This is a genomic window from Blastococcus sp. CT_GayMR16, from assembly GCF_004570875.1.
Classification (GTDB): Bacteria; Actinomycetota; Actinomycetes; order Mycobacteriales; family Geodermatophilaceae; genus Blastococcus_B.
Genome location: NZ_SPQK01000019.1, coordinates 1 through 56542, shown reverse-complemented (window position 1 = coordinate 56542; position 56542 = coordinate 1). Strand labels below are relative to the sequence as shown.

Annotated in this window: 56 protein-coding genes and 1 rRNA gene (1 of these 57 cut by a window edge); 31 read left to right on the top strand and 26 right to left on the bottom strand. The window is 73.0% G+C overall.

Annotated features, from left to right (window positions below):
• Window positions 1-1410: the 5' portion of an endopeptidase La gene (gene lon, locus E4P38_RS17965; protein WP_135133323.1), read on the bottom strand. The gene continues 936 nt to the left of window position 1, outside the view; 1410 of the gene's 2346 nt are visible here — the first part of the coding sequence; the start codon lies at window positions 1408-1410; its stop codon lies off the left edge, out of view.
• 150 nt (window positions 1411-1560) lie between these two features.
• Between lon and E4P38_RS17960 the strand changes: the two genes are divergently transcribed.
• Both E4P38_RS17960 and E4P38_RS17955 read left to right on the top strand, forming a co-directional pair.
• A complete protein-coding gene (locus E4P38_RS17960) occupies window positions 1561-2271 on the top strand; it encodes an HNH endonuclease family protein (RefSeq protein WP_209309172.1) in 711 nt (236 codons plus the stop codon).
• Between the two features lie 102 nt (window positions 2272-2373).
• Entirely contained in the window at window positions 2374-2946 is a 573-nt protein-coding gene (locus E4P38_RS17955; protein ID WP_135133322.1) for a hypothetical protein, read from the top strand.
• 25 nt (window positions 2947-2971) lie between these two features.
• On the opposite strand, the gene E4P38_RS17950 is transcribed toward E4P38_RS17955, so the two are convergent.
• The 6 genes from E4P38_RS17950 to E4P38_RS17925 form a co-directional block, all read right to left on the bottom strand.
• Window positions 2972-3739, bottom strand: coding sequence for a sulfite exporter TauE/SafE family protein (locus E4P38_RS17950; protein WP_135133321.1), 768 nt, complete (start codon window positions 3737-3739; stop codon window positions 2972-2974).
• A complete protein-coding gene (locus E4P38_RS17945) occupies window positions 3736-4518 on the bottom strand; it encodes a sulfite exporter TauE/SafE family protein (protein WP_135133320.1) in 783 nt (260 codons plus the stop codon). The genes E4P38_RS17950 and E4P38_RS17945 overlap by 4 nt, the downstream gene beginning before the upstream one ends.
• 66 nt (window positions 4519-4584) lie before the next feature.
• The gene (locus E4P38_RS17940) at window positions 4585-5298 is read right to left on the bottom strand and encodes a hypothetical protein (protein ID WP_135133319.1); all 714 of its coding nucleotides are present in this window, start codon (window positions 5296-5298) and stop codon (window positions 4585-4587) included.
• Window positions 5299-5411: 113 nt separating this feature from the next.
• Entirely contained in the window at window positions 5412-5600 is a 189-nt protein-coding gene (locus E4P38_RS17935; protein WP_135133318.1) for a hypothetical protein, read from the bottom strand.
• 118 nt (window positions 5601-5718) lie between these two features.
• A complete protein-coding gene (locus E4P38_RS17930; RefSeq protein ID WP_209309171.1) occupies window positions 5719-6303 on the bottom strand; it encodes a GNAT family N-acetyltransferase in 585 nt (194 codons plus the stop codon).
• A 2-nt stretch (window positions 6304-6305) separates the two neighbouring features.
• Entirely contained in the window at window positions 6306-8858 is a 2553-nt protein-coding gene (locus tag E4P38_RS17925; RefSeq protein WP_135133317.1) for a DEAD/DEAH box helicase, read from the bottom strand.
• A gap of 103 nt (window positions 8859-8961) precedes the next feature.
• On the opposite strand from E4P38_RS17925, the gene E4P38_RS17920 reads away from it, so the two are divergent.
• Window positions 8962-9819 carry an SDR family oxidoreductase gene (locus tag E4P38_RS17920; protein ID WP_135133316.1) on the top strand — a complete coding sequence of 286 codons (858 nt, stop codon included), beginning with the start codon at window positions 8962-8964 and terminating at the stop codon, window positions 9817-9819.
• Here the strand turns inward: E4P38_RS17920 and mmuM are convergent.
• Entirely contained in the window at window positions 9768-10796 is a 1029-nt protein-coding gene (gene mmuM / locus E4P38_RS17915) for a homocysteine S-methyltransferase (protein ID WP_245161121.1), read from the bottom strand. The genes E4P38_RS17920 and mmuM overlap by 52 nt on opposite strands.
• 32 nt (window positions 10797-10828) lie before the next feature.
• Between mmuM and yidD the strand changes: the two genes are divergently transcribed.
• The 3 genes from yidD (at window position 10829) to arfB (ending at window position 12855) form a co-directional block, all read left to right on the top strand.
• Window positions 10829-11308: a membrane protein insertion efficiency factor YidD gene (yidD, locus tag E4P38_RS17910; RefSeq protein WP_135133314.1), complete on the top strand. Its 480-nt coding sequence runs from the start codon at window positions 10829-10831 to the stop codon at window positions 11306-11308.
• Window positions 11309-11369: 61 nt separating this feature from the next.
• The gene (locus tag E4P38_RS17905) at window positions 11370-12410 is read left to right on the top strand and encodes a phosphotransferase (RefSeq protein ID WP_135133313.1); all 1041 of its coding nucleotides are present in this window, start codon (window positions 11370-11372) and stop codon (window positions 12408-12410) included.
• 4 nt (window positions 12411-12414) lie between these two features.
• A complete protein-coding gene (gene arfB / locus E4P38_RS17900; RefSeq protein WP_135133312.1) occupies window positions 12415-12855 on the top strand; it encodes an alternative ribosome rescue aminoacyl-tRNA hydrolase ArfB in 441 nt (146 codons plus the stop codon).
• A gap of 16 nt (window positions 12856-12871) precedes the next feature.
• Here arfB and E4P38_RS17895 read toward each other — a convergent pair whose 3' ends face one another.
• The 7 genes from E4P38_RS17895 to E4P38_RS17865 form a co-directional block, all read right to left on the bottom strand.
• The gene (locus E4P38_RS17895; protein ID WP_135133311.1) at window positions 12872-13255 is read right to left on the bottom strand and encodes a VOC family protein; all 384 of its coding nucleotides are present in this window, start codon (window positions 13253-13255) and stop codon (window positions 12872-12874) included.
• Window positions 13256-13291: 36 nt separating this feature from the next.
• Window positions 13292-14479, bottom strand: coding sequence for an RNA polymerase sigma factor (locus tag E4P38_RS17890; protein WP_245161120.1), 1188 nt, complete (start codon window positions 14477-14479; stop codon window positions 13292-13294).
• 17 nt (window positions 14480-14496) lie between these two features.
• Window positions 14497-14838 carry a YciI family protein gene (locus E4P38_RS17885; protein WP_135133310.1) on the bottom strand — a complete coding sequence of 114 codons (342 nt, stop codon included), beginning with the start codon at window positions 14836-14838 and terminating at the stop codon, window positions 14497-14499.
• Between the two features lie 96 nt (window positions 14839-14934).
• Window positions 14935-15585 carry a GNAT family N-acetyltransferase gene (locus E4P38_RS17880; RefSeq protein ID WP_135133309.1) on the bottom strand — a complete coding sequence of 217 codons (651 nt, stop codon included), beginning with the start codon at window positions 15583-15585 and terminating at the stop codon, window positions 14935-14937.
• Between the two features lie 64 nt (window positions 15586-15649).
• On the bottom strand, window positions 15650-16252 hold the full coding sequence (locus E4P38_RS17875; RefSeq protein WP_135133308.1) for a hypothetical protein: 603 nt from the start codon (window positions 16250-16252) through the stop codon (window positions 15650-15652).
• Window positions 16253-16357: 105 nt separating this feature from the next.
• Complete coding sequence (locus E4P38_RS17870) at window positions 16358-17119, bottom strand: PRC and DUF2382 domain-containing protein (RefSeq protein ID WP_135133307.1); 762 nt, start codon at window positions 17117-17119, stop codon at window positions 16358-16360.
• A gap of 126 nt (window positions 17120-17245) precedes the next feature.
• Window positions 17246-18040, bottom strand: a complete 795-nt coding sequence (locus E4P38_RS17865; protein ID WP_135133306.1) for a TetR/AcrR family transcriptional regulator C-terminal domain-containing protein — start codon at window positions 18038-18040, stop codon at window positions 17246-17248.
• A gap of 154 nt (window positions 18041-18194) precedes the next feature.
• Here E4P38_RS17865 and E4P38_RS17860 point away from each other — a divergent pair, with 154 nt between their 5' ends.
• From E4P38_RS17860 to E4P38_RS17850, 3 genes are read left to right on the top strand one after another with little or no spacing between them, the layout of a single operon-like run.
• Window positions 18195-20783, top strand: coding sequence for a molybdopterin oxidoreductase family protein (locus E4P38_RS17860; protein WP_135133305.1), 2589 nt, complete (start codon window positions 18195-18197; stop codon window positions 20781-20783).
• Window positions 20780-23326, top strand: a complete 2547-nt coding sequence (gene nirB / locus E4P38_RS17855) for a nitrite reductase large subunit NirB (RefSeq protein ID WP_245161119.1) — start codon at window positions 20780-20782, stop codon at window positions 23324-23326. Before E4P38_RS17860 ends, nirB begins: the two co-directional genes overlap by 4 nt.
• A complete protein-coding gene (locus E4P38_RS17850; RefSeq protein ID WP_135133304.1) occupies window positions 23323-23673 on the top strand; it encodes a Rieske (2Fe-2S) protein in 351 nt (116 codons plus the stop codon). Before nirB ends, E4P38_RS17850 begins: the two co-directional genes overlap by 4 nt.
• Window positions 23674-23714: 41 nt before the next feature.
• Here E4P38_RS17850 and E4P38_RS17845 read toward each other — a convergent pair whose 3' ends face one another.
• The 3 genes from E4P38_RS17845 to E4P38_RS17835 form a co-directional block, all read right to left on the bottom strand.
• On the bottom strand, window positions 23715-25133 hold the full coding sequence (locus tag E4P38_RS17845; protein WP_135133303.1) for a hypothetical protein: 1419 nt from the start codon (window positions 25131-25133) through the stop codon (window positions 23715-23717).
• Window positions 25133-25639, bottom strand: coding sequence for a SigE family RNA polymerase sigma factor (locus tag E4P38_RS17840; protein WP_245161118.1), 507 nt, complete (start codon window positions 25637-25639; stop codon window positions 25133-25135). The genes E4P38_RS17845 and E4P38_RS17840 overlap by 1 nt, the downstream gene beginning before the upstream one ends.
• 106 nt (window positions 25640-25745) lie before the next feature.
• A complete protein-coding gene (locus E4P38_RS17835; protein ID WP_135133301.1) occupies window positions 25746-26534 on the bottom strand; it encodes a hypothetical protein in 789 nt (262 codons plus the stop codon).
• Between the two features lie 147 nt (window positions 26535-26681).
• Between E4P38_RS17835 and E4P38_RS17830 the strand changes: the two genes are divergently transcribed.
• Window positions 26682-28088, top strand: a complete 1407-nt coding sequence (locus E4P38_RS17830) for a nitrate/nitrite transporter (RefSeq protein ID WP_245161117.1) — start codon at window positions 26682-26684, stop codon at window positions 28086-28088.
• A gap of 6 nt (window positions 28089-28094) precedes the next feature.
• On the opposite strand, the gene E4P38_RS17825 is transcribed toward E4P38_RS17830, so the two are convergent.
• From E4P38_RS17825 to E4P38_RS17810, 4 genes are all read right to left on the bottom strand, one after another.
• Window positions 28095-28595, bottom strand: coding sequence for a flavodoxin domain-containing protein (locus E4P38_RS17825; protein ID WP_135133300.1), 501 nt, complete (start codon window positions 28593-28595; stop codon window positions 28095-28097).
• Window positions 28596-28672: 77 nt separating this feature from the next.
• Window positions 28673-29788: a uroporphyrinogen-III synthase gene (locus E4P38_RS17820; protein ID WP_245161116.1), complete on the bottom strand. Its 1116-nt coding sequence runs from the start codon at window positions 29786-29788 to the stop codon at window positions 28673-28675.
• A gap of 68 nt (window positions 29789-29856) precedes the next feature.
• Entirely contained in the window at window positions 29857-30438 is a 582-nt protein-coding gene (locus tag E4P38_RS17815; RefSeq protein ID WP_245161115.1) for a uridine kinase, read from the bottom strand.
• A complete protein-coding gene (locus E4P38_RS17810) occupies window positions 30435-31481 on the bottom strand; it encodes an MBL fold metallo-hydrolase (RefSeq protein ID WP_209309170.1) in 1047 nt (348 codons plus the stop codon). Before E4P38_RS17810 ends, E4P38_RS17815 begins: the two co-directional genes overlap by 4 nt.
• A gap of 52 nt (window positions 31482-31533) precedes the next feature.
• On the opposite strand from E4P38_RS17810, the gene E4P38_RS17805 reads away from it, so the two are divergent.
• The 5 genes from E4P38_RS17805 to E4P38_RS17785 all read left to right on the top strand — a co-directional run bounded on the left by E4P38_RS17805 (window position 31534) and on the right by E4P38_RS17785 (window position 34567).
• A complete protein-coding gene (locus tag E4P38_RS17805; protein WP_245161114.1) occupies window positions 31534-32031 on the top strand; it encodes a PH domain-containing protein in 498 nt (165 codons plus the stop codon).
• A gap of 301 nt (window positions 32032-32332) precedes the next feature.
• Entirely contained in the window at window positions 32333-32935 is a 603-nt protein-coding gene (infC, locus tag E4P38_RS17800; protein WP_135133296.1) for a translation initiation factor IF-3, read from the top strand.
• Between the two features lie 93 nt (window positions 32936-33028).
• Window positions 33029-33223, top strand: coding sequence for a 50S ribosomal protein L35 (gene rpmI / locus E4P38_RS17795; RefSeq protein WP_135133295.1), 195 nt, complete (start codon window positions 33029-33031; stop codon window positions 33221-33223).
• A gap of 35 nt (window positions 33224-33258) precedes the next feature.
• A complete protein-coding gene (gene rplT, locus E4P38_RS17790) occupies window positions 33259-33645 on the top strand; it encodes a 50S ribosomal protein L20 (protein ID WP_135133294.1) in 387 nt (128 codons plus the stop codon).
• 133 nt (window positions 33646-33778) lie between these two features.
• The gene (locus E4P38_RS17785) at window positions 33779-34567 is read left to right on the top strand and encodes an RNA methyltransferase (RefSeq protein ID WP_135133293.1); all 789 of its coding nucleotides are present in this window, start codon (window positions 33779-33781) and stop codon (window positions 34565-34567) included.
• Between the two features lie 5 nt (window positions 34568-34572).
• Here E4P38_RS17785 and E4P38_RS17780 read toward each other — a convergent pair whose 3' ends face one another.
• Window positions 34573-35511 (bottom strand): diiron oxygenase, encoded by a 939-nt coding sequence (locus E4P38_RS17780; protein ID WP_135133292.1) that lies wholly within the window; start codon window positions 35509-35511, stop codon window positions 34573-34575.
• 62 nt (window positions 35512-35573) lie between these two features.
• Between E4P38_RS17780 and E4P38_RS17775 the strand changes: the two genes are divergently transcribed.
• Both E4P38_RS17775 and E4P38_RS17770 read left to right on the top strand, forming a co-directional pair.
• Window positions 35574-36263, top strand: a complete 690-nt coding sequence (locus E4P38_RS17775) for a TetR/AcrR family transcriptional regulator (RefSeq protein ID WP_135133291.1) — start codon at window positions 35574-35576, stop codon at window positions 36261-36263.
• Window positions 36263-36565 carry a DUF4873 domain-containing protein gene (locus tag E4P38_RS17770; RefSeq protein WP_135133290.1) on the top strand — a complete coding sequence of 101 codons (303 nt, stop codon included), beginning with the start codon at window positions 36263-36265 and terminating at the stop codon, window positions 36563-36565. The genes E4P38_RS17775 and E4P38_RS17770 overlap by 1 nt, the downstream gene beginning before the upstream one ends.
• A 2-nt stretch (window positions 36566-36567) precedes the next feature.
• Here E4P38_RS17770 and E4P38_RS17765 read toward each other — a convergent pair whose 3' ends face one another.
• Window positions 36568-38826 carry an EAL domain-containing protein gene (locus tag E4P38_RS17765; RefSeq protein WP_135133289.1) on the bottom strand — a complete coding sequence of 753 codons (2259 nt, stop codon included), beginning with the start codon at window positions 38824-38826 and terminating at the stop codon, window positions 36568-36570.
• A gap of 71 nt (window positions 38827-38897) precedes the next feature.
• Window positions 38898-39740: an EamA family transporter gene (locus E4P38_RS17760; RefSeq protein ID WP_135133288.1), complete on the bottom strand. Its 843-nt coding sequence runs from the start codon at window positions 39738-39740 to the stop codon at window positions 38898-38900.
• Window positions 39741-39921: 181 nt separating this feature from the next.
• Here E4P38_RS17760 and pheS point away from each other — a divergent pair, with 181 nt between their 5' ends.
• The 3 genes from pheS to E4P38_RS17745 are packed head-to-tail and all read left to right on the top strand — an operon-like array spanning window position 39922 to window position 44259.
• Window positions 39922-40989 carry a phenylalanine--tRNA ligase subunit alpha gene (gene pheS / locus E4P38_RS17755; protein ID WP_135133287.1) on the top strand — a complete coding sequence of 356 codons (1068 nt, stop codon included), beginning with the start codon at window positions 39922-39924 and terminating at the stop codon, window positions 40987-40989.
• Window positions 40989-43460 (top strand): phenylalanine--tRNA ligase subunit beta, encoded by a 2472-nt coding sequence (gene pheT / locus E4P38_RS17750; protein WP_135133286.1) that lies wholly within the window; start codon window positions 40989-40991, stop codon window positions 43458-43460. Before pheS ends, pheT begins: the two co-directional genes overlap by 1 nt.
• On the top strand, window positions 43453-44259 hold the full coding sequence (locus tag E4P38_RS17745) for an SDR family oxidoreductase (protein WP_135133285.1): 807 nt from the start codon (window positions 43453-43455) through the stop codon (window positions 44257-44259). Before pheT ends, E4P38_RS17745 begins: the two co-directional genes overlap by 8 nt.
• A 255-nt stretch (window positions 44260-44514) precedes the next feature.
• Here E4P38_RS17745 and E4P38_RS17740 read toward each other — a convergent pair whose 3' ends face one another.
• A complete protein-coding gene (locus E4P38_RS17740) occupies window positions 44515-45396 on the bottom strand; it encodes a diacylglycerol kinase family protein (protein ID WP_209309169.1) in 882 nt (293 codons plus the stop codon).
• 75 nt (window positions 45397-45471) lie between these two features.
• On the opposite strand from E4P38_RS17740, the gene argC reads away from it, so the two are divergent.
• The 11 genes from argC to E4P38_RS17685 form a co-directional block, all read left to right on the top strand.
• A complete protein-coding gene (gene argC / locus E4P38_RS17735) occupies window positions 45472-46512 on the top strand; it encodes an N-acetyl-gamma-glutamyl-phosphate reductase (protein ID WP_245161113.1) in 1041 nt (346 codons plus the stop codon).
• A 55-nt stretch (window positions 46513-46567) separates the two neighbouring features.
• Complete coding sequence (gene argJ, locus E4P38_RS17730) at window positions 46568-47719, top strand: bifunctional glutamate N-acetyltransferase/amino-acid acetyltransferase ArgJ (RefSeq protein ID WP_135133284.1); 1152 nt, start codon at window positions 46568-46570, stop codon at window positions 47717-47719.
• 20 nt (window positions 47720-47739) lie between these two features.
• The gene (gene argB / locus E4P38_RS17725; protein WP_135133283.1) at window positions 47740-48744 is read left to right on the top strand and encodes an acetylglutamate kinase; all 1005 of its coding nucleotides are present in this window, start codon (window positions 47740-47742) and stop codon (window positions 48742-48744) included.
• A complete protein-coding gene (locus E4P38_RS17720) occupies window positions 48741-49946 on the top strand; it encodes an acetylornithine transaminase (RefSeq protein WP_135133282.1) in 1206 nt (401 codons plus the stop codon). The genes argB and E4P38_RS17720 overlap by 4 nt, the downstream gene beginning before the upstream one ends.
• A gap of 76 nt (window positions 49947-50022) precedes the next feature.
• Window positions 50023-50967, top strand: a complete 945-nt coding sequence (argF, locus tag E4P38_RS17715) for an ornithine carbamoyltransferase (protein ID WP_135133281.1) — start codon at window positions 50023-50025, stop codon at window positions 50965-50967.
• Entirely contained in the window at window positions 50964-51515 is a 552-nt protein-coding gene (locus tag E4P38_RS17710) for an arginine repressor (protein ID WP_135133280.1), read from the top strand. Before argF ends, E4P38_RS17710 begins: the two co-directional genes overlap by 4 nt.
• On the top strand, window positions 51509-52714 hold the full coding sequence (locus E4P38_RS17705) for an argininosuccinate synthase (protein ID WP_209309175.1): 1206 nt from the start codon (window positions 51509-51511) through the stop codon (window positions 52712-52714). Before E4P38_RS17710 ends, E4P38_RS17705 begins: the two co-directional genes overlap by 7 nt.
• On the top strand, window positions 52711-54147 hold the full coding sequence (argH, locus tag E4P38_RS17700; RefSeq protein ID WP_135133278.1) for an argininosuccinate lyase: 1437 nt from the start codon (window positions 52711-52713) through the stop codon (window positions 54145-54147). The genes E4P38_RS17705 and argH overlap by 4 nt, the downstream gene beginning before the upstream one ends.
• Window positions 54144-54818, top strand: a complete 675-nt coding sequence (locus E4P38_RS17695) for a DNA-3-methyladenine glycosylase (RefSeq protein WP_209309174.1) — start codon at window positions 54144-54146, stop codon at window positions 54816-54818. Before argH ends, E4P38_RS17695 begins: the two co-directional genes overlap by 4 nt.
• The gene (gene tyrS, locus E4P38_RS17690) at window positions 54815-56107 is read left to right on the top strand and encodes a tyrosine--tRNA ligase (RefSeq protein ID WP_135133277.1); all 1293 of its coding nucleotides are present in this window, start codon (window positions 54815-54817) and stop codon (window positions 56105-56107) included. The genes E4P38_RS17695 and tyrS overlap by 4 nt, the downstream gene beginning before the upstream one ends.
• A 373-nt stretch (window positions 56108-56480) precedes the next feature.
• Window positions 56481-56542, top strand: a 16S ribosomal RNA gene (locus E4P38_RS17685); the annotation flags it as partial.

The following is a 56542-nucleotide window of genomic DNA, read 5'->3' as shown; positions in this document are numbered from 1 at the left end:
GGCCGTGGCCAGGAAGACCACGTCGGACAGGTCGAGCTCCACCTCGAGGTAGTGGTCGCGGAACGTGTGGTTCTGCGCCGGGTCGAGCACCTCGAGCAGCGCGGCCGCGGGGTCGCCGCGGTAGTCGCTGCCGAGCTTGTCCACCTCGTCGAGCAGGACCACCGGGTTCATCGACCCGGCCTCGCGGATGGCCCGGACGATCCGGCCGGGAAGCGCGCCGACGTAGGTGCGCCGGTGGCCGCGGATCTCGGCCTCGTCCCGGACGCCGCCGAGCGCCACGCGGACGAAGTTGCGCCCCATCGCGCGGGCCACCGACTCGCCCAGCGAGGTCTTGCCCACGCCGGGCGGGCCGACCAGCGCCAGCACGGCACCGCTGCGGCGGCCCCCGACGACGCCCAGTCCGCGCTCCTCGCGCCGCTTGCGCACCGCGAGGTACTCGGTGATCCGGTCCTTGACCTCGTCCAGACCGGTGTGGTCGGCGTCGAGCACCGCGCGGGCGCCGGCCACGTCGTAGGCGTCCTCGGTGCGTACCGACCACGGCAGTTCGAGCACGGTGTCCAGCCAGGTCTGCACCCAGCCGGCCTCGGGCGACTGCTCGGACGTGCGCTCGAGCTTGTCGACCTCCCGCAGCGCCGCTTCGCGGACGTGCTCGGGCAGGTCGGCGGCCTCGACGCGGGAGCGCAGGTCGGCGGGCTCGTCACCCTCGCCACCCGCGAGCTCACGCAGCTCCTTGCGGACGGCGGCCAGCTGCTGACGGAGCAGGAACTCGCGCTGACGGTGGTCCATGCCCTCCTGGACGTCCTTGCGGATCGTCTCCGCGACGTCGAGTTCCGCGAGGTGCTCGCGGGCCCAGCGGATCGCCAGCTCCAGCCGGAGGATCACATTGGCGGTCTCCAGCAGGGTCAGCTTCTGGTCGGCGTCGAGGTACGCGGCGTAGCCCGCGGTGTCGGCGACCGCCGAGGGGTCGGTCAGCCGCTGGACGCCGTCGATCAGCTGCCACGCCCCGCGCTGCTGCAGGACGGACACGACGAGGCCCTTGTACTCACGGGCGAGTTCCTGGGCGCGCAGGCCGGCGCCCTCGTCCGGGAGCGCGGAGATCTCGACCCACAGGGCGCCGCCGGGACCGGTGGTCCCGGCGCCGATCCGGGCGCGGCTCACGCCGCGGACCAGCGCGCCGGGCTGCCCGCCGGGCAGCCGACCGACCTGCTCCACGACGGCGATCGTGCCGATGCCGCCGTAACGACCGTCCAGTCTCGGGGTCAGGAGGACGCGCGCCGGCCCCTCCTGGGTTCCGGCGGCGTCCACGGCGACGCGCGCTTCGGCGTCGCCCAGTTCAACGGGGACCGCCATGCCGGGCAGGACGACGGTGTCGTCCAGCGGCAACAGCGGCAGGCGTTCGGTAGTGCTCACTCGTTCTCCTCAGACCACTCCGGCACGAACACCGGTTGACCTGGACAACGCATGGGGAAGGGCAGCCTTACCCGTGTTCGCTGACGGCGGAGCCGCGCCGAGTGCCTGTCGGTCCGGAGAAGCGGAGGTGCGCGCTCGTACCGTCCGACCGTGCCCCGTTCCGCCGTACTCGTCCTGCTCGCCGTCCTTCTCGCGCTCACCGGCTGCACCTTCGAGTGGGAGCTCGAGGAACCCGCGCAGCCCACGCTCACGTCGGCCGGGCAGGGCGACGTCCCCGCGGGGACGCTCGACCCGACGGCGGCCGCGGCGGCGCTGGCCGCGTTGCCGGTGGCCGAGAAGTCGGCCCTGGACGGCTACGAGCGCGGCTGCGGCGAGGGGGAGGGCTGCGTCTTCGGGCCGGCCTGGGCCGACGTCGACCGCAACGGCTGCGACCAGCGCAACGACGTCCTGCACCGCGACCTCACCGGAGTGCAGGTGCGGGAGGGGACGCACGACTGCGTGGTGATCGCCGGGGTGCTGGACGACCCCTACACCGGGGCGAGCGTGGTGTTCGAGAAGGCCGAGGCCGCGCTGGTGCCCATCGACCACGTCGTTCCGCTCGCCGCGGCGTGGGTCCAGGGGGCGGCGGCGTGGCCGGTGGAGCAGCGGCAGGCCTTCGCCAACGACCTGACCAACCTGATGGCCACGACGCGGGCGGAGAACTCCGCGAAGGGCGACTCGACGGCTGATGAGTGGGTTCCGTCGGACCCCGGCTACGGCTGCTCGTACGCGACCGTCGTGATCACGGTGAAGGACCGCTACGTCCTGGCCGTCAGCCCGGCGGAGTCGGCGGCGCTGAAGTCACTGCTCGCCACTTGCTGAGCCCTGACCGGCGCGGCATCACGCTGCGTGACCGGACCGCCGGGGCGGCGTCCCAGGGTCACGGGATGCCTCCGCCTAGCGTGGACAGCGAGGTGATCAGACATGAGTGAACGCAACGGAACCCCGTCCTTGGGCACCGGTACCGCCGAGATCCCGGTGGTCCGCCCTGCCGCGACCACACCGGAGTCCGGCGCGACGCCGGCCGCCCCGCCCGTCCCTGCCCCCGATCGGGATGCACCCAACGTCGCGGCCGAGCACCCCGAGGGCGACCTCGTACCCGGGATGCACCCCACCGCGCCGGTGACGGTGCGCCCGACGCCGCGGATGCCCCGCCGGGGCCCGCTGACGATGATGGGCCCCTGGGCGCCGGTCGCCGGCGGCCTGCTCGGCCTGGTGCTCGGCGTCGTCGCCGTCCTCTTCCTGGCCAGCACCGCCGAGAGCTTCGAGGACCGGCTCGCGCTGGTGTTCGTCGTCCTGGGCCTCGGCATGCTCGGCACGTCGGGCATCCTGCTGGCCGACGAGGTGCGCATGAACCGCCAGCGTGCGCGCGACGCCGTCGTCCGCCCCGCCTGGGTCGAGGCGACCGCCGGCCTGCTCAACGGCCTGACGCCCGCCCGGCTGCTGCTGCTGTCCAGCGCGTTCGTGCTGTTCCTTTCGACGTACGTCAGCCGCTGACCGCGGGCACGGCTGACCGGTCGGGCTAGCGGTACGCCTGGATCCCCAGGGTGATCGCCAGACCCAGGCCGGCAACGGCGATCACCCGGCGCAGCGCGGTCTGCGGTGCCCGCCGCACGACCCGGGGGCCGAGCCGTCCGCCGGCGAAGAGGCCGATGGCCAGGGGCAGCGCCGCCGACCAGGCGATGGAGGCGAACACGACGAAGCCCACGGCCGCGACGGCGTTCGCGACACCGAGGATGACGTTCTTCATCGCGTTGCCGCGGGGCAGCGTCTCGCCGGTGCCCAGCAGGTACATCGCGAGCAGCAGCACGCCGGCAGCCGCCCCGAAATATCCGCCGTAGATGCCGATGGCGAACGTGCCGGCGGCCAGCCACCACGGGTCGCGGTGGTCACGATGGTGGGCGGCGCCTTCGGCGGCGAGCTCGCGGGGCGGGCGCTGGACGAGGATGGCTGCCGAGGCTGCGGCGATCAGGAACGGGACGAGGCGCTCGAAGGCGCCGGAGGGGGTCAGCAGGAGCAGGACCGCCCCGGTGGTCCCGCCCAGGACGGCGGCGATCGCCAGCGGCAGGAGCCGTCGGGTCTGACCCCGGAGCTCGGGCCGCGACGCGCTGACCGAGCCGACGCTGTTGAGCACCAGCGCCACGGTGTTGGTGACGTTCGCGGTGACGGGTGGCAGCCCGACGGCCAGGAGCGCCGGGTAGCTGATCAGCGAGGCCAGGCCGGCGATGCTGCCGGTCAGCCCGGCGCCGATCCCGGCGAGGACGAGGAGGGCGAACTCGAGGGCGCTCACCGGGTCAGCAGCACCGCGATGGCGATCAGCCCGAGGACGACGATCGCCGTCCGGAGGACAGCTGCCGGCAGACGCCGGCCGAACCGGGCGCCGGTGTAGCCGCCGAGGATTGCGCCGACGGCGATGAGACCCGCTGCCCGCCAGTCCACGCGGTCGGTGGCGACCACCACGTACGTCGCGGCGGCCACCCCGTTCACCGCCGTGGTCAGCACGTTCTTGATCGCGTTCAGCCGCTGCAGGGACTCGCGCAGGAGCAGCCCGAAGATGCCGATCTGCAGGACGCCCTGGCTGGCGGCGAAGTACCCCCCGTAGGTGCCGGTGACGTAGGCGCCGGCGAACAGTGCGGCCATCCGGCCGGGCCCGACCTCGACGGGCCCGACGTCCCCGGCCGGGCGCCGTCGGGCGAGGGCGCGCTGCACCGCCGGCTGGACGGCGACGAGCACGACCGCCAGACCGACGAGCACCGGCACGATCGCCTCGAAGCTCGACGCCGGGAGGTGCAGGAGCAGGAACGCCCCGGTCAGCGCACCGAGCATGGAGGCGGGGAGCAGCCGGACCAGGAGCCGCCGCTGGCCCGTCAGCTCGCGGCGGTAGCCGATTGCGCCGGTCAGGTTGCCCGGCACCAGGCCGAGGGAGTTGCTGACCGTCGCGGTCACCGGGGGGAGGCCGACGGCCAGCAGCACCGGGAAGGTGACCAGCGTTCCCGAGCCCACGACGGCGTTGATGCCGCCGGCGGCGAACCCGGCGGCGGCGACCGCCAGCATCTCCCACCCTGTCATCCGTGCATCGCCGGGAGCGTCGCACGGCGTCCGGGAGCCGCGCCGGTCGGACCGGGGTCGATCAGCTCACAGTTCGGCCCCGGCGTCCTCGCTGGAGGGCGCAGAGCCGAGTGGAGCGAGCGTGACCAGCGGGACGGTGAGCATGGCCTTCAGCGCGCCGAGCACGCCGAGAACGGGAACGGCGACGGCGCACCACATGCCGGGGCCGAACCGGTCGTCGGCCAGCCCGCTGTCGGCGATCAGGAGGACGACCGCGGCCGCGCCGGCCAGGGAGACGACGAGCGCCAGCACCCCGACGAGCCGGTGGGCCCGTGCGGGGACGAGCAGGAGCAGCCCGAGCAGGATGAGGATCCCGCCGCTCACCACCACGACGATGGGCTGCCAGACGACCGGCGGGGCGTCGCCGACACCGGCGCCGAGGGCCTCCACACCTCGCTTGACCAGGGACACGCCCGTGGGCCCCTCGCCCGGCGACCAGGACAACAGGAGGCTCACGTTCGCGGCGACGCCGGCCAGGACGAGCGCACCGGCGCCGAACGGGTCGGCCCGCTTGACGACCGCCAACTCCGGCGGGGACACGTCGGGGCCGGCGTGCCCGACCGACAGCTCGTCGTCCCCGGGGACCTCCGCGGGGAAGCCGAGGATGGTCGGCTCGGCCGCCGCGGCCCGATACCGGGGCGGCGGGACGGGAAGCGTCCCTGCGCCGGCTGTCCGTGACCGCGGCGCCCGCCTGCGCGCCGTTCGATGGTTGGAACCGTGGGGCTGCAGGCGTTCTGTCATCGGGTCCTCCGACGGCGCGGGCGAGGGGAGCACCCGCTGCTACCGAGGGTAGGACCGCGCCGACCGCTGTGGCGGCAGAATCGGCACGGGATCGGACACGATCCGGTGACGGATCAGTCCAACCAGCGTGCGTCGTTCCACGGGTAGCCCGCCGCGTCCCGATGGTCTCCGACGTGCCCGCTGCGGAGGACGCAGACGCGGACCTCCGGCTCCGGCGCGGTCAGCCACGTCACCGTCCCCGGGCACGTCGGCCGCGTCGATGGCGCCGGCCCGGGAAGCGTGGTCGTGGTGCTCTCGGCCATGCCCGCTCCTCAGAAGGGTCGCCGGGTCCGGGGCGAGAGTCGGTCCTCCGACCGGTCCTGGTCGCGAGGTTACGAGGGCGGTAGGGCGCCCGCCATTCCGGCGGGCGCTCCGCCGCTCTCACGGGTGCGCGGTGACCTTCTCGAGCAGTTCGCCGGCCAGCGGTCGGTCGGCGTAGACCAGGCGCACGGCGGCCGGGTCGGGGTTGCCCGCATCCGGTCCGCGCCAGACCAGGGACAGTCCGGCGCGCTCGGCCCGGCCCCGGGACTGCGCGTTGTGCTCCAGCAGGTAGGCGATCACCGGAAGGTCGGGGTGGACGGTGTGGGCGGCGTCGATCGCCGCACTCACCAGCTCGGCGGCGAGGCCCAGCCCCCAGGCCGGCGGGGTCAGCCGGTAGTAGAGGTTCCACCATGCCGTCTCCACCCGGACGGCGCAGCCGCCGGTGCCGACGAGGGCCCCGGACCGGAGCGGCGTCCCGGGCAGGTCGTGGCGGAGCCGGGCGGACCAGTAGCCGAGCCCGTCGGTGGCCCAGTGGCGCACCGAGTGACCGATGCCGGTCATGGTCTGGTCCGGTGAGGTGTGCCGGCCCGACGGCAGGTGCGCCCAGACCCCGGGATCGGACATCAGGGCGACGTGCTCGTCCAGGTCAGCAGGGACGACGGCGTCGAGCCGGAGTCGAGGGGTGAGCACGTGCCGGAGATCCACGCTCAGTCCTTGCGGCCGGCGTCCACCAGCCGGATCACCGCGGTGCCCTCCTCGTCGGAGGCCTCCAGGTCGACCGCGACGTCGAAGCCCCAGTCGTGGTTCCCGTCGGGGTCGTCGAGGATCTGCCGCACCTTCCAGAGGCCGGGCTCGGACTTGTCCACGATGAGCAGGGCGGGGCCGCGCGCGTCGGCGCCGGTCTGCACCTCCTCGTGCTCGGCGAAGTAGGCCCGCACGACCTCCTCCCACCGGTCGGCGCCCCAGCCGGAATCGCCGTCCAGCTCGCCGAGGTCGTACCAGCGACGGCGAGCGAAGAGCTCCACGCGGCGGAACAGGGCGTTGCGGACCATCGCGGTGAACGCGCGCTCGTTGCCGGTGAGCGGTCGCGGCCGCGCGGGCACGGACACCGGGACGTCGAGCGGCTGGTCGGGCGAGGTGAGCTGCTCCCACTCGTCCAGCAGCGAGGAGTCGACCTGCCGCACCAGCTCGCCGAGCCACTCGACGATGTCGGTGACCTCCTCGGTGCGCGCCACCGCGGGCACTCCCGAGCGCAGCGCCTTGAAGGCATCGGACAGGTAGCGGAGCACCGCACCCTCCGAGCGCGTGAGCCCGTAGGTGTTCACGAACTCCCGGAAGGTGAACGCCCGCTCCCACATCTCCCGGACTATCGCCTTCGGTGACAGCAACCCGTCCGCGGCCCACGGGTTGGTCTGCCGGTAGACCTCGAAGGCGTGCCCGAGCAGCTCCTCGAGCGGCTTCGGATAGGTGACCTCCTCGAGGAGCTCCATCCGCTCGTCGTACTCGATGCCCTCGGCCTTCATCTGCGCGACCGCCTCGCCCTTGGCCTTGTTCAGCTGCGCGGCGAGGATCTGGCGCGGGTCGTCGAGGGTCGCCTCGATGACGCTCACGACGTCGAGCGGATAGGTGTCGGCCTCGGGGTCGAGCACCTCGATGGCGGCCAGCGCGAAGGTGGACAGCGGCTGGTTGAGCGCGAAGTCCGGCGGCAGGTCGAGGGTCAGGTCGTAGCGCCGTCCGTCGGGCTCGGGCTCGGGCAGCCGCTCCAGGACGCCGGCCTGCAGCAGCGACCGGGCGATCCCGATGGCGTCGCGGATGTGCTGGAGCTGCTTCTTGCGCGGCTCGTGGTTCTCCGTCAGCAGCCGGCGCATGGCGACGAACGGGTCACCGGGGCGGTCGACGACGTCGAGGATCATCGACGTCGACACCCGCATGTTGCTGGTCAGCTTCTCGGGTTCGCCCTCGACCAGCCGGTTCATCGTCGACTCGCTCCACGGCACCATGCCGTCGGGCACCTTCTTGCGCACCAGCTTGCGGCGCTTCTTCGGGTCGTCGGCGACCTTCGCGAACTGCTTGAGGTTCTCGACCTCGTGCTCCGGCGCCTGGACGACGACGGTTCCCGCGGTGTCGTATCCCGCCCGGCCCGCGCGCCCGGCGATCTGGTGGAACTCGCGCACCTGCAGCAGCCGGGTGCGGGTGCCGTCGTACTTGCTCAGCGCGGAGAACACGACGGTGCGGATCGGCACGTTGATGCCGACGCCGAGGGTGTCGGTGCCGCAGATGACCTTGAGCAGGCCGGCCTGGGCCAGCTGCTCGACCAGCCGCCGGTACTTGGGCAGCATCCCGGCGTGGTGGACGCCGATGCCGTGCCGGACCAGCCTGCTGAGGGTGGTGCCGAAGGCGGAGGAGAACCGGAACCCACCGATCATGTCGGCGATCGCGGCCTTCTCCTCCTTGGTGGAGACGTTGACGCTCATCAGCGCCTGCGCGCGCTCCAGCGCCGAGGCCTGGGTGAAGTGGACGACGTAGACCGGCGCCTGCTTGGTGTCCAGGAGGTCCTGGATCGTCTCGTGCATCGGCGTCGTCGCGTAGTAGTGGTGCAGCGGCACCGGGCGCTCGGCGTTGGCGACCAGCGCCGTCATTCGGCCGGTGCGGCGGGTCAGGTCCTCGCGCAGGCTCGTGACGTCGCCCAGGGTCGCCGACATCAGCAGGAACTGCGCCTTCGGCAGCTCCAGCAGCGGTACCTGCCAGGCCCAGCCGCGGTCGGGGTCGCCGTAGAAGTGGAACTCGTCCATGACCACGAGGCCGATGTCGGCGTCGGCGCCCTCCCGCAGGGCGATGTTGGCCAGCACCTCCGCGGTGCAGGCGATGATCGGGGCGTCATGGTTGACGCTGGCGTCGCCGGTGAGCATGCCGACGTTGGCCGCACCGAAGACGCCGCAGAGCGCGAAGAACTTCTCGCTGACCAGCGCCTTGATCGGCGCCGTGTAGTAGCTCCGTCGTCCCGCCGCCAGGGCTGCGTACTGGGCGCCGGTGGCCACGAGCGATTTGCCCGACCCGGTCGGGGTCGCCAGGACGACGTTCGCGCCGCTGACCAGTTCGATCAGCGCCTCCTCCTGCGCGGGGTACAGCACGGTGCCGCTGGCCTCGGCCCACTCGGCGAAGGAGGCGAACAGCTCGTCGGGATCGGCTCCCTTCGCGCGCAGCGTGGACAGGTCACCGGCGTCGTCGAGCAGGGGCGGAGCGGCAAGGGAGGAGGACATCGTGAGGAACAGCGTGCCTGACGCGCGTTCCCTTCCCGCGCAGGTGTCCTCGTGCGCCGCGCGGGTAGGCGGTCCCCGACGACGACGCACAGAGGAGGACGACGTGGCCGAACCCCGCCCCGAATCGCAGCCCGCGCAGCAGCAGGAGCCTCCCGGCGTGCTCGGGAAGATGGATCCGAAGCCAGACCACGGCGAGGAGAGCTACCGCGGCTCCGGGAAGCTGACCGGCAAGGTCGCGGTGATCACCGGCGGGGACAGCGGCATCGGCCGAGCCGTGGCCATCGCGTTCGCGCGTGAGGGCGCCGACGTCCTGATCTCGTACCTGAACGAGCACGAGGACGCCAAGGACACCTCGAAGTACGTGGAGGAAGCCGGCCGCCGGTGCCTGTTGGTGGCGGGCGACCTGGCCGACCGCGCCCACGTCACGACGATCATCCCGAGGGCGGTCGAGGTGTTCGGGCGGGTCGACGTCCTGGTGAACAACGCCGCGTTCCAGATGAGCCACCCCTCGCTCGACGAGGTCGCCGACGAGGAGTGGGACCACACGCTCGCGGTGAACCTCTCGGCGATGTTCATCCTCTGCAAGGCGGCCATCCCGCACATGCAGCCGGGCGCCTCGATCATCAACTCGTCCTCGGTGAACTCCGACATGCCCAGCCCCGACCTCGCGCCCTACGCGATGACCAAGGCCGGGATTGCGAACTTCACCGCGAGCCTGGCGCAGATGCTGGCGGAGAGGGGCATCCGGGCGAACAGTGTCGCGCCCGGCCCGGTCTGGACGCCGCTGATCCCGGCGACGATGCCGCCGGAGAAGGTGGAGGGCTTCGGGGAGCAGGTGCCGATGGGCCGGGCCGCCCAGCCGGCCGAGCTCGCACCGGCCTACGTCCTGCTGGCCAGCGACGAGGCGAGCTACATCTCCGGCGCCCGCATCGCGGTGACCGGCGGCAAACCCATCCTCTGACCGGCGTGATGATCAGGTCTCCTGATCATTCTGGGTCCTGGCTCACCACCGACGGTGAGCCAGGACCCTTTATGATCAGGTCTCCTGATCATCATGGCGACCCGCTCGATGTCGGACGGTCGGACGCGGCAGCAGCCGCCGACCAGCCGGGCACCGCCGTCGACCCACGGGGGGACGTCGTCCGTCGCGATCCCGGGGGTGCCGGTCCACCGGCGGCCGACGGCGTCCCAGCTCTCGCCGCTGTTCGGGTAGACGACGACCGGCCTCCCGGCGACGGACGCCGCCGCGACCGCCGCGCCGATCGCTGCCGGTGCGGTGCAGTTCACGCCGACGGCGATCACGGCGTCGACGGAGGCGGCCATCGCAAACACGTCGGCGGCGAGCTCTCCCCGCCGGGTTCGGGCGACGCCGTCGCCGTCGAGCACCGTGGTGAGCGACAGCCAGACCGGGATCCCGAGCGCGTCGGCCTCGGCGATCAGCGCCTCCGCCTCGGCCGCGGCGGGCACGGTCTCGCAGGCCAGGACGTCGGCGCCGGCCTCGGCCAGCAGCTCCATCCTCGGCCGGTGGAACGCGCGCAGACGAGCGACCGACAGGGCGTCCACGTAGGCCCCGGTGTACTCCGACCCGTCGGCGAGCATCGCGCCGTACGGACCGACCGAGCCGGCGACCCAGCCGTCCCCCTGACCCTCGCGGGCGAGCGCGACCGAGGAGGCGATCAGCCGGCGGGCCTCGGTGGCGTCGACCCCGGCCGCGCCGAAGCCCTCGACCGTGGCCTGGTAGCTCGCCGTCGTCGCGACCTGGGCGCCGGCCGCGGCGAAGGCCGCATGCGCCGCGACGATCGCGCCGGGGTCGTCCCGCAGCAGCCGCGCCGACCAGAGCGCCGAGCTCACGTCGTGACCACGCGCCTCGAGCTCGGTGGACAGCCCGCCGTCGAGGATCACGGTGCCGGTGGCGAGGGCCTCGGCGAGAGAACGCATGGACACGATCATCGCGCGGTACTGCCACCCCCATGGTGTTCATCTGGAGCAGTGGCTGGGGTCCGCGGCGGCGGCGGTCCCGACGCGGGTACGGCGGACCGGGCTATGGCTACGGCCCTGGCTACGGGCGCGGGTACGGCCGGCCCAACGACTCCTGCCTGCGCGATCTGTTCCTGCTGAACACCGGCTGCTGCCTGGCCAACTTCATCGGCTGCGGCACCGACTCCTTCCTCCTGGCGCCGGCCACCGTGCGGCAGGTGCGCAGGAGCGGCACGGGGGAGCGGGGCACCCGGCTCGCCGACCGGCTGGTGGCCGCGGTGCGGGTCTATCAGCGGGAGATCAGCCCGAAGCGCGCGCCGTGCTGCCACTTCACCCCGACGTGCTCGGCCTACGCGGTGCAGGCCCTCGAGCAGCACGGCGCCGGCCGCGGCACCTGGCTCACCCTGCGCCGGCTGGTCCGCTGCCGTCCCGGGGCCGTTGGAGGCCCGGACCCGGTGCCCGCGGCCACCTGACCTGCCGGTAAAGCAGGTAAAGCAGGTGCGGCCCGCCGATGCCCTCACCTAGCGTCGCCCGGTGAGCACCGACGGCGCCACTACGACCGGGATCAGTACGTGGCAGGACCCGGCCTGGCGGGACGATGCTCTGGCCTGGGCGGTCGAGCAGCTCCGCCTGCGTGGGAAAGCGCTGAGCGGCGAGGCGGAACAGCCGCACGTGTACCCCTGGTCCACGGTCTTCCGCCTGCCCGTGGACGGCGGCGCGGTGTGGCTCAAGTCCGTCGGTCCGGGTTCCGCGCACGAGCCGCCGCTGGCCACGGCGCTCGGCGCGTGGGTGCCCGACCGCGTCCTCGTCCCGCTCGCGATGCATCCCGGCCGCCGGCTGATGCTGCTCCCCGACGGGGGCCCCACCCTGCGCGCTGCCGGCGGGGCCGCGTCCGTCGATGCCTGGACGGCCTTGCTACGCGACTACGCGCTGCTGCAGCTCGAGCTGGTTCCGCGCGCCGAGAAGATGGTGGGTCTCGGCGTGCCGGATGCCCGGCTCGAGCGGCTGCCCGGCCTGGTCCGGGACCTGCTCGCGGACGACGAGGCCCTGCTCCTGGGGCGTCCCGGCGGACTCAGCACGGCGGTCCGCGACCGGGTGGCCGCCGACCTCGGTCGGTACGAGGACCTGTGCGGCCGGCTGGCGGACTCCGGCATCCCGCCCACGCTGCAGCACGACGACCTGCACGACGCGAACGTGTTCGTGGGCGAGGGGCGGCACCGCTTCTTCGACTGGGGTGACGCCGTCGTCTCCCATCCCTTCCTCAGCCTGCTGGTGACGCTCCGGGTGGCGCAGGACGCGCTCGGCGTCCCGAACGGAGATGCCGCGCTGCTCCGGCTCCGGGACGCCTACCTCGACGTCTGGCGCGACCACGGCACCCTGCCCGAGCTCCGGCACCAGTGCGACCTGGCCCTCGCGGTCGGACCCCTGCAGCGGGCGCTCACCTGGCGGCGGATTCTTCGCGGCGTGCACGCGGCCGAGCGGACCGAGTGGCAGGACAGCGTTCCCGGGTGGACGGCCGAGCACCTCGAACCGGGCACCCTCATCGCCCCGGCGTCCGTGCAGGCCGGACACTGAGCCCATGGCAGCGACCGACGAGCCGTCCGGCGACCTCGTGGTCACCGGCTCCGTCGTCGTCCCCGCTTCCTCGTTGAACTGGCGGTTCTCCCGCTCGTCGGGCCCGGGCGGCCAGGGCGTCAACACCGCCGACTCACGGGTCGAGCTGTCGGTCGCGCCGCTGGATCTCCCGGGGCTGACCGAGCACCAGCAGCAGCGGCTCGCGGCCCGTCTGGGGTCCCGGCTGGTGGACGGCGTCCTGACGATCGCCGCCAGCGAGCACCGTCAGCAGCTGCGCAACCGCCAGGCCGCGCGGGAGCGGCTGGCCGCCGTCCTGCGTGCCGCTCTCGCGCCGCCGCCGCCGAGCCGGCGCCGGACGAAGCCGACCCGGGGCTCTCAGGAGCGCCGGATCGAGGCGAAGAAGCAGCGCGGCCAGCTGAAGAAGCAGCGCCGCACCTGGGACTAGCGCGGCCGTCCCGGTCTCAGCGCCCCGGCGGGTGCTCGGCGATGCAGAAGAGGTTGCCCTCCGGGTCGCGCAACGTGGACCATCGCACCCAGGGCACCTCGTCGAGCACGTCCCACTGGTGCGTGGCACCCAGACCGACCGCCCGGCCGACCTCCTCGAGCCGGGATCCCCACGGCACGGTGAGGTCGACGTGCTGACCCTGGCGTTCGGGACGCAGGCCCGCGCGCTTCTGGAAGAACATGGCGAAGCCGTCGGGGTGCCGAGCGGCGACGAAGGCATGGTCCGGGGAATCTCCGGTCACCGCGCCTCCGAGCAGACGCGCCCAGAAGGCCGCCAGAGCCCGGGGTTCGGCTGCCTCCATGTTCACCGCGCCGAGGGTGATCGCGCCGCCAGGGGTCATGCTTCGCGAAGCTACGCGCGAGCACCGACAGGCCGGTCATCTGCCCAGCGAGGCGCGACGCCGCCGGAGGAAGGCCCGTTCCGGGTCGTTCCCCGCCAGCGCGATCGCGGCCTCGTAGGCGTCGGCCGCCTCGTCCGCCCGGCCGAGCCGCCGCAGCAGGTCTGCGCGGACGGCGTGCAGCAGGTGGGACCGGGCGAGGTCGAGCCCGTCCACGAGGGCGAGGGCTTCCGACGGCCCGGACACCTCGGCCACCGCGACCGCCCGGTTCAGGGCGACCACCGGGCTGGGCGCCACCGCCACCAGCTGGTCGTAGAGCGCCAGGATCTGGCCCCACTCGGTGTCGGCGGTCGAGGCGGCGTCGCTGTGCACGGCGTTGATGGCGGCCTGGATCTGGTACGCGCCCGGCTGGTTGCGGCGCAGACATCGGCGGACCAGGTCCTGGCCCTCGGCGATCAGCGCCCGGTCCCAGCAGGAGCGGTCCTGGTCGGCCAGCAGCACGAGACCGCCGTCCGGGCCGGTCCGCGCCGCGCGCCGCGAGTCGACGAGCAGCATCAGCGCCAGCAGACCTGTCACCTCCGGCTCGTCCGGCATGAGCTCCGTCAGCAGCCGCCCGAGCCGGATCGCTTCCGCGCAGAGGTCCTCGCGGACGAGCGCCTCGCCCGACGTCGCGCGGTGCCCCTCGGTGAAGACCAGGTAGACGACGGCGAGGACGGGGCGCAGCCGGTCGGGCAGCTCGGCCTCGGTCGGCACCCGGTAGGGGATGCGCGCGTTGCGGATCTTGGCCTTGGCGCGGACGAGGCGCTGGGCCATCGTCGCTTCGGGCACCAGGAAGGCCGCGGCGATCTCCGCCGTGGTCAGGCCGCCCAGCAGTCGCAGGGTCAGCGCGACCTGCGCCGGGACGGCGAGCGACGGGTGGCAACAGGTGAAGATCAGCCGCAGTCGGTCGTCGCGCACGGGCCCTTCCTCGGCCGGGGGTGTGTCGTCGCGGAGCAGCGCGGCCTGGACGTGCCGGTCGGTGCGGGAGCTCTCCCGCCGCATCCGGTCGATGGCCCGGTTCCGGGCGGTGGTGATGATCCAGCCGGCCGGGCTGGGCGGGACGCCGTCGGTCGGCCAGCGCGCGACGGCGGTGACGAACGCGTCCTGCACCGCCTCCTCGGCGGCGTCGATGTCGCCGAGGAGACGGACCAGGACCGCGACCGCGCGCCCGTAGTGCTCCCGGAACACGCGCTCGATCTCGGCTGTCAGTAGAACGGCCGGACCTCGATCGGCAGCGGCGTGAGCACCCGGGCGAGCTTGCGGCCCCAGTGCAGGGCGGCGTCGAGATCCCGCGCTTCGATGATGTCGAACCCGCCGACGTGCTCCTTGCCCTCCACGTAGGGGCCGTCGGTGAGCAGGACGTCGTCTCCCGCGACCCGCAGCACCGTCGCGGTCTCCGGGGGGTGCAGTCCGTTCGCGAAGACCCACACGCCGGCCTCCTGCATCTCCCGGTTCAGCGCGTCCAGCTGGGCCATCACCGGGCCCATCACCTCGGGCGGGGGCGGATCGCCGTCGGGTTGGTAGATCGTGAGCAGGTACTGCGGCATCTCGTTCCTCCTCGGGTCTGCGCCGGTTCTCCCACCGGCTGCTCACCCTCTGTACGAACGGCTACCGGCCGGATCGACAGGGCCGGCGAAGAGATCTCAGCGGCGCTGAGGCTGCCGCACCAGCACCCAGAGCGGGAGCTCGTCGTCCGTCGTCCGGCCGGTCAGGGTGACCTCGAAGCCGAAGCCCCGCAGGAACCGCACGTTGGCCCAGCTGTGGACGGCGGCCGCGGCCAACGTGCCCTCGGTGTCGCAGCGCACCAGTACCGGTGCGAGCACGGCCGCCGCCAGGCCGCGCCGTCGCGCCGTCGGCCGTACGCCGAGGTGCGCCAGCCACCAGTGCGGCGCCTCCGGGCGGGCGGCGGCGATCAGGTCAGCGGTCCCGGAAACCGCGGCCCACCGGTCGGCGGCCAGGTACGGGAGTTCGCGCGCCAGCGCGGCACGGACGTCGTCCGGCAGGGGAGCGGTACCCGCGGGCGGCTCCCACACAGCCACCGCACTGACGTCCTCGGTGACCCAGGCGGTGTGTGTGGCGACGCCCCGGTGTCCGGCGTCCAGCTCGTTCAGGCGGGTGAGGCGCTGCATCCGGCCGTCGTCGGGCAGGGCCCAGCGGGTCCAGCGCGAGTCGGCGAGCGCGATGGTGAGGGTGGCGGCGATCCGCGGCACGTCGCGCTGCTCGGCGAGCCGGACGTCGGGTGCCTCTTCGTCCGGGTCGTCGACCCTCCGCACGGTCGGGCCCGGGGGAGTCACCCCGGCATTCGACCACGACGGGGGGCCGCCCCCGAGGGACGGCCCCCCGTGCTGGGGTCCTGCGTCAGACGTCGAAGCCGGCGCGGTCGACCTTGCGGTGGTAGCGGTCCCCGAGCTTGCCGCCGAGGATCGCGCCCAGCAGCGTGACCAGGAGGACGGCGACCAGCGCGATGATGCCGCCGGTCGTCGCGGTGCCCTCGTCGATCGGGATGCGGGGGAGGTTGAGCTGCTGCAGCACGTTGTACTGCGAGCCGAACACCAGACCGGCCACCGCGAGCGCCAGGACGACGAGCAGTCCGATCACCCAGACGGCGACCCCCTGCCGGGCACCGTCGAAGCGGGCCATCCGGCCGGCCACGTAGCCGCCGGCGAGGTAGGCCAGGAACAGGATCACCAGGAGGACGATGCCTCCGACGACGCCGATCGTGGTGGCGTCATCGGTGGCCGCATCGGCGCTGGGAATGCCCTGGGTGAGGCCGATGGCCACGCCGGCGGCACTCAGCAGGGCAACCAGCAGCACGGCCAGGCCGTTCGCGGAGAGCCAGCCGAAGAAGGCCGCTCCCCACTTGATGCCGCCGTAGCGGGATCGCTGGGCGTCGACCGCGTCGCGGGCCGCCCCCTTCGTCGAGTGGGCACCCTCGCTCTGGGCGGAGTCGAACGTGGACATGAGGCTCCTCGGGAGTCGCCGGACATCGCTGCCCGGCGGATGGGATGTGGAGTGCGCCGGCGCGGTCGGGCGGGACGCGTCGCCCGCCCGACCGCGCCGGGACGATCAGGAGCGGCGGACGTCTGCGTCGGCGTCGAGCTCGATCTGCTCCTTGCGCACGGTCTCGTTCACCGTCTGCTGCTCGGTCACCGTCTGCGTGTCCAGGCGCACGCGCTCGACCGGCACGGCCTCCTTGGCGACGACGGGGCGCTCGGCGTGCAGGACGACCTCGTGCTCCTCCTCGGAGATGGCCGGGCCGGCGAGGGCGTCCCCGACGTTGGCGTCGGTGATCGGCTCGCGCTCCAGCCGGACCTCCTCGTGGGAGACCGGGACGGTCTGCGTCACGTTCTCGGTGACGACGTACTTGCGCAGCCGGGCGCGGCCGGCCTCGACGCGCTGGGTGCCGACGTGCAGCTGCTCCTCGGAGCGGGTCATGGCGTCGTCGGTGGTGGGGCCGGAGGTGTCGTGCCCGACGGTGCCACGGGACGTCGTCTCGGCGACCGGGGCGCTGGTCCCGGCGGACCCGATGCCGTAGTAGCGGTAGAGCTCCTCCTCCTCAGTGGGGGAGAGGTGCCCCTCGGACTCGATGTGCGGAGCGCTCTTGACCTTGTCCTTGTCGTACGGGACGCGGAGGTCGGCTCCGGACAGGTCCGCGTCCGCCAGGGGGACGAACGCCTCCTTGGTGCCGAAGAGGCCGGTGCGGACCGTGGCCCACTCCGGGCGGCCGGTCTCGTCGTCGAGGTACACCTCGCCGACGGTGCCCAGCTTGCCGTCGGTGCCGACGGCGGTGCTGCCGATGACTGTGCTGAGCTGCTGTTCGGTGATCATTGCGCTCCTCGTGGGTATGGCTGAACGGTCGGGGGGCCTTCGCGGCGCGTGCCGCCGACCGAAGGTCGCCAGGGACCATGCCCGGAGCTTTACGTTGTAAACGGAACCGCCCGCGTGGCGTGCCGGTCAGGTGCGCCGGTCACCGCGGCGGGGCGTGCGGCCTTCCCGGAGGACGACCTCCAGCCGGCCGAGGAGGTTCTCCAGCGCCTCCTCGAACTCGGCCGCCGACTCGTCCAGGGAGAGCAGCGGCTCCAGGCGGACGACCGTCGGGTACTCGCTGAGGTCGGTGTCCGCCGCTGCCTCCGGCACCCCCTCCGGGTGGTCCTCGGGGCTGATCTTCACGCCCTTCTGCGACACCTCGAGCAGGAGATGGCCGAGCAGGAAGCTGGAGTAGGCCCGGTACGCCGCGACGGCGGACTCCTCGGTGAATCCGGTGTCGATCAGGGCGTCGAGGAACGACTCCACCCAGCGGAGGCTGCGCAGCGGCGGCCGGACCCACGGTGCCGCGGGCGGGCGGGTGGCCACGAGAGGGAAGACCTCGGGATGGGCGAGGGCGATCCTGCGCACCCCGTGCGCCAGGCGCTGGAGATAGTCCTGCCAGCCGTGGGAGGCGGCCAGGTGGACGTCGGGATCGCCATAGAGCTCGTCGATGACGGACTCGACCACGCCGTCCAGGAGGTTCTCCCGACCGGGCACGTACCGGTAGAGGGCCATTCCCTCGACGCCGAGGTAGGCGCCGAGCCGGCGCATGGTCAGGGCATTGAGGCCCTGCCCGTCGATGAACTCGATGGCTGCGCCCAGGATCCGCCGTCGGTCCAGGCCGCTGCGACCCGAGCCGGCCGGCGCGGCCGGGATCACGCTGGCGGCCCCACCGCGGCCTTCGGGGCTGTCGGGGTCGGCGTCCTCGTCCGGTGCAGTCATGGCCCACTCCTTCGGTACGGCAGCCCCGCTCACGTCGTTCACATACTGCGCGGAGGTGTCTGCACATCGTCGGGTGCCCTCTTGTGAGGACGACGGAACGCAGCGTTGACGCCAGGGTGGCGATGCGGAAACGACAGCGACAGACCCTCGACGCATGCCCGCCGCCGCCTCCCCGCAGTCCGCCGCCCGCGGGCTCGGGACGGCGCGGACGACGCTGACCCACTGCCCCTACTGCTCGCTGCAGTGCGGCATGAACGTGACCGCCGGCGACCGCCCGGCGACCCTCGTGCCGGCCGACTTCCCGACCAACAAGGGCGGCCTCTGCTCCAAGGGCTGGTCGTCCACCGAGCTGCTCGACCACCCCGAGCGGTTGCTGCGTCCGCTGGTCCGCGCGACGCCCGGCGACCGCACCAGCCCGCTCGTCGAGACCACCTGGGACGACGCCCTCGGCCAACTGGTCGCGGCGATCGGGCGCACCCAGGCCACGCACGGACGCGACGCGGTCGGCTGCTTCGGCGGGGGGTCGCTGACCAACGAGCAGGCCTACCAGTTCGGAAAGTTCGCCCGCGTCGCCCTGCGCACCAGCGCCATCGACTACAACGGCCGGTTCTGCATGTCCTCGGCGGCAGGGGCGGCGAACCGCGCGTTCGGCCTCGACCGCGGCATGCCGTTCCCGCTGAGCGACATCGCCGAGGCCGACGTCGTCGTCCTCGTGGGCAGCAACCCGGCCGACACGATGCCGCCGGCGATGCAGTACTTCGACACCGGCCGGGAGAAGGGCGCCCAGCACTTCGTCGTCGACCCGCGGCGCACCGCCACCGCCCGCAACGCCGCCCTGCACCTGCAGCCGCTGCCGGGTACCGACCTCGCGCTGGCGAACGGCCTGCTGCACATCGCCCTGTCCGAAGGGCTGGTCGACGAGGAGTACGTCGGGGAGCGGACCACCGGCTTCGACGACGTCCGCGCCGGGGTCGGCGCCTACTGGCCGGACCGGGTGGAGCGGCTGACCGGCGTACCCGTCGAGGCTCAGCGGCGCACCGTGTTCGCCCTGGCCCGCGCCGAGAAGGCGATCATCCTCACCGCCCGCGGCGCGGAGCAGCACCGCAACGGCACCGACACGGCGCAGGCCTGGATCAACCTCGCCCTCGCGCTGGGTCTGCCCGGCCGTCCCGGCAGCGGCTGGGGCACGGTCACCGGGCAGGGCAACGGCCAGGGCGGTCGCGAGCACGGGCAGAAGGCCGACCAGCTGCCCGGCTACCGTTCGCTGAAGGACCCCGCGGCCCGCGCGCACGTCGCCGCGGTCTGGGGGATCGACCCCGACGACCTGCCCATGCCGGGGAAGTCGGCCTTCGAACTGCTCGACGCCCTCGGCACTGACGGGGGCGTCCGAACCCTGCTGGTGCTGGCCTCCAACGTGGCGGTGAGCGCGCCGGACGCCCGCCGGGTGATCAGCCGGCTCGGCGATCTGGACTTCCTCGCCGTCAGCGACTTCTTCCTCTCCGAGACCGCCGAGCTCGCCGACGTCGTCCTGCCCAGCGCCATGTGGGCGGAGGAGGACGGCACGATGACCAACGTCGAGGGCCGGGTCATCCGCCGCCGGCGTGCGCTGGACCCGCCGGCGGCCGTCCCCGACGACCTTCAGCTCCTGGCGACGCTCGCCGAGCGGCTGGGTGCCGGGAAGCACTTCAGCGGCGACGCCGAGACCGTCTTCGAGGAGCTCCGCCGGGCCAGTGCCGGGGGTGCCGCCGACTATTCCGGCATCAGCTACCGACGGATCGACGACGAGCAGGGCGTCTTCTGGCCGTGCCCGTCGACCGACCACCCCGGGACGCCGCGGCTGTTCGCCGACCGATTCGCCACCCCCGACGGCCGGGCCCGGTTCCTCCGCGTCGAGCACGTCGACGTCCACGAGCGACCCGACGCCGACTACCCGTACGTGCTCACCACCGGCCGGATCCTCGCCCAGTACCAGTCGGGCACCCAGACCCGGCGCACCCGCAGCCTCCAGCTGGTCGCGCCCACTGCCAGGGCGGAGATGCACCCCGACCTCGCCCGTCGGCTGGGCATCGGCGCCGACGACGTCGTCGAGCTGACCACCCGCCGCGGCCGGGCCCGATTCCACGCGCTGATCACCGACGCCATCCGGCCCGACGTCGTCTTCGCCCCGTTCCACTGGGGTGGCGGTTCGAGCGCCAACGCGCTGACCGACGCCGACGCGCTGGACCCGGTCAGCAAGATGCCCGCCTTCAAGGTCTGCGCGGTCGCCGTCGCCCGCGTCGACGGGCCCGCCGAACTGATCGCCCCGCCCGCCGCCGCCACCCAGCCCCAGCCGACGGCACACCAGCAACCGACCGCCCCCGAACCCCGCAGCCCGTCCCGGAAGAGGAGCACCCTCGTGAAGAGCAGCCCACGGTTCCTGCAAGGCGTCTTTCCGATCACCGGGGAGGGCCTGTCCAAGCCCGGCCCGATCGACCCGGCCCTGAAGTACACGGTGCCGAACGGCCTGTCGGCCCAGGCGCTGTACTTCCGCGGCGGCAACTCCACCGGCGAACTGATCTACGTCCTGCTGCTGCGCGACGGCGAGCCGATGCGCTGGTTCCCGATCGGCGCCAAGAGCGACGTCCACGTCCCGCTCCGGGTGGTCGAGGACCTGACCGGCGGCACCGTGGTGGAGCTGCACGCCGCCGCGCCCGAGGGCGTCACCGGCGAGATCGTGATCGACCTCGGGCTGGTGGAGGTATGACCATGGTCGGGACCCACCCAGTCCTCGGTGGCCGCCCCGAAGGCCTCACGGCCATCAGCCTGGGGGACGACGAGTTCGACACCCGGTCCCGCCTCGTCGTGGTCGGCAACGGCATGGCCGGGGCCCGCTTCGTCGAAGAGGTGCTGGAGCGCGGGGGAGGCGAGCAGTTCCGGATCACCGTCTTCGGCGACGAGCCGCACGGCAACTACAACCGGATCATGCTGTCGCCGGTGCTGGCCGGCGAGGAGCACGAGGACGACATCGTCCTCAACAGCCACGACTGGTACGCCGACAACGGCGTGAGCCTGCGGGCCGGCGTCCGCGCCGACCGGATCGACACCGCGGCGAAGCTCGTCTACGCCGCCGACGGCACCGCGACCCCCTACGACCACCTGGTGCTCGCCACCGGCAGCTACTCCTTCGTCCCGCCGATGAAGGGCGTCCGCGCCGACGACGGCGGCCTGCTGCCGGGCGTCTACGGCTTCCGGACCATCGACGAGACGCGGGCGATGCTGGCAGCGACGGGCTCCTGCCGGCGCGCGGTCGTGATGGGCGGCGGACTCCTCGGCCTCGAGGCCGCGCGGGCCCTGCAGGGTCACGGCCTGCAGGTCGAGCTGGTGCATGCCGCGCCGTACCTGATGAACGTGCAGCTGGACGCCGAGGCGGGGGCGATCCTCAAGAAGAGCGTCGAGTCCCTCGGCATCGCCGTCCACCTGGACGTCTTCGCCACCGAGGTGATCGGCGGCGACCGCGTGCGCGGCGTGGGCCTGGCCGACGGCCGGCAGCTCGAGGCCGACCTGCTCGTCGTCGCTGCCGGCGTGCGGCCGAACACCGACATCGGCGTCCGATCGGGGCTGGAGGTGGAGCGGGGCATCGTCGTCGACGACCAGCTGCGCACCGACGATCCCGACATCTACGCGATCGGCGAGTGCGCCCAGCACCGCGGCGAGGTCTACGGCCTGGTCGCGCCCGCCTGGGAGCACGCCGTCGTCCTTGCCGACGTGCTCACCGGCACTGACCCCACGGCCGAGTACCACGGCAGCCGGACGGCGACGAAACTCAAGGTGGCCGGCGTCGACGTCGCAGTCATGGGCATCAACACCCCGGAACGGGACGACGACGAGTTCCTGGTGATCTCCGAGCCCAAGCGCGGCGTGCACCTCTCGGTGGTGATCCGGGACGACAAGCTGGTCGGCGCGACCCTGCTCGGCGACACCCGGAAGGTCGCCTTCCTGACGCAGGCCTTCGACCGCGGCGCGCCGCTGCCGGAGGAGCGCATCCGGTTGCTGGTCGACCTCTCCGACGGCGCCGAGGAGGTCGGCGTCGCCGAGATGCCCGCCGACTCGCAGGTCTGCAACTGCAACGGGGTGTCGAAGGGCGACATCTGCGGCGCGGTCGCCGGGGGCTGCGGCAGCGTCGGCGAGGTCATGGACCGCACGCGGGCCGGCAAAGGCTGCGGCTCCTGCAAGTCGCTGGTCAAGCAGATCGTCGAGTGGGCGGCCGACGGGGAACTGGTCGAGGACCCGTCGGCGTCCTGGTACGTGCCCGGCATCCCGATGGCCAAGCCGGAGCTCATGGCCGCCATCCGCGAGCAGGACCTGCGCAGCGTCTCCGCCGTCTTCGCGGCCCTCGCCCCGGGCGGTCAGGACGACGCCAAGTCGAAGATGGGCCTGACGTCGCTGCTGAAGATGCTCTGGGGCCACGACGTCATCCCCGAGAAGGACGGCGAGTTCATCAACGACCGCGTCCACGCCAACATCCAGCGCGACGGCACCTTCTCCGTCGTCCCGCAGATGAAGGGCGGCGTGACGACGCCGGCGCAACTGCGCAAGATCGCCGACGTCGCCGAGAAGTACGAGGTGCCGATGGTGAAGATCACCGGCGGCCAGCGGATCGACCTGCTCGGCGTCCGCAAGGAGGACCTGCCGGCCATGTGGGACGACCTCGGGATGCCGTCGGGGTACGCCTACGGCAAGAGCTTCCGCACGGTGAAGACCTGCGTCGGGTCCGACTTCTGCCGGTTCGGGCTGGGGGATTCCACGCAGCTCGGCATCGACCTCGAGACCAGGTTCCAGGGCATCGAGAGTCCCGCGAAGATGAAGCTCGCCGTGGTGGGGTGCCCGCGCAACTGCGCCGAGGCCTACGTGAAGGACGTCGGGGTCGTGGCCATCGGCAACGGCAGGTGGGAGGTCTACGTCGGCGGGGCGGCCGGGGCGTCGGTGCGCAAGGGCGACCTGCTGGCCACGGTCTCCTCGACGGAGGAGGTGCTCACGCTCACCGGGCGCTTCATGCAGTACTACCGGGAGAACGCCAACTGGCTGGAGCGCACGTACGACTTCGTCCCCCGCCTCGGCCTGGAGAAGATCCAGCAGGTGCTCCTGGAGGACAGCGAGGGCATCGTCGCCGACCTCGACGAGGGCATCCAGCGCTCGATCGACGCCTACACCGACCCGTGGGGCCAGGACGCGAAGGAGCCGGCCACTGCCGGCCAGTTCCGGCCGTCCCTGCCGCTGATCGCTCTCCCGAAGGTGCCGGTCCGATGAGCATCACCGACGTGACCACCGCCGCCCCCGCGACCGCGGCCGGCCCGAAGGCCCACACCGTCGGCATGGTGGACGACGTCCCGATGGGGGAGGGCCGGACCTTCGTCGTGGCCGGTGAGCAGGTGGCGGTGTTCCGGCTGCGGAACGGCTCGCTGCACGCCACGCAGGCGGCCTGCCCGCACGCCGGCGGGCCGCTGGCCGACGGCCTGTCCGACGTCAACGTGCTGGTCTGCCCGCTGCACCAGTACGCCTATCGGTGGTCCGACGGTGCCTCGACCAACGGCGGCAGCCCGATACGGATGTACCCCGTGCGCGAGCGGGACGGCTACCTCGTCGTCGAGGTCTGACGGACTTTGGGCGCGCAACGTCCGGACGGCGGCGGTGCGGGTCAGTCGCCGGTGAGGTCCGCGACACCCATGGGTGCGCGTGCGTCGAGGGTGTCGCCGCCGGCCCCGAGGACCTCGACGGTGGCGAGGTTGTCCGGCATCGGCACGACGGCCACGCCGTCCACCATCGGGTTGCTGCCGAGCACCTGACCTTGTGCGTCCAGCAGCCGTGCCGTGGTCGCCTCCGGTGGGCCGAGGACGATGAGCCGCTCACCGGCGTCCGGCGGGTCCGACGGCGGCACGGACGAGCAGTGCAGCACCACGACCAGCCGCTCGACAGGTGTGGCGGCTCGGAGCTCGGAACCGCAGTGGACTGCGAACGGTCCCGCGCCCCCGTCCAGTCCGAGGACCCCGTCGACGTAGATGGCGCCGGAGGGGAGCCGCACGGCCATCACCGTGGCTCGGGCCGTTTCGCTTATCACGCTGGGCAGGTCACCGGCCCAGAGGACGGTCGCCACGAGCTGGTCGGGCGGCAGGCCGGTGCCGGCGAGCAGGTCCGCGATGATCGTGGGTGCCGCCGAGTCGCCGGGGTGCCCCGACGGTGCGTCGCGAAGCCGCTCCACGGGAACCTCCGCCGTGGGGTCTCGATCGAGCGGAGGAACGGAGTCGACCTCGCTGTCCGGTCGGAGGGTGACGTAGGCGCCGTTCCGGAGGACCCGGTAATGCAGAGTCGGATCACCGATCGCGGCGTGCGTGTCGAAGACGACCGCCACGCCTTCCCGCGGGGGCACGTCCTCGAACTGTCGCGTGACGGTTCCGGAGGCGGCGATCTCCGGACGGAGGGAGACCTCGATGCGGTCCTCGGGCGCTGCGACGACCACGGTGGTCGAGTGGAACACGCCGCCTCCGGTCCGATACCCCGTCAGGGCGGTGGGTAGGTGCCGGTCGACGTCGCGGATCAGGTGCTGCATGGCCAGCTGGTCCGCGGTCGCTCCCCGCGGGCCGACGAACCAGGCCACTGCCAGAGGTGCGTCGTCGGCAGGCACCGCCGGAGGGGCGGGCGCCACGATGCCCGCGACGAGCGCCCAGCGCTCGGTCTCGACGTCGTCGGCCCACACCACGTGGAGGTCGGTCATCGACGGCCCGTCGTCGGGTGGATCACCGGCGCGGATCCACGGGAGCCGCTGGATGGCGTCGATCAGCGCGGTGTCGTCCGCGAGCGAGCCCCGGGTGGGCCCGCCGAAGACGTCGACCTGCTCGCTGGGTGGTGCGGCGGGGGTCGGCTCATGTGCCGTCAGCGCTCTCACGGCGGGCACGAGGACGAGGACGGCGACGACCGCGGCGGCCACTGCCCACTGGCGCCGCCGCTGGGCGTGGTGCCGGGCGACGACCGAGGTAGTGAGATCGGCGGCCTCCCGCGCCGGCGGGGCCGTCCTCTCGGCAAGCGCGTCGAGACGGTTTCGCAGCTCGGTTTCTTCCATCACTGCTCCTCCCGCACGCGGTCACGCGCCGACAGGGCGTCACGGAGGCGGGTCAGCCCGCGGGTGGTCTGGGTGTTCACCGTGCTTGCCGAGCAGCCCATGAGGTCGGCCGTGCGCTGTTCGGACAGGTCCTCGTAGAAGCGCAGCACCAGAGCGGTCCGCATCCTCGGTGGCAGAGCGCGCAGCGCGCGGCGGAGTTCCTCGTCCTCGGCGTCGGGAATCCCCAACGGACCGGCCCGCTCTGGCAGTGTCTCCATGACCTGCTCGGTCGTGGAGAGCCGGCGGCGCCAGCTCGTGTGCGAGGTGACCAGTACTCGTCGGACGTAGGCCGAGGGTGTCCCCGAGCGGCTGATCCGCGCCCAGTGCCGGTAGCTCTTCATCAGCGCGATCTGCACCAGGTCCTCCGCATGCCCGCGGTCACCGGCGAGGAGGATCGCCAGCCGCAGCAGGCCCGCCTGCTCCGCGGACACGAACTCCGTGAAGCTCTGGCTGTCCTCGGTGCGCACGGGAGGCCCCCTTCGCAGGTTCCTGACTCCTACACGCATCGGGAGCCGTCGGAGACCTACAGGGAGCTGCACTGTCCGGACTTCCACGCGGGAAGTCCGGTCTGGATCAGGAGCGCGGGAGGCCGAGGTCGGCCAGGGCCGCGGTGACGGCGTCGTCGTGCAGCAGGTCGAGCACGAGCAGCCGGTGCACGAGCACGCCGCGGCGGGTCAGCCGCAGGTCGGCCATCCGCAGCCGGGGGAGGACCGGACCCGGGCGGGACGCCGCGACCGGCGGGTCGAGCAGGAGAGCACGCTGCAGGTCGGCGACGTCCTCCCGGGCGCCCCACGCCGTCCACGCGCGAGGGTCGTCCTCGAGCGGCGCCATCGGCAGGGGCGCCCGGTTGCGGCGCCCCACGCCGGCCAGCAGCGCCAGCTGACGCCAGCTCAGCGACTCCGCGATCCGCAGCGCCCGCCCGACGAGTTCGGCGTCGACGTCGGGGGAGAGGGCGGCCTCGCCGAGGAGGTAGCCCAGGTGGCGGACCCGGCGCTCGTCGGCCGACCGCCGGGCCGCCGCCACGACCTGCTCGGTGATCTCCTCGGCCGCCGCCCGGTTCCCGGTGCGGGGGGCGAACCAGCCGTCGGCCCGCACCGGCCGGCCGTTGCGGTGCTGGGTGGCCGCGTACTCGACGGCGAAGGCGACCGCCGCCCCCGCCCGCACCCGCTCGCGCGGCACGGTCAGGGCGGATGCCTCGGCCGCGACGCTGCGCAGGCAGGCGGCGAACTGCGGGTCGACCTGCACCCGGGCGGACTCCGGATCGAACACGACGGTGGCCGCGGCCCGGCTCATCGAGCCGGCCACCGGGCTCCCGGCCTCGACCAGCGCCCGGCTCGTCACGATCTCCTCGGATGCGGTCACCCGGTGATCTTCGTCGGTTCGTCGCGGCTCCTGCACACCGGCGGTCGGTGCCCTCACCACTGCGGGGCAGCCGCCGTGAGGGAAACGGAACACGGGTTCACCCGCAGGGCGACGCCGTCGAAACCGGCCCTTGCGACCGTCGTCCCCATGGCCGCACCCACCCAGCCCGCCCAGACGACGATGACCCAGAACACGGTCGCCGCCCCACCGCAGCCGCCGTCCGGCAGGTCCGGGAAGTGGATCGACGACTGGCGGCCGGAGGACCCGCAGTTCTGGGAGTCCACCGGCAAGAAGGTCGCCCGCCGCAACCTCTTCTTCTCGGTCTTCTCCGAGCACATCGGGTTCTCGATCTGGAGCCTGTGGTCGGTGCTGGTCCTCTTCCTGCCCGAGCCGGTCTTCGGCATCGACCCGGCGGGGAAGTTCCTGCTGACGACGCTGCCGACGGCGCTGGGCGCCTTCGTCCGGCTGCCCTACACCTTCGCCGTGGCCAAGTTCGGCGGCCGGAATTGGACCATCGTCAGCGCCGCCCTGCTGCTCATCCCGACCATCGCGATCGCGATCGTGCTGAAGCCCGGCGTCTCCTTCACGACCCTGCTCGTCGTCTCCGCCCTCGCCGGCGTCGGCGGCGGCAACTTCGCCAGCTCGATGGCCAACATCAACGCCTTCTACCCCGACCGGCTCAAGGGCTGGGCGCTCGGACTCAACGCCGGCGGCGGCAACCTCGGCGTCCCCGTCGTCCAGCTGGTGGGTCTGCTGGTCCTGGCGACAGCGGGGGCCGAGCACCCCCGGGTGATCCTGGCCGTCTACATCCCGCTGATCGTGCTCGCCGCCGTCGGCGCCGCCCTCGTCATGGACAACCTGACCTCGGCGAAGAACCAGCCCAAGGCCATGCGGGAGGCGACCCGCGAGGCGCACACCTGGATCATGTCCTTCCTCTACATCGGGACGTTCGGCTCGTTCATCGGGTTCAGCTTCGCCTTCGGCCAGGTGCTGCAGAACCAGTTCACCGACTCCTTCGCCACCCCGCTGGCCGCCGCGTCGGTCACCTGGCTGGGCCCCCTGCTGGGCTCCCTGATCCGCCCGGTCGGCGGCACGCTCGCGGACCGGTTCGGCGGGGCCCGGATCACCTGCTGGAACTTCGTCGCCATGGCGCTCGGTGCCGGCGTCGTCTGGACGGCGAGTCAGCTGGAGTCGCTGCCGCTGTTCGTCGTCGGCTTCGTGCTGCTGTTCGTCCTCAGCGGCGTCGGGAACGGCTCCACCTACAAGATGATCCCGGCGATCTTCCGGACGCAGGCGCAGCAGTCGGTGGCCGACGGCGTCGACACCCACGTGGCCGACCGGAAGGCGCTGCGCATGTCGGGTGCGCTGATCGGCATCGCCGGCGCGATCGGCGCCTTCGGTGGGGTGCTGGTGAACCTCGCGTTCCGGCAGTCCTTCATGACGACGGGCACCGGCGACTCGGCCTACCTGGTGTTCATCGCCTTCTACGTCGTCTGCGTCGCCGTCACCTGGGTGGTCTACCTGCGGCCGAACGCCCGGATGGCCGGCGTGTGAGGGGCGTCAGCGCGCGCTGGTGCTGGCGGTGAGCTGACGGGCGATCTCGTCGGTCCAGGCGTCGATCGCGGCCCAGTCCCGGAAGTCGCCGGACCGCCCGCCCCTCATCCGGAAGGCGAGCCGCTGGACCAGGGGCAGGTCGGCCGAGTCGAGTGCGCCGACGAAGAAGCGGTGCTCGCGGGCCTGGGCCAGGCGGTTGATCTCCTCCAGGTGCTTGGCGTCGTGCGTGGTGCCGTCCCTGCCGACCCAGCCGACGCTGAAGGTCCACAGGGCGTGCCCGGCCAGGGCGGGTGCGTTCCGGCGGAGGAAGTCGACCGCCTCCGTCTCCCATTCCCCGGAGTAGATCGGGCTGCCGAGGACGACGGCCTGGAAGCGGCCCACTTCCTCACGGCCGAGGAGCGGGTCCAGGTGCACGTCCAGGCCGAAGCTCCGGAGCCGCGTCGCGATCCGCTCGGCCACCCCGCGGGTCGCTCCTGCCCGGCTCGCGTACGCGATCAGCACGGTCATGGCCGTTCCTCCCCATCGGCTCGGACGTCGTCCGTGCTCAATGTGGACCGTTGCTGCTGCGACGGGAAGGGGATCGCTCAGAGCGCGAGTCGGTAGCCCCGCTTGACGACCGTCTCGACGACCGGCGCCCCGAGCGCCGCGCGCAACCGGGTCACCGCCATCTCCACCGCGTGACCGTCCTTGCCACCGGGCAGCGAGCCGATCAGGTCGGACCGGGGGACGACGTGACCGGGACGGCGGGCCAGCTCGCGCAGCACCGCCATCGGTCCTGGAGGCAACTCGACCACCCGGCCGTCCAGCACGACGGCGAACCCGCGGACCTGCAGCGTGTGGGCGCCGATCTCGAGGACCGGATCGCGCTCCGGCAGCCGCGCGACGACCTCGCGGGCCAGCGCCCCCAGCCGCGCCCGCTCGGGCTGGGAGCTCGCCACGCCCTCGGCGTCCAGCGGACCTGCCGTCACCGGGCCCACCGCGATCGGCAGCACACGGTCCTTGAGCGCCGCGACGAGTTCCGCCTTCTGGCCCAGCTCGTCGGCCACGGTCAGCAGACTGGCGGCGGCAGGAGCGCTGGTGAAGGTCACGGCGTCGACGGTGCCGGCCACGATCGAGGCGACCAGCTTGCGTACGGGGGAGACGTCCTCGGGGAGCACCCAGCGGTAGACCGGCACGGTGAGCACCTCGGCGCCGGTCTCGCGCAGCCCCGCCACGAGGTCGGGCAGGGGGTCACCGTGCAGCTGGACGGCGATCCGGCGGCCCTCGAGCGGACCCTCCGCACCGGAGAGCAGGTGGGAGAGCACCTCGGCCGAGGACTCGGACTCCGGTGACCAGGCATCGATCAGGCCGCCGCCCCGGATCGCGCCGCGCGCCTTGGGGCCGCGGGCCAGCACCCGAGCCGGCAGCAGGTGCTCGACGAGGGGCAGGTCCCAGGCGTCGGCGGCCTCCAGCCAGCCTCGGAAGCCCACGCCGGTGGTCGCGATGACGAGGTCGACGGGCTTGGCGAGGACCTCGCGGGTGGCCGCGACGAGCTCGGTGTCGTCCGACAGCGGCACGATGCGGATGGCGGGGGCGTAGACGACCCGTGCCCCTCGGCGGTCCAGCAGCGCGCCGAGCTCCTCCTTGCGCCGGGCAGCGGTCACCGCGACCGTGTAGCCGGCCAGGGGCAGGCTCGCGTCGTCGGTTCCCGTCTCCGTCACGACCCCCATCGTGCTGCGCGCGCGTTCCAGGAATGTGTCCTGGCGATGAGATCCATCGCACGGTCGGGTCAGTCGAGCGGGACGAACCCGCCGGCCGGGGTGACCCCGGCGCCGTCCACCCGGAGGTCGGCGCGGGCGCGGGTGTCCTCGGCGGCGAAGAGGGCCGCCTCTTCTCGCTGCCATTCCTGCCAGTGGTCGGCCTGCTCGTCGCCGTCGCGGGCCAGGCCGCGGGCCAACCGCAGCGGCTGCGGCGCCTCCACCCAGATCCGCAGGGTGGTCCAGCGGTCGAGCGAGCGCGGGCTGCTGCCGCAGCCCTCGACGACCAGCACCTCGGCGACCGGCACCGGCACCGTCTCCTCGGCGAAGCGCCCGGCCGCCCAGTCGTAGCGGTGGTAACCGCCGGCCCGGCCGTCCGCCAGGGGGCGGAGGACGCCCGTGCACAGCCGCGCGGCCGCGCCGGTGAGCGTCCAGCCGGCGTAGAGGTCGTCCATGTGCACGAGTCCGGTCCGGTGCCCGAGCGCGCCGGCCAGGCGTCCGGCGAAGGTGGTCTTGCCCGACCCGGCAGGTCCGTCGATGCAGACCAGCCGGGTGTCGCCGAGCCGCGGCGGCGCTGCGCGGATCCGCTCCGCCAGATCCGCGAAGCCGGTCACCGGACGGCGAGCGTCCACGTGGGTGCCGGGCTGCCGGTGCCGGTGATGTCGCCGCGGCTGGCCAGCAGCCGGAGATGGGCGTCGGTCTCGGTGACGGCGAAGATGCGCATGCCCCGCTCGTACTGGTCCCAGGGGCGCGACCAGGTCAGGTGGCCGGCCAGCTGCCAGGCGGTGCTGCCCGGGTTGGCCCGGATCGCGTCCAGGAGCTCGCCGAGCCGGTGCTCGTGGTGGGCGATGAGCTCGTCGGTCCGCGTCTTCAGTCCGCGGAAGCGCCACTCGTGGGCCGGCAGCACCTCGGCGGGCTCTGTCGTCCCGACGGCGGCCAGCGACTCGAGGTAGTCGCGCAGGGGGTCGGGCGCGCCGCCGGTGATCGTCGAGATGTTGGGGCTGATCCGGGGGAGCACGTGGTCGCCGGCGAAGAACAGCCCGGTGCGCTCCTCGGCGAAGCAGAGGTGACCCGGGGTGTGCCCGGGGGTGTGGACGGCGCGCAGCGACCAACCCGGCAGGTCGGCCACCTCGCCGTGCTCGATCAGCCGGTCGGGGATCGCCGTCCGCCGGACCATCTCCATGTCCTCGGGCCGGCCGACGTCGCCCTCGGCCTCTACCCGCGAGGCCCCCAGACCGACGAGGAACTCGATCTGGTCGCGCACGAACTGCTCGGGGTCCCGGCCGCCGGGGCGGTCGATGACGGCCACGTCTGCCGGATGCATGGCGATCCAGGCGCCCGAGGCCTCCCGCACGCGCCCGGACAGCCCGTTGTGGTCGCCGTGCATGTGGGTGATCAGCGCACCGCGGACATCCTCGACACCCGCGCCGATCGACGTGAGCCCCTTCGTCAGCGCCGTCCAGCCCTCGTCGCTGTCCCAGCCGGTGTCGATCAGGCCGAGGCCGCCCCCGTCGAGGGCGACGACGTAGACGCTGACGTAGCGCAGCGGGCCGAACATCGGCACCGGGATCGACCAGAGGTCGGGGCGCAGCTGCTCGATCGGGGGCAGGGCTCGCGCCTGCCAGGCCTCGTGCTGGGCCGCGCCGGTGATCTCCACGTCCTCGCACTCTGCCAGCAACGCCCCGGCCGGATGCTGCGACCATGGACGGGTGACCGATTCCTCCCCGCCGGCCCGTCCGGTCTCGGCCGTGCCCCGGCGCATGCGGCTGCTGTGCGCCCTGGCGGCGGCGGTGGTCGTCGTCGTGATGGGGCTGGTCGCGCTGTCCCTCCAGTCGAACTCGACCGGCGTGGTGGAGTTCGGTCCGGTCGACCAGGTGGCGATCGCCGGGCTCGGCCTGGTGCTGGGCGCCGGCATCCTGTTCCTCGGGCGCTCCCGCGTCGACGCGGACGCCGACGGCATCCGCTGGCGCAACGTCGTCCTCCAGCACGAGCTGCCCTGGTCGGCGGTCCGGTCGGTCGCCTTCGACCGGAAGTCGTCGTGGGCGTCGCTGATCCTGCGCAACGACGACGAGGTCGCGCTCTTCGCCGTGCAGGCGGTGGACAAGGAGCGTGCGGCGCAGGCGGTCGAGGCCCTCCGGGCGCTGCTGGCCGCCGCGCAGGCCCAGGAGCCGACCCCACCGCCGTTGCTGTACCCCACCCGGGAATGACCTCGGGGGTCACGGCGCTGTAGGGTGAGCGCGCCTCCCTGCTTCATCGAGGCACGCGAACCATCCAGTGGCCCTTCCCGGGCCGCTGATCCAAGAGGAGCCCGCTCCCACCTGACGCCGTCCAGGCGCTCAGGTCCCCGGATCGCGAGAGCCGGCCACCGGTCGGTTGTCGTGACATGCACGCGCCCTCGGGTGCGTGCGACACCGGCGAGTGGGCCCCGTGAGCTGATGCTCCCGGGGCCTTCGTTCTGTCGGCGTCCGGGACGGGCGACTCCTCACAGGCAAGAGCAGAGGAGAGGCCATCACCGAGCCCCGCATCAACGACCGTATCCGTGTCCCCGAGGTCCGCCTGGTCGGCCCGGAGGGTGAGCAGGTCGGCGTCGTGTCGATCGGCGAAGCGTTGCGACTGGCCCAGGACTCGGAGCTCGACCTCGTCGAGGTCGCTCCCATGGCCCGGCCGCCGGTCTGCAAGCTGATGGACTACGGCAAGTTCAAGTACGAGTCCGCTCAGAAGGCCCGCGAGGCCCGGCGGAACCAGGCGCTCACCGTCATCAAGGAGATGCGGCTGCGCCTCAAGATCGACCCGCACGACTACGAGACCAAGAAGGGCCATGTCGAGCGCTTCCTCAAGGGCGGCGACAAGGTCAAGATCACGGTCATGTTCCGCGGCCGGGAGCAGTCCCGCCCGGAGATGGGGTACCGACTGCTCCAGCGGCTGGCCGCTGACGTCGCCGAGCTGGGCGTCGTCGAGTCCAACCCGAAGCAGGACGGCCGCAACATGGTCATGGTGATCGCTCCGCACCGGAACCAGGCAGCGTCCGACGCCGCCCGCCGGACCGCGAAGCAGGAGAAGGCCACGGCGAACGAGGCAACTGCGGCCGAGGAGCAGGCGCCCAGCGCCTGACGAAGGACACTCCCCCCACCACTCGCACGCTCGCGGCGGGGCCCTGCACGAGGGCCGACGACGCACCGACAACAGACGAACAGGACGAGGGACATGCCGAAGCAGAAGACCCACAAGGGCACCGCGAAGCGCGTGCGCGTGACCGGCACCGGGAAGCTCGTTCGCGAGCACACCAACAACCAGCACAAGTTCGAGGTGAAGTCCTCCTCGCGCAAGCGCCGGGTGAGCGGCACCGGTGTGCTGTCCAAGGCTGACACCCCCCGGATGAAGAAGCTGCTCGGTCTCTGACCGCCCTTTACTGACGAGAAGACAGGAGCTCTCACGTGGCACGCGTGAAGCGGGCGGTCAACGCCCAGAAGAAGCGCCGGACGACCCTGGAGGCCGCTGCCGGCTACCGCGGTCAGCGTTCCCGGCTGTACCGCAAGGCCAAGGAGCAGCTGCTCCACTCGGCGACGTACTCCTACCGCGACCGCAAGGCGCGCAAGGGTGACTTCCGCAAGCTGTGGATCACCCGGATCAACGCCGCGGCCCGCCTGAACGACATGACCTACAACCGGTTCATGCAGGGGCTCAAGCTCGCCGGCATCGAGCTGGACCGTCGCGTCCTGGCCGAGCTCGCCGTGAACGAGCCGGCCGCCTTCGCCGCGCTGGTGGAGACTTCGCGCGCCGCCGTGGCCGCCGCTCCGGCGACCGCGACCGACGCTGCCTGAGAAAGGACCCTCCTGCCCCCCACCACTCGCAGGCTCGCGGTGGGTCCCTGCACGAGGGCCGAACGACGCCGTCGGTGACCGGCCCCCCGGGGTCGGCACCGACGGCGTCGTCGTGTGTCCGGAGGGAACGTCCATGACCGATCTGCTCACCGAGCGCTCCGCCCGGATCGTGGCTGCGCGCAAGCTCACCCGCCGAACGGGACGCGACGACGCGAGGCTGTTCCTCGCCGAGGGCCGTCAGGCCGTGGTCGAGGCCCTCGCCGGCTCGTCACGCGTCCAGGAGGTGTTCGCCACCGAGGTCGCGGCGGCAGCACACCGCGACCTGCTGGCCTCGACCGACGTGCCCGTCCGGCTGGTCACCGAGAAGGCCGCGGCCGGCCTGTCCGAGACCGTCACACCGCAGGGCCTCGTCGCCGTCTGCGCCCTGCGCGACGTGTCCGCCGAGAGCCTGATCGCCGTACCGCCCCGGTTGGTCGTCGCGCTGTCGGAGCTGGCCGATCCCGGTAACGCCGGCACGATCCTGCGGACGGCGGATGCCTGCGGTGCCGCGGCGGTGGTGTTCGGCGCGGGCTCGGCGGACCCCTACGGCGGCAAGGCCGTGCGGGCCAGCGCCGGCAGCCTGTTCCACGTCGACGTCGTCCGCGGTGCGCCGCTGGCCCCGCTGGTGCAGTCGCTGCAGGCGGCCGGGGTGACCGTGCTGGCCGCCGACGGCGGGGGAGAGGCCGCGCTCGACGAGCTGACCACCGAGCTCATGGGGCCGGTGCTCTGGTTGTTCGGCAACGAGGCCCGCGGTGTCCCCGCGGAGCTGGCGCGGCTTGCCGACGCCCGCGTGCGGATCCCGATGCGCGGCCGGGCGGAGAGCCTGAACCTGGCGGCCGCCGCCGCGATCTGCCTCTACACGACCCAGCTCGCCCAGCGCTGAGGCGACTAGACCAGGCGGGCGCGCTTCCAGAGCAGCTCGGACGCTCCGCCGACCAGGCCGACGTCGCGCAGGAAGGCGACCAGGCCGGCGGAAGCGTCCCGCAGCTTGTCGCCGTAGTGGGTGTTCGCCCGGGCCGCCGCCTTGGCCTCCTTCGGGTCCAGTCCGACCGAGGCGTAGACCTCCGGCTGCACCAGGTTGTCCGCGACGATCGCCGCGACCGACGCCACCCCGGCGCGGTGCCGGCGCAGCTGCCAGCGGGACAGCTCCGGCGTCCGGCGGACGATCTCCTCGCGGGCGAACCGCATGTGCCGGGCCTCCTCCACGACGTGGATCTGACTGGTCGCCCTGGTCAGGGGCTGGACGCGCTCGTCCTTCATGAGGTCGCGCTGGAAGATGTCGAGGATCTCCTCGGCGACCAGGATCGCGGCGTACGCGGCGGGGCCGTCGAAGCGGGACACGAAGGCCTTGCCGAGCCGGAGGATCGACGCCGGGGGCTGGTAGGACGGCGCACCGAACGTCTCCGCCGTCCGGGCGAACATCACCGAGTGCCGGCATTCGTCGGCGATCTCGGTGAGCGCCCACTGGACGTGTGGCTGGGCCGGGTCGTCGCCGTAGATGTCCTTGAGCACCAGCTGCATGAGCAGGCACTCGAACCAGATGCCCACCCCGGAGATCGAGCAGTACTCGTGGATGGTCAGGGTGACGCGTTGCTCATCGCTGAGTGAGTTCCACATCGGCGTGCCGTAGAGCGTCGACCACTCCGGTGACAGACCGTAGAGGTCGGCAGGAATCGGGGCGGCCCAGTCGATGTCGACGACAGGGTCGTAGGACTTCTTGGCGGCCGAGCCCAGCAGTCGGGCGGACAGGGCCTGACGGTCCACGGGCTTCTTGCCTGACTGTCCCGTGCCATCGGTGGGCATAGGTGTGGACAGGGTGGCGGTCATCGGCGGGTTCCCCCAGACGTCGAGTGCGGCTGTGATGAAAGGTAGCTGTTACCGTGAAACACATGCAACGTGTGGCCGACCTTCCGGGCGCGCCGCCGCGGGCGGGGGAGCCCGTCGAGGCGCCGCTGCCGGCTCAGGACGGCCGCCGCGCGCGCTGGACGGAGCACCGCCGGGCCCGTCGCGAGGATCTCGTCGCCGCTGCCGTGGAGGCCGTGCGGCTGGCCGGCCCCGACTTCGCCGTCGACGACGTGGCCCGCAGCGCTGGGGTGTCCAAGACGGTCATCTACCGCTACTTCACCGACAAGGACGAGCTCGTCGACGCCGTCCTGGAGCGGATCTCGAACGCCATCCTGCTGCCGCGGCTGCTCGGGGAGATCGCCGTCGAGCACGAGGACGACCGCGCCGGCCTGCGCGCGGTCATCTCCGCGTTCGTGTCCCTGATCGAGGACGAGCCCGAGCTGTACCGCTTCGCCTACGCCCAGGCGGGACGATCGGGCCGGGCCGATCTCGTGGCCGCGACCGAGCACGAGATCGCCGAGGCGCTGGCCGTGGTGATGGCCGCCCGGCTCACCGAGGCCGGCCGCCCGGCCGACGCCGCGCGGACGTGGGCCTACGGCGTCGTCGGGATGGTGCAGCTGGCCGCCCACTGGTGGTCGACGGCGCGCACGGTGCCCGCGCCCGAACTCGTCGAGCAGCTCGTCGCGCTCGCCGACGGCGGCCTGGCCGCGCTGCTCCCGCCGCTGCGGCGCTGATGAGCGACCACGACGCCCCGGAGGGCTACGAGGGAGAGGTCACCGTCGCGGTGGACGGCGCACCGCCCCGGACGGCCCGTGCGGCGCTGGCCGCGCGGTTCGACCCGCTCGCCGGCCACGTCGTCTGGACCGGACGGGTGGACGCACAGCTCGCGCCCCGCACCTCGGTCCAGATCACGACACCCCACGGCACCGCGCGGGCCGACGCCACGGAGACCGACCCCTGGGGCAACACCCGGCTCGCCGGGACCGGCCGGCCGCCGTTCCCGGTGGAACTGCTGGACGGCGGCGCGGCCGGCTGAGCTCAGCGCCGGGCGCCGCGGTCCCCAGCCTTGCGCGCGTACATGTCCAGGTCGGCCGTGTGCAGCAGCGTCGCGAACTCCTCGCCGTCGGCGGGGTAGACGGCCACGCCGACGCTCGCCCCGACCGCCACCTCCCGGTCGCGGAGGACCACGGGTGCGCACACCGCCGCGGCCAGCTCGTCGGCGACCCGCCGCCCCTCCTCGGCGGCGGTCGCGGGGTCCAGTCCGCGCAGCGCCACGAGGAACTCGTCGCCGGCGAGCCGGGCCAGCAGGTCGCCGCGCCGCAGCCGCCCACGCAACGTGCGGGCCACCGACTGCAGCAGCTCGTCGCCGGCCGCGTGTCCCAGGCAGTCGTTGACCGCCTTGAAGCCGTTGAGGTCGACGAAGAGCAGCGCGAGGGTGTCCTGCCCGGTACGGGCCGACCAGATCGCCGTCTCCACCTGCTCCTCGAGGCGGCGACGGTTGGGCAGGCCGGTGAGCGGATCGGTGTAGGCCAGCTCCTCGATGCGGGCCAGGTAGACCTGGTTGCGGTCGCGCTCCTGCAGCAGGGCGCGCTCGGCCTCGACGCGGGCGGTCACGTCGTGCTGGACACCGATGTACTGGACGACCGTGCCGGCGGGGTCGACGACCGGTGACAGGTGGATCTCGTTCCACCACGGCGTCCGGTCCGGTCCGCGCAGGTTCAGCACGGTCTCCCGGCACTCCTCGCCCCGGTCGATGGCCGACCGGATGCGGGCGACCGCGGCCGGGTCGGTGTCGGGGCTCTGCAGGAACCGGCAGTTGCGGCCGAGCACCTCGGACGCGGGGAAGCCGGCGAGCTCCTGGAAGGCCTCGTTGACGTAGACCAGCGGCTGGTCGGGCTGCAGCATGTCGGCGATGGTCACGCCGCTCGTCGTCGCCGACAGCGCGCTGCGCACCAGGGCGTCGCCGTCCGACGGCACCCTACGGAGCGCGGGGACGGGAACGGTTCCGGGACGGCGGACGTCGGGCACCCCGGCAACGGCGGGCGCCAGCCGCGGCGCGACCCGCGACAACAGGGCGTGCGCCGCACGGACGACCGTCGCGCGGTCGTAGGTGAGGGCGTACTCGAAGGTGCGCTCCAGGTCCGGTCCGTCGTCCCCGAGATCGCGGGCGAGCAGGGCGGCACTGAAGTGCGGGCCGAGGACGACGACGTCCCATTCACCGCGCACCACGTCGTCGGGGCGGAGGTCGGCCCCGCGCAGACCGGGCAGGGGTTCGACGGGCAGGCCTTCGCCGAGTGCGCAGACGAAGCCGGTCCGCTCGACCAGGTCGCGGTAGCGCTGGGTGGTCGACGGCGTGAAGTGGCGTGCCTCCTGGAAGGTCGCGGCGACGACCGCCGTGTCGCCCAGGCGCATCGCCTCGCGCTCCAGCTGCTTGCTCAGCTCGATCAGCAGCGCCTTCGCCGACCGGCGCAGCGGCACGGTCGTCGGCAGGCAGCCGAACGGTGAGGCATCCGCGGGACCGCTCGCTCCCGCTCCCGGAAGGGCGAGCTCACCGGGGACCAGCCCCGGCGCGACTCCCGGCCCGGGCCGGCCGAAGAGCCAGCCCTGCCCGAGGGTGGCGCCCAGGGCGCGGGCGGTGGCCAGGTGCTCAGCAGTCTCGATGCCCTCCGCGAGCACCACCGCCCCGGTGCGCTCGGCGTGGGCGTTGACCGCGTTCATGATCTCGGCGATCGCCGGGCCGGGGCGCTCCTGCACCAGCCGCAGATCGAGCTTGATGACGTCGGGGGCGAGCAGGGGGAGGAAGGCCAGCGACATGGAGTCGGCCCCCACGTCGTCGACCGCGATGCCCCACCCGAGAGCCCGCACCCGCTCCACGGTGCGCAGCAGTTCGGCCGGGCGGGCGGCCAGCGCCCGCTCGGTGATCTCCATGACGATGCGGAGGTCGTGCGGCGCGCCCTCGGCGATGGCGAGCAGGTCGTCCAGGGGAGCGGTGTCGAGGACCTCCGGCTCCACGTTCACGAAGACGGTCAGCGGCGACAGCAGCCCCTGCGCGACGGCACCGCGGAACGCCGCGGCGCGGCAGATCTCGTCCAGCTCGGCCAGCCGGCCGGCCTCGCGCGCGGCGGCGAAGAGCAGGTCGGGCCGCTGCAGCGGACCCTCGGGACCGCGGGCCAGTGCCTCGTAGGCGACCACCCGGCCGGTGTCGAGTTCGATGATCGGCTGGAACACGCTGTGCACGCCCCCGGGCTGCAGCGCTGCCTCGAGCGCGCGCCCGTCGGGGTCCTGGAAGTCCGCCACGTTCCTGACATCGGCGGATGCGCCCCGCTGCGGGAGTCGACGAGGAGCCGGATCCCCCCAGAGGGGACGAGTCAGCCGGGCAGCGTGATGAGGACGACGGCGGTGACGGCGGCGGCCAGTCCGGCGACCTGGGCGCGGACAAGGCGCTCGCGCAGCAGCACCTGCGCCAGCACGACCGTGCTGACGGGGTAGAGCGAGGCCAGGACGCCGGTGATCGCCAGCTGCCCGTCCTGCTGGGTGGCGAGCAGGAAGAGGGCGTTGGCGGTCATGTCGCCGACCCCGGAGACGAGGACGAGGGGGAGTGCTGACCGGCCCACCCGCAGCGACTGCCTCCCGGCGAGCGCCACGAGAACCACCAGCACGACCGAGGCCAGCCGCGCCGCGACGAGCGGGGTGAGGCCGGCATCGGCGGAGGTGCGGTCGAGCAGCACGAAGAACAGCCCGAAGGCCGCCCCGGCGATCAGCGGCGCGGTCAGGCTGGCCGGCCGCGCCGCGCGCAGCGATGCCAGGCCGCCCTCGGCGGAGACGAGCACGACGGCCAGCAGCGCGAGCAGGATGCCGGCGCCGGCCCACGGTCCGATGCGGTTGCCGCTGAGCAGGCCGACGAGCACCGGGACGGCGGCCGCGGTGACGGCGGTGACCGCCGCGATCACGCTCATCACTCCGCGGGAGAGCGCGCGGAAGAAGACGACGAGGCCGGTGGAGCCCAGGACGCCCGCGGACGCGCCCCAGGCCAGGTCGGCGACGGTGACCGGGCCGCCGAGCCAGGGGAGCAGCGCGAGGAGCGCGGCGAGGCCGGCGAGCTGGGACAGCGCGACGACGCCGAAGACGGACGCCTTCCGGCTGGCCAGCCCGCCGAGGAAGTCCGACGCACCGTAGACGAGGGCTGAACCCAGCGCCAGCACGACCGCCACGCGCACCTCCGCATCCCCGCTGATGACCAGGTCACCTGATCATCCGGGGTCCTGGCTCAGCGTCGACGGTGAGCCAGGACCCGTTGCGGTGAGCCAGGACGCCGCTGCTCGCGACGCGCCGGCATCTTCGCATCGGAACCCGGGCGCGGGCGGGGAGTCCCGGCGGGCAGAATGGCCTCCCGTGTCCGGCGCCAATGATCCCTACGACCCCAAGCAGGTCGCCGCGCTCTCTCCCGAGGCGCTCGACGACGCGGTGAGCGCCGCGCAGAAGGCGTTCGCGGCGGCCGGCGACCTCGAGGCGCTGGCCGTCGTCCGCCCTGCCCATCTCGGCGACCGGGGCCCGGTGCTGCTGGCCCGCCGCGAGCTCGGGGCGCTGCCTCCGGCGGCGCGATCGGACGCCGGCAAGCGGGTGAACGCGGCGCGACAGGCGGTCCAGGAGGCCTACGAGGCGCGGCTGGCCGAGCTCGAGGCCGAGCGCGACGCGCGCGTGCTGGCCGAGGAGCGGGTCGACGTCACGCTGCCGTGGGACCGCATCCCGCGCGGTGCCCGGCACCCCCTGACCACGCTCACCGACCGGATCGCCGACATCTTCGTGGGCATGGGGTACGAGGTCGCCGACGGCCCTGAGCTCGAGGCGGAGTGGCTGAACTTCGACGCCCTCAACATCGGCCGCGACCATCCGGCCCGCACGATGATGGACACCTTCTTCGTCGCGCCCGAGGACTCCGGCCTGGTGCTGCGCACCCACACCAGCCCGGTGCAGGCCCGCACCATGCTGTCGCGCACGCCGCCGATCTACGTCGTCGCGCCCGGGCGGGTCTACCGGACCGACGAGCTCGACGCGACGCACACCCCGGTCTTCCACCAGGTCGAGGGGCTGGCCGTCGACCGCGGCCTGACGATGGCGCACCTGCGCGGCACCCTGGACCACCTCGCGCGCTCCCTGTTCGGCGCCGAGGCGATCACCCGCTGGCGGCCGTCGTACTTCCCGTTCACCGAGCCGTCGGCGGAGTTCGACGTCTGGTTCCCCGAGCACCGCGACGGCCCGCGCTGGGTCGAGTGGGGCGGCTGCGGGATGGTCAACCCGCGCGTGCTCATCGCCTGCGGCATCGACCCGGAGGAGTTCTCCGGGTTCGCCTTCGGGGTGGGCATCGAGCGCGCCCTGCAGTTCCGCTCCGGCGTCGGCGACATGCGCGACATCGTCGAGGGCGACGTCCGGTTCACGCGATCGTTCGGAGTTGACCAGTAATGCGGGTCCCCATCGGCTGGCTGGCCGAGTACGTCGACGTTCCCGGGGGAACGTCCGTCGAGGACCTCGACACCGCCTTCGTGCGCCTCGGCCTCGAGGTCGAGGAGATCCACCGCCCCGAGCAGGTGACCGGACCCCTCGTGGTCGGCAAGGTCCTGGAGATCGAGGAGCTGACCGGCTTCAAGAAGCCGATCCGCTACACCCGGGTCGACGTCGGAGAGGGGCAGCCGCGGGGGATCGTCTGCGGTGCGCAGAACTTCGCCGTCAGCGACACCGTCGTCGTCGCGCTGCCCGGTGCGGTGCTCCCCGGCGGTTTCGAGATCGCGGCACGCACGACCTACGACCACGTCTCCGATGGGATGATCTGCTCGGTCCGCGAGCTGGGCGTCGGCGACGACCACGCCGGCATCCTGGTGCTGGGAGCCGACGGCGGCGACCTGCCGCTCCCGGGGACGCCCGCGGCTCCGGTCGTCGGCCTGGACGACGTCGTCATCGAGCTGGCCGTCACCCCGGACCGCGGCTACTGCCTGTCCATGCGCGGCATCGCCCGCGAGATGGGCACGGGCCTGGCCGCCGAATGGCGCGATCCCGGGGCGATCACCCCACCCGCGTGGTCGGGCGAGCCGGCCTGGGACGTGAGCGTCGCCGACCCCGACCGCTGCGACCGCTTCTCGATGGTCGCCATGGAGGGCCTGGACCCGACCGCCCCCACCCCTTGGTGGCTGCGCCGGCGGCTGGCCCAGGCGAGCGTCCGCAGCATCTCCCTCGCCGTCGACGTCACCAACTACGTGATGCTCGAGCTCGGCCAGCCGATGCACGCCTTCGACCGGGACGCCGTCACCGGGCCGATCACCGTCCGGCTGGCGCGCGAGGGCGAGAAGCTCACCACCCTGGACGGCGTCACGCGCTCGCTGACTCCCGACGACCTGCTGATCACCGATGAGACCGGACCCATCGGCCTGGCCGCCGTGATGGGCGGCGCGTCCACCGAGATCGGGAACGGCACGACCAGCGTGCTCCTGGAGGCGGCGCACTGGGAGCCGACCGGGGTCGCCCGGACGGCGCGGCGGCACCGCCTGCCCAGCGAGGCGGCGAAGCGCTTCGAGCGCGGCGTCGACCCGGAGATGACCGTCGTCGCCCTGGCCCGGGCCGCCGAACTACTGGCCGAGTACGGCGGGGCGCGGGTCGTCGGCGCGGTGGTCGACGTCGACACCCGCACGCCGCGGCCGCCCATCGCGCTCGACGCCGCGAAGCCCGCCCGAGTGGCGGGCGTCCCGTACACGGCCGCCCAGGTGGTCGAGTTCCTCGGCGCGGTCGGCTGCGACGTCGACGCGAGCGGCAACCCGCTCGCCGTCACGCCGCCGTCGTGGCGTCCCGACCTGACCGACCCGGCCGACCTGATCGAGGAGGTCGTCCGGCTCGCCGGGTACGACGACATCCCGTCGGTGCTGCCGACCGCGCCCCCGGGCCGCGGGCTGACCGACGTGCAGCGCCGCCGGCGCAGCGTCGGCCGCACGCTGGCGGAGGCCGGGTACGTCGAGGCGCCGTCCTACCCGTTCGTCGGGACGGCGGCCCTGGACGCACTGGGCCTGGCCGAGGACGACCCCCGGCGGCAGGTCGTCGTCGTCCGCAACCCGCTGTCGGAGGAGGAGCCGGGGCTGCGCACGACGTTGCTCCCCGGACTGCTCGCCACGCTGTCCCGGAACCTCTCGCGCGGCCAGCGCGACCTCGCACTGTTCGAGCACGGTGCGGTGTTCCCTGGCGGGAACCGGGCGCCGGCCCCGCTGCCCGGCGTCGACAGCCGGCCGGACGACGCGACGCTGGCGGCCCTGCTGGGCGCGGTCCCCGAGCAGCCCTGGCACGTGGCCGTGGCGCTCGCGGGCAATCGCGAGCCGCGCGGATGGTGGGGCCAGGGCCGGCCGGCGACGTGGGCGGACGCGGTGCAGGCCGCCCGGCTCGTGGCCGCCGCCTCGGGCGTCGAGCTGACGGTGCGGGCGGGGGAACTGCCTCCCTGGCACCCCGGCCGGTGTGCCGAGCTGGTCGTGGGGGAGACAGTGGTGGGCCACGCCGGTGAGCTGCACCCCCGGGTCTGTGCCGCGCTGGAGCTCCCGGCCCGGACGTCGGTCATGGAGCTGGACCTCGACGCCCTGCCGGTGGCCGAGGTGCCGATCGGGCCGTCGATCTCGAGCTTCCCGCCGGTGCTTCTCGACCTGGCGCTCGTGGTGGCGGACGCCGTCCCGTCGGCCGAGGTCGAGGCCGCGCTGCGCGAGGGGGCAGGCGAGCTGCTGGAGGCCGTGCGGCTCTTCGACGTCTATACCGGCCCGCCGGTGCCGGAGGGCTCGCGCTCGCTCGCCTTTGCCGTGACCCTCCGGGCGCCGGATCGCACTCTCACCAGCGACGAGGCGACGGCCGTGCGCGATGCCGCCGTGGCCGCGGCCGCCCGCCGGACGGGAGCCGAGCTGCGTGCCTGAGCTGCGCGGTCAGGTCGCCCTTGTCACCGGAGCGTCCAGCGGCATCGGCCGGAGCCTGGCCGAGGGGCTGGCCGCACGCGGCGTCGCCGTCGCCGGGCTGGCCCGCAACGAGGAGCGGTTGAAGGCGGCTATGGCCGAGGTGGCCGAGAGCACGGGCGCCCGGACCCTGGCGGTGGCCGCCGACGTCACCGACGGGGCCGCGGTCGACGCCGCCGTCGCGCGGGTGGCCGACGAGCTGGGCCGGGTCGATCTGCTGGTCAACAACGCCGGGATCATCGACGTCGCCGAGGTGCCGATCTGGGAGGCCGACCCCGACCAGTGGTGGGACGTCGTCGCCGGACACGTCCGCGGCGCCCAGCTCCTGGTGCGCGCGGTCGTGCCGGGGATGCTGGCGCGCGGGCACGGCCGCGTGGTGAACCTGGCCAGCGGGATGAGCACCAAGGCCAACCGCGACTACTCCGCGTACTCCGTCGCCAAGACCGGACTGATGCGGCTCACCGAGGCTCTCGCGCTGTCCTTCCAGGGCAGCGGCCTGTTCGCCTTCGACGTCGCGCCCGGCGTGGTCGACACCCCCATGACCCGGTCGATGGACATGTGGCGCGACTTCACCGGCTGGACGGAGCCGGCCCGCGTGGTCGAGGTCGTCTGCGCGATCGCGGCCGGTGAGCTCGACGCCTGGTCGGGCAGGTTCCTGCACGCCGGCAAGGACGACCTCGAGACGCTGCGGTCCCGCACGCCGGCGGACGACGTCCGCCAGCTCCGCCTGAAGCCCTATGGGGACGGCGACCCGCTTGGCTGATCGCGACGGCTCGTTCGCCGGACTGGCCGACGACCCGGAGCTGCGGGAGCAGGTGGGCAACGTCGTCCCGCCGCAGCCGCCGCTGACGATCGACGGGATCCAGCGCCTGTCCCGTCGTCCCGTGGATGTCGACCAGGCCCTGGCCTTCTCCGCGCGGGCAACGAGGACAACCGCGTGGTTGCCATGGTGCTCGCCCGGCGCGTCCTGGAGGACGGCTGATCGGAGCCCTCCCCAACGCTCGACCGGAGAGCCCGGTCAGAAGATCGTGGCGAGGGCCAGCGGTGCGATGTCTACCGCGACCTGCGTGTTCGCCTCGAGCTCGACGAGCTCGCCGTCCAGCTGCAGCGGCATGGGTGCGAGCGGAGTGAACGCGTAGTGGGTGGCGCTGGACTGCGGGCCGAGCCCGCGGGTCGCCGCCCTGATCACCGTCGCCAGCACCCGCAGCTTTCCGGTCTGCCGCTGCGTGATCACCTCGAACCGGCCGTCGTCCGGGCCGCCGGACTCGCTGAGCTTCGCGTACTTGGCCATCTCGGCGATGTTGGCGAACACCAGGCTGTCGATGCTGCGCCGGCGTCCGTCCTCGAGCCGGATGGGGAACGGCCGGAAGCGGGAGAACCCGCGCACCACCGACACGATCTCCCGCCACGACCCCTTGCCGCCCTTCTCCAGGTCGACGGCGACCACCGGGGTCAGCCCCACCCCGATGTAGGAGTGGGCGAACCGGACCGATGCGCCGGGCCCGGCACCGATGGTCAGTCGGAGCAGGTCGATCCGTCGTACCTCTCCGGCCACGATCGCGTCGGCCAGCGGTTGCTCACGGGTCACGCGGCGGTGGTCGTTGGCGTTGCCGGCGGCCCGCACCGCGCACACGGCGTCGTCGTTGGCGGCGTCCATGACGCCGTTCACCACCTCGTTGTAGCCGCCGTCCCCGCTGACCGAGACGATCAGCGGCCGGCCGCCGGTGGCGGCTCGCCTGGCCAGGTCGCGGGCGTGCCCGGCATGCTGGGTGGGGGAGAGCTCCAGCGGCACGTCCGGCAGCCGTCGCGCCAGCTCGGCCCGCAGTTCCTCGGCCGATTCGGCCGCGTTGCCGGTGCTGTGCGGGTTGAAGATGATGACGAACCGGTCGAACGAAGCCACGGGCAGTCCACTGCCCACGCAGCCGCCGGGTAACCCGGTTGGGCAGTCATGCGTCATAGTGCATAATCATTCATCGTGAGCACAGGGCAGACGTGGATGGTCGGGGTCACCGGCGCCACCGGGTACGCGGGGGGTGAGGTGTGCCGGCTGCTGGCCGGGCACCCGAACCTCCGCCTGGCCGGGGTGCACGCCAACTCGAGCGCCGGCCGACGCCTCGGTGAGCTGCAGCCCCACCTGCTGCCCTACGCCGACATGGAGGTCCAGCCGAGCGATCCCGCGTCGCTCGCAGGCTACGACGTCGTCGTCCTGGCGCTTCCCCACGGGGAGTCCGCCGCGGTCGCCGCGCAGCTCCCGGCCGAGACCCTCGTCGTCGACTGCGGCGCCGACCACCGGCTGAACGACCCCGCGGCGTGGGCCCGCTGGTACGGCGGTGAGCACGCCGGCTCCTGGCCGTACGGCCTGCCCGAGCTGCCCGGCCAGCGGGAGAAGCTGATGAACGCCACCAGGGTCGCCGTCCCCGGTTGCTATCCCACGTCGGTCACCCTCGCGCTCGCCCCGGCCCTGGCCGCCGGGCTGATCGAGCCCGACGTCGTGGTCGTCGCCGCGAGCGGCACCTCCGGCGCGGGGAAGTCCGCCAAGCCGCACCTGCTCGGCAGCGAGGTCATGGGCTCGGCGAGCGCCTACGGCGTCGGCGGGGTGCACCGGCACACGCCGGAGATGATCCAGAACCTCGCGCAGGCTGCCGGGGCACCGGTGAGCGTCAGCTTCACCCCGACGCTCGTCCCGATGAGCCGCGGCATCCTCGCCACGTGTTCGGCCCGGATGACCCCGGGTACGGACGCCGCGGCGGCCCGCGACGCGTACACGAAGGCGTACGCCGACGAGCCGTTCGTGCACCTGCTGCCCGAGGGGCAGTGGCCCACCACGGCGCAGGTGCTCGGTGCGAACACCGTGGCACTGCAGATCGCGGTCGACGCCGACGCCGGACGGCTGGTCGTCGTCGCCGCCGTCGACAACCTGACCAAGGGCACCGGGGGAGCGGCGCTGCAGTGCGTCAACCTCGCCCTCGGCCTCCCCGAGACCACCGGACTCCCCCTCGTAGGAGTAGCGCCGTGAACGCACCCCACGAAAACGCTCCGCTGGCGCTCCACGTTTCCGCGCGGACCCCGCAATGAGCACCACCGCCCCGAAGGGCTTCTCCGCCGCGGGCGTCGCCGCCGGGCTCAAGTCCTCCGGCGACCTCGACGTCGCTGTCGTCCTCAACCACGGTCCGGACGACGTCGCCGCAGCCGTCTTCACCACGAACCGCTTCCCGGCCGCGCCCGTGCTGTGGAGCCGTCAGGTGCTCGCCGGCGAGCGGGCCCGCGCGGTCGTCCTGAACTCCGGCGGCGCGAACGCCTGCACGGGGCCGGAGGGCTTCCAGGACACCCACGCCACCGCCGAGCACGCCGCCGACGAGCTCGGCATCGGCGCGATCGACGTCGCGGTGGCGTCCACGGGCCTGATCGGCGTCCGCCTGCCCATGGTCAAGCTGACCGCCGGGATCAGCGCCGCGGTGAAGGCCCTGAGCGAGGACGGCGGCCCCGACGCCGCCCGCGCGATCATGACCACCGACTCGGTGCCGAAGACGACGGTGCAGATCCGGGACGGCTGGACGATCGGCGGGATGGCCAAGGGTGCGGGGATGCTCGCGCCGGCGCTGGCCACGATGCTCGTCGTCCTCACCACCGACGCCGTCGTCGACCCCGCCCTGCTCGGCCCGGCACTGAAGACGGCGACCAGTCTGAGCTTCGAGCGGGTCGACTCCGACGGCTGCCTGTCGACCAACGACACGGTCCTGGTGATGGCCAGCGGCGCGAGCGGCGTGACGCCGACCGCCGAGGAGTTCACCGAGGCACTGACGGCCGCCGCCACCGACCTCGCGATGCAGCTGCTTGCCGACGCCGAGGGGTCGACCAAGGACATCGCGATCACCGTCCGGAATGCGGCAAGCGTCGAGGACGCCCTGACCGCCGGCCGGGCCTGCGCGCGCAACAACCTGCTCAAGACGGCGCTGTTCGGCAACGACCCGAACTGGGGCCGGGTGCTGGCCGCGATCGGCACCACCGACGCCGCCTTCGAGGCCGACCAGGTCGACGTGACCATCAACGGGGTCACCGTCTGCCGCGGCGGCGCCATCGGCGATCCGCGGGAGGGCGTCGACCTCACCGGGCGCGACATCACCATCGATGTCGACCTGAAGGCGGGCACGGAGCAGGCGACGATCTGGACGAACGACCTGTCCATCGCCTACGTGCACGAGAACTCGGCGTACTCGACATGAGCGAGCAGGACCCGGCTCCCATGAGCCAGCATCAGGACCCCACGCCGCCCGACGTCCGGCTCGACGAGCCCGCGCCGCAGCGGCGGCTGCCGAAGAAGGTCGGCACCCGCCGGGTCATGCGCAAGGACGACCCCGAGGGCGACCGGACGAAGGTTGCCGTCCTCACCGGCGCCCTGCCGTGGCTCAAGGAGTTCCACGGCAACATCGTGGTGGTCAAGTACGGCGGCCACGCGATGGTCGACGACGCCTGCCGGCGGGCCTTCGCCGAGGACATGGTCTTCCTACGGACCTGCGGCATCCTCCCCGTCGTCGTCCACGGCGGCGGCCCGCAGATCTCCTCGATGCTGGCGCGGCTCGGCATCCCCAGCGAGTTCCGCGGCGGCCTGCGCGTCACCACCGAGCAGTCCATCGACGTCGTCCGGATGGTGCTGGTCGGCCAGGTCGGACCGGAGGTGGTCGGCCTGATCAACGAGCACGGCGGCCGCGCGGTCGGTCTCTCCGGTGAGGACGGCGGGCTGTTCACCGCCGCCCGCACCCAGGCGATCGTCGAGGGCGAAGCGGTCGACGTCGGCTTCGTCGGCGACGTGGTCGCGGTGGACTCCACCCCGGTGACGGCGCTGCTGGAGGCGGGCGTCATCCCGGTCGTCTCCACCGTCGGGCCCGACGTGACGGGGCAGCTGCACAATCTCAACGCCGACACCGCCGCCGCGGCGCTGGCCGTCGCGCTGGGGGCCGTGAAGCTCGTCGTCCTCACCGACGTCGAGGGGCTCTACGCCGACTGGCCCGACCGTGATTCGCTCGTCGAGCAGATCGACGCCCGCGAGCTCGCCGAGATCCTGCCGGCGCTGGACGCCGGGATGGTCCCGAAGATGGCCGCCTGCCTGCGGGCGGTCGAGGGGGGCGTGACGCGCGCCACCGTCGTCGACGGCCGCATGCCGCACGCCCTGCTCCTCGAGATGTTCACCACCGAAGGCACCGGGACGATGGTCGTCCCGGCCGACCAGAGCAGGGAGGCGACAGCATGACGACGCGGGTTGGTGGGGAGAACACCGAAGCGCTGGCGGCCCGCTGGTCGGCCGTGATGATGAGCAACTACAGGACGCCGCCGGTCGCGCTGGCCCGCGGCGAGGGCGCGCGGGTCTGGGACGTCGACAGCCGCGAGTACACCGACCTGCTCGGCGGGATCGCCACGACGATCCTCGGCCACGCGCATCCGAAGGTCGTCGAGGCGATCACCCTGCAGGCGCACAAGCTAGGGCACGTCTCCAACCTCGCGATGCACGAGCCCGGCGTCCTGCTCGCCGAGCGGCTGCTCGAGCTCGCCGGCCGGCCCGGGCGCGTGTTCTTCTGCAATTCCGGCGCCGAGGCCAACGAGATGGCGTTCAAGATCAGCCGCCTCACCGGGCGGCCCGAGGTGATCACCGCCGAGGGGGCGTTCCACGGCCGGACCATGGGGGCGCTCGCGCTCACCGGGCAGCCGTCGAAGGCCGCCGCCTTCGCCCCGCTGCCGGGCGGCGTGAAGTACGTGCCGTTCGGGGACGCCGACGCGCTGGGCGCCGTGGTGGGGGAGCAGACCGCGATGGTGCTGCTCGAGCCGATGCTGGGGGAGGGCGGCGTGCTGCCGGCCCCCTCCGGCTACCTGGCCTCGGCCGCCTCGGCGGCATCGAACGCCGGCGCGCTGTTCGCCCTCGACGAGGTGCAGACCGGGATCGGCCGCACGGGGTCCTGGTTCATGCACCAGGCCGACGGCCTCCAGCCGGACCTGATCACCCTGGCCAAGGCGCTCGGCGGCGGACTGCCCATGGGTGCGACTCTCGCGTTCGGCGAGGCCGCGGACCTGATGACGGCGGGCGCCCACGGCTCGACGTTCGGCGGCAACCCGATCGCCGCCGCGGCCGCCCTCGCCGTGCTCGACACGATCCGCGACGAGGGCCTGCTCGAGCGGGCCAAGGAGCTCGAGCACCGGTTCACCGCCGGCATCGAGGGCCTCGGCCATCCGGGCATCAGCGGCGTCCGGGGGAGGGGCGCACTGCTCGGCGTCGTCCTCACCGCCGACGTCGCCGCTGCCCTGGAGGTAGAACTGCGCGCGGCGGGCTTCCTCACCAACGCCGTCGCACCCGGCGTGCTCCGGCTCGCTCCGCCGCTCGTGCTCACCGACGCCCAGGTCGACGCCTTCGTCGCCGCCCTGCCCGCCGCCCTCGACTCGTCAATGGAGACGGCCCAGTGAACATGACGAGCGAGCGAGCATCGCAGGGAGCGCCAGCGACCGAGGAGCGGAACGAGCCCGGAATGGAGCATCAGCAATGACCCGGCACTTCCTCAAGGACGACGACCTCAGCCCCGCCGAGCAGGCCGAGGTGCTGGCCCTGGCCGCCTCGATCAAGGCGACCCGGCACACCGCCGAGGCGCCGTTGCCGCTGGCCTCACCGGGCGGGCCGCGCGCGGTCGCGGTGCTCTTCGACAAGCCCTCCACCCGCACCCGGGTCTCCTTCTCCATCGGGGTCGCCGAGCTCGGCGGCTACCCGCTCGTCATCGACGCCGGCAGCAGCCAGCTCGGCCGCGGTGAGCCGGTGGAGGACACCACCCGGGTGCTCGACCGGCAGGCCGCCGCGATCGTCTGGCGCACCTTCGGCCAGGACCGGATCGAGGCCATGGCGTCGGTCAGCCGCGTGCCCGTCGTCAACGCGCTCACCGACGAGTACCACCCGTGCCAGATCCTGGCCGACCTGCAGACGGTCATCGAGCACAAGGGCTCGCTCGCCGGGCGCTCGCTGACCTATCTCGGGGACGGCGCCAACAACATGGCGCACTCCTACCTGCTCGGTGGGGCCACGGCCGGCATGCACGTGCGGATCGGGTCGCCCGAGCAGTTCCAGCCCGACCCCGCCGTCCTCGAGCGGGCCGCCAAGATCGCGAGCGACACCGGCGGCTCGGTGCTCTGGACCGCCGATCCGGCCGCCGCGGCCGAGGGCGCCGACGTCCTCGCCACGGACACGTGGGTGTCGATGGGGCAGGAGGACGAGTACGACGCCCGGATCGCGCCGTTCCTGCCCTACGCGGTCGACGAGGCCGCGCTCGGCAGGGCGGCGGCCGACGCCGTCGTCCTGCACTGCCTGCCCGCGTACCGCGGCAAGGAGATCGCCGCCGCGGTGATCGACGGACCGCAGAGCGCCGTCTGGGACGAGGCCGAGAACCGGCTGCACGCGCAGAAGGCCCTGTTGGTCTGGCTGCTCGAGCGGTCGCGATGACGGCAGCCCTCACTCGCAGCGCCCGGCAGGCGCGGATCGCCGAGCTCATCGAGGCGCGGTCGGTCACCTCCCAGACGAACCTGGCCGCGCTGCTCGCCGAGTCCGGCATCGAGGTCACCCAGGCCACGCTGTCGCGCGACCTGGAGGAGCTGGGTGCGGTCAAGCTGCGCGGTTCGGACGGCGCACCGGCGAGCTACGTGCTGCCGCCGGAGAACGCCCCGCTCAGACCCGCGCAGGCCGCGCCCGCCCGGCTCACCCGCCTGCTGGCCGACCTGCTCACCAACGCGGAGGGCAGCGCCAACCTCGCCGTCCTCCGGACCCCGCCCGGGGCCGCCCAGTTCCTCGCCTCGGCGCTGGACAAGGTGGGTCTCCCCGACGTCCTGGGCACCATCGCCGGGGACGACACTCTTCTCGTCGTCTCCCGCGCTCCCGACGGCGGACCGGCCCTGGCCGACCGCCTGCGCGCGCTCGCCGAGCGCGCCCCCGCGATCTACCCCGGGCGGCAGCCCGACCTCGGTACCACTGACATGGAAGAGAGTGCATCGTGAGCGAACGCGTCGTCCTGGCCTACTCGGGTGGGCTGGACACCTCCGTGGCCATCGGCTGGATCGCCGAGGAGACCGGCGCCGAGGTCATCGCCGTCGCCGGCGACGTCGGCCAGGGCGGTGAGGACATGGAGGTCATCCGCCAGCGTGCCCTCGACTGCGGTGCGGTCGAGTCGATCGTCGCCGACATGCGCGACGAGTACGCCGACGAGTTCTGCCTCCCCGCGCTGCAGGCCAACGCGCTCTACATGGACCGCTACCCGCTGGTGTCCGCGCTGAGCCGCCCGCTGATCGTCAAGCACCTCGTGGCCGCCGCGAAGTACCACGGCGCCTCGATGGTCGCCCACGGCTGCACCGGCAAGGGCAACGACCAGGTGCGGTTCGAGGTGGGCATCGGCGCCCTCGGCCCGGAGCTGCAGGTGCTCGCCCCCGTCCGCGACTCCGGCATGACCCGCGACAAGGCGATCGTCTTCGCCGAGGAGCGCGGCCTGCCGATCGCGACGACCAAGAAGTCGCCGTACTCGATCGACCAGAACGTGTGGGGCCGCGCCGTCGAGACCGGCTTCCTCGAGGACATCTGGAACGGCCCCATCGAGGACGTCTACGAGTACACCCAGGACCCGACCGTCCCGAAGGAGGCCGACGAGGTCACCATCGGCTTCACCAACGGCGTCCCGACGTCGATCGACGGCACCCCGGTCACCATGCTCCAGGCGATCGAGCAGCTGAACGCCCGTGCGGGCGCCCACGGCGTCGGCCGGCTGGACATGGTCGAGGACCGCCTCGTCGGCATCAAGAGCCGCGAGGTCTACGAGGCCCCCGGCGCGATCGCGCTGATCACCGCCCACCAGGAGCTCGAGGCCGTCACCGTCGAGCGCGACCTCGCCCGCTTCAAGCGGACGGTCGGGCAGCGCTGGGCCGAGCTGGTCTACGACGGCCTCTGGTTCTCCCCGCTCAAGCGGTCGCTGGACGCCTTCATCGCCGAGTCGCAGGAGCACGTCACCGGCGAGATCCGGATGACGCTGCAGGGCGGCCGGGCCACCGTCACCGGACGGCGCAGCGACGCCTCGCTCTACGACTTCAACCTGGCCACCTACGACACCGGCGACACCTTCGACCAGGGCCTGGCCAAGGGCTTCGTCCAGCTGTGGGGCATGCCGTCGAAGCTGGCCGCCGCCCGCGAGCAGCGGCTGGGTTCATGACGGAAGCACCGTCGCAGACCCGGCTGTGGGGCGGCCGCTTCGGCGGCGGCCCCTCGCCGGCGATGGCGGCGCTGTCCAAGTCCACGGACGTCGACTGGCGGCTGGCACCCTTCGACCTGGCGTCGTCCCGGGCCCACGCCCGCGTGCTGCATCGCGCCGGCCTGCTCACCGACGACGAGCTCGCGCAGATGGTCGGTGCGCTCACCGAGCTGTCGGCCGAGGTCGCTGCGGGCACGTTCGCGCCGATCGAGGCCGACGAGGACGTGCACGAGGCCCTGGAGCGCGGCCTCACCGAGAAGCTCGGCACGCTCGGCGGCAAGCTCCGGGCCGGCCGCAGCCGCAACGACCAGGTGGCCACCGACCTGCGCCTCTACCTGCGGCACCACGTTCGCGCGCTGGTGTCGGAGCTGTCGTCGCTGGAGTTCGCGCTGCTCGGTCTCGCTGAGCGGTACCAGGACGTCGCGGCTCCGGGCATGACGCACCTGCAGCACGCCCAGCCGGTGCTCATCGCCCACCAGTTGCTCGCGCACGCCCATTCGATCGCCCGGGATGTCGACCGCCTGCAGGACTGGGACAAGCGGACGGCGGTCAGCCCGCTCGGCGCCGGCGCGCTGGCGGGCTCCTCGCTCCGCCTGGATCCCGACGCGGTTGCGGCCGAGCTCGGCTTCGACCGCGCCGCGGACAACAGCATCGACGCCGTCAGCGACCGCGACTTCGCGGCCGAGTTCTGCTTCGCGGCGGCTCTGCTGGGCGTGCACCTCTCCCGGCTGGGGGAGGAGGTCGTGCTCTGGACGTCGACCGAGTTCGGCTGGGCGCGACTCGACGACGCCTGGGCCACCGGGTCGTCGATCATGCCGCAGAAGAAGAACCCCGACATCGCCGAGCTGGCCCGCGGGAAGTCCGGCCGGTTGGTCGGCAACCTGACCGGTCTGCTCACCATGCTCAAGGGCCTGCCGCTGGCCTACGACCGCGACCTGCAGGAGGACAAGGAGCCGGTCTTCGACTCGATGGAGCAGCTGATGCTCCTGCTACCCGCGGTCACCGGGATGATCGCCACCCTCACGCTGCGGCCGGAGGTGCTCGAGGCGGCCGCGCCGCAGGGGTTCGCCCTCGCCACCGACGTCGCCGAGTGGCTGGTGTCCAACGGGGTCCCGTTCCGCTCGGCGCACGAGATCTCCGGAGCGATGGTCTCGTTCTGCGAGGAGGCCGGGCTCGAGCTCGACCAGCTGGACGACGACCAGCTGGCGGGGATCGACGAGCGGCTGACGCCGGACGTCCGTTCGGTGCTTTCGGTGCCCGGTGCGCTGGCGGCCCGCAAGGCACGGGGTGGGACGGCGCCGGAGCGGGTGGCCGAGCAGCTGTCGTCGCTCAAGGCGCTGGCCGTCGTCCACAGCGACTGGGCGACGTTCTCACCGGTGGCGGCTGCACTCTGAGCTCCCCGCAGCCCGACGACGACCGGCTCGAGCCGGGTCCGCTCCTTACCGAGGAGGACCTGCTCGGGCCGGTCGACGTCGTGGCGCCCACCCTCCTGGGCTGCTGGGTCGTGACCGACCGCCCGGAGGGGCGGGTGGCGCTCCGGCTGACCGAGGTGGAGGCCTACTCGGGCGAGGGGGTCGATCCGGCCTCGCACGCCCATCGCGGCCCGACCCCGAGGGCGGAGATCATGTTCGGCCCGCCCGGGCGCCTGTACGTGTACTTCAGCTACGGCATGCACTGGTGCGCCAACGTCGTCGTCGGCCCCGAGGGACGTGGCGCGGCGGTGCTGCTGCGCGCCGGCGAGGTGGTGGTGGGGGACGAGCTGGCGCACTCCCGCCGCCCCGCCGCGCGGGTGCCGCGCGATCTCGCGCGGGGTCCCGCCCGGTTGACGCAGGCACTGGGGATCGGACCGGACGACCGCGGTGCGGACCTGCTCGACCCGGGGAGCAGCGTGCGGCTCCATCGGGGGGCGCCTCCCACGTCCGTCGCCGCCGGGCCTCGTGTCGGCATCAGCCTCGCAACGGACCTGCCGTGGCGGTTCTGGGAGCCCCATGCGCCGTCGGTGAGCGTGTTCCGGGCGGGTGGCAAGCCTCGGCGGCGGACCGCCGGGCAGGATGGCATCCCGTGACCGAAGACGTGATCGACGACCTGCACCGCCGCGGCCTCATCGCCCAGAGCACCGATGAGGAGGCGCTGCGCGCCTCCCTCGCCGAGGGACCGGTCGCCTACTACTGCGGTTTCGACCCGACGGCGCCCAGCCTGCACGTCGGGAGCCTGCTGCAGTTCATGGTGCTGCGGGCGCTGCAGCGCGCCGGCCACCAGCCGGTGGTGCTGGTCGGAGGCGCCACCGGGCTGATCGGTGACCCACGCCCGACCGCGGAACGGCAGCTCAACGACCCGGCGACGGTAGCGACCTGGGTGCAGCGCATCCGCGAGCAGGTCGCCCCCTTCCTGGAGCTGCCGGCCGAGCGGGACGGGCTGAAGGGCCCGATCTACGTCGACAACCTGGACTGGACCGCCTCGCTCAGTGCCATCGACTTCCTGCGCGATCTGGGCAAGCACTTCCGGGTCAGCAAGATGCTGGCCAAGGAGGCGGTGTCCGCGCGCCTGAACTCCGAGGCCGGCATCAGCTACACCGAGTTCAGCTACCAGATCCTGCAGGCCAACGACTTCCTCGAACTCTTCCGGCGGCAGGGCGTGACGCTGCAGACCGGGGGCTCCGACCAGTGGGGCAACCTGACCGCGGGCATCGATCTCGTGCGCCGGGTCGAGGGCGCCGCGGTGCACGCGCTGTCGACCCCGCTGGTGACCAAGTCCGACGGCACCAAGATGGGCAAGACGGAGGGCGGGAGCGTCTGGCTGGACCCGTCGCTGACGTCGCCGTACGCCTTCTTCCAGTTCTGGCTCAACGCCGACGACGCCGACGCCAGGACGTGGCTGCCCCTGTTCTCGGAGCGGCCGGCCGACGAGATCGAGGCGCTGATCGAGGAGAGCATCGAGCGGCCCGCGGCGCGGACGGCCCAGCGGGCGCTCGCCGAGGAGATCACCGTGCTGGTCCACGGGCCCGAGCAGCTCGAGCAGGCGGAGGCGGCGGGCCGGGCGCTGTTCGGCCGCGACGACCTGGGGACATTGGGGGCAGAAACCTTAGGGGCCGCGCTCCAGGAGGCGGGCAGCGTCACGGTGGACGGCGAGGTGCCGACGATCGCCCAGCTGATGCAGCTGACCGGTCTGGTGGCCAGCCTGTCGGAGGCCCGCCGCACGGTGAAGGAGGGCGGGGCGTACCTCAACAACGAGCGCGTGACCGACGCCGACGCCGTACCGGGCGAGGAGGCCTGGCTGGCCGGCGGCTGGCTGGTGCTGCGCCGGGGGAAGCGGGTCGTCGCCGGGGTCCGGCGGACGCCGGTCCCGGCCTCCTGACCGGCCCGCGGGGGACGTTTCCGGCGGGTGTCGTACGGGTGCCGGGTGCGTGTCCCGGGTCACCTGCCCACCGGTTTGACACCGGCCCCCCGACGGACGTAACTTTCTCTCTGCGCCGCGCGAGACCCCGTCTGGGGCCAGCGGGTCGTTCCTGCGGGGGCGAGCCGGTGTGCGACGTACACGAGAAGCCGCCTCGAACGAAGGCCGGAAGGCCGGGGTTCGTGCGCGTCCGCTCTTTGAGAACTCAACAGCGTGCCGAAAGTCAGTGCCAAGTAATACCCCGTGCTCCCGCTACTTGTGGTGGGGGCTGGGATTCCTTTGGTTGATTGATATCGAGAGTGCTAGCTCTCGGTTCTCAGCTGCGATCAAATCATCTACGGAGAGTTTGATCCTGGCTCAGGACGAACGCTGGCGGCGTGCTTAACACATGCAAGT

Bases quoted from the DNA above. Each gene is read 5' to 3' on its own strand.
- E4P38_RS17770 (WP_135133290.1), top strand. From the start codon at position 36,263: ATGAGCGACCACGACGCCCCGGAGGGCTACGAGGGAGAGGTCACCGTC.
- E4P38_RS17710 (WP_135133280.1), top strand. From the start codon at position 50,964: ATGACGGCAGCCCTCACTCGCAGCGCCCGGCAGGCGCGGATCGCCGAG.
- E4P38_RS17870 (WP_135133307.1), bottom strand. From the start codon at position 17,119: ATGATCACCGAACAGCAGCTCAGCACAGTCATCGGCAGCACCGCCGTC.
- E4P38_RS17895 (WP_135133311.1), bottom strand. From the start codon at position 13,255: ATGACCCCTGGCGGCGCGATCACCCTCGGCGCGGTGAACATGGAGGCA.
- E4P38_RS17860 (WP_135133305.1), top strand. From the start codon at position 18,195: ATGCCCGCCGCCGCCTCCCCGCAGTCCGCCGCCCGCGGGCTCGGGACG.
- E4P38_RS17885 (WP_135133310.1), bottom strand. From the start codon at position 14,838: ATGCCGCAGTACCTGCTCACGATCTACCAACCCGACGGCGATCCGCCC.
- yidD (WP_135133314.1), top strand. From the start codon at position 10,829: ATGGTGTTCATCTGGAGCAGTGGCTGGGGTCCGCGGCGGCGGCGGTCC.
- argH (WP_135133278.1), top strand. From the start codon at position 52,711: ATGACGGAAGCACCGTCGCAGACCCGGCTGTGGGGCGGCCGCTTCGGC.
- arfB (WP_135133312.1), top strand. From the start codon at position 12,415: ATGGCAGCGACCGACGAGCCGTCCGGCGACCTCGTGGTCACCGGCTCC.
- E4P38_RS17830 (WP_245161117.1), top strand. From the start codon at position 26,682: ATGGCCGCACCCACCCAGCCCGCCCAGACGACGATGACCCAGAACACG.
- E4P38_RS17935 (WP_135133318.1), bottom strand. From the start codon at position 5,600: ATGGCCGAGAGCACCACGACCACGCTTCCCGGGCCGGCGCCATCGACG.
- E4P38_RS17775 (WP_135133291.1), top strand. From the start codon at position 35,574: ATGCAACGTGTGGCCGACCTTCCGGGCGCGCCGCCGCGGGCGGGGGAG.
- E4P38_RS17925 (WP_135133317.1), bottom strand. From the start codon at position 8,858: ATGTCCTCCTCCCTTGCCGCTCCGCCCCTGCTCGACGACGCCGGTGAC.
- E4P38_RS17850 (WP_135133304.1), top strand. From the start codon at position 23,323: ATGAGCATCACCGACGTGACCACCGCCGCCCCCGCGACCGCGGCCGGC.
- E4P38_RS17780 (WP_135133292.1), bottom strand. From the start codon at position 35,511: ATGACCGCCACCCTGTCCACACCTATGCCCACCGATGGCACGGGACAG.
- pheT (WP_135133286.1), top strand. From the start codon at position 40,989: ATGCGGGTCCCCATCGGCTGGCTGGCCGAGTACGTCGACGTTCCCGGG.
- mmuM (WP_245161121.1), bottom strand. From the start codon at position 10,796: ATGCGTTCTCTCGCCGAGGCCCTCGCCACCGGCACCGTGATCCTCGAC.
- E4P38_RS17945 (WP_135133320.1), bottom strand. From the start codon at position 4,518: ATGACAGGGTGGGAGATGCTGGCGGTCGCCGCCGCCGGGTTCGCCGCC.
- E4P38_RS17720 (WP_135133282.1), top strand. From the start codon at position 48,741: ATGACGACGCGGGTTGGTGGGGAGAACACCGAAGCGCTGGCGGCCCGC.
- nirB (WP_245161119.1), top strand. From the start codon at position 20,780: ATGACCATGGTCGGGACCCACCCAGTCCTCGGTGGCCGCCCCGAAGGC.
- E4P38_RS17955 (WP_135133322.1), top strand. From the start codon at position 2,374: ATGAGTGAACGCAACGGAACCCCGTCCTTGGGCACCGGTACCGCCGAG.
- E4P38_RS17940 (WP_135133319.1), bottom strand. From the start codon at position 5,298: ATGACAGAACGCCTGCAGCCCCACGGTTCCAACCATCGAACGGCGCGC.
- E4P38_RS17845 (WP_135133303.1), bottom strand. From the start codon at position 25,133: ATGGAAGAAACCGAGCTGCGAAACCGTCTCGACGCGCTTGCCGAGAGG.
- argB (WP_135133283.1), top strand. From the start codon at position 47,740: ATGAGCCAGCATCAGGACCCCACGCCGCCCGACGTCCGGCTCGACGAG.
- rpmI (WP_135133295.1), top strand. From the start codon at position 33,029: ATGCCGAAGCAGAAGACCCACAAGGGCACCGCGAAGCGCGTGCGCGTG.
- E4P38_RS17825 (WP_135133300.1), bottom strand. From the start codon at position 28,595: ATGACCGTGCTGATCGCGTACGCGAGCCGGGCAGGAGCGACCCGCGGG.
- E4P38_RS17785 (WP_135133293.1), top strand. From the start codon at position 33,779: ATGACCGATCTGCTCACCGAGCGCTCCGCCCGGATCGTGGCTGCGCGC.
- E4P38_RS17865 (WP_135133306.1), bottom strand. From the start codon at position 18,040: ATGACTGCACCGGACGAGGACGCCGACCCCGACAGCCCCGAAGGCCGC.
- argJ (WP_135133284.1), top strand. From the start codon at position 46,568: ATGAGCACCACCGCCCCGAAGGGCTTCTCCGCCGCGGGCGTCGCCGCC.
- E4P38_RS17875 (WP_135133308.1), bottom strand. From the start codon at position 16,252: ATGTCCACGTTCGACTCCGCCCAGAGCGAGGGTGCCCACTCGACGAAG.
- argF (WP_135133281.1), top strand. From the start codon at position 50,023: ATGACCCGGCACTTCCTCAAGGACGACGACCTCAGCCCCGCCGAGCAG.